This is a genomic window from Arthrobacter sp. Y3221157 (assembly GCF_059089865.1).
In genome coordinates this window covers 1-48,374 of the sequence record NZ_JBNHFD010000020.1, presented here as the reverse complement: position 1 = coordinate 48,374, position 48,374 = coordinate 1, and the positions used below count along the sequence as shown (strand labels likewise).

The window sequence follows — 48,374 nt, the reverse complement described above, 5'->3', positions numbered from 1 at the left end:
TGACGACCCGCTGGACGGGTCGAACCGGGACATTACTGGCTGGGGCGTTCATAGGCAAAGACTCTAGAGGGTTCAGGCGGCATGCCAGTCATGCGCGGGCGTATCCCGCCACCGTTCGCCGGCGTCACGTGGCCGTCCCGGACCCTAGATTGCGCTGTTTTTCCATTCGAAGGTGACGGTACACGTCCTTACCCTTAAGTTGTGACCGTAGCGCTTGGCGGGTGACGGGACCCGTCTGCTGTCAGGGTGCATGGTCCCGTTCCTCGTCGTTAATGAAAACCTGCACCGCCACGACGTGGGCTTCTGTCAGGCCCTGCTCAGGGTCAGGCTTCTCCAGCAGGACTGGTTGGTGGTACTGGTGGGCCCAGTCGTGCACGTCAGCCCCTAGTGCGTCGTCGATCCACACAATGGCGTCCCAGTCAGCGCCGCCTTCGGCCTCCATTTTGTTCAACCACCTGGATACTGACCCCAGCTTCGGCGTCTGCTGGTCCTCATCGTCCGGCTCCGGCATGATCTGCACCCGCAGCGGTTTAACCTCAAGCTGCAGCTGCGCTTCGAGGCTGTCCGCAAGATCCTCATTTGACGTCGATACCCACGCGAGCCTCCCTTTGGTGGCGAGCCGACGCACCAGGGCAACCTTTAGATCCGATAGCTGGGCATTCTTCCCATCAGACTTGTCACCGGGCTGAAGCTTAGGGTTGAGCACGCCGTTGATGTCGAGGAGGATGATCGGCTTCATGACCGAGACCATAGCCGCTCCGCAGGCAGGAGGGTAGTCTCCAGATCCTACTTTGCCCGTTCCCAGTGGCGGCTGCCGCCACTACGGTGTTTGACGCCGGTCACTCACCTAACCATTTTTATCGCCGATAAACGGATCTTGCGTCAACCAGCGGGCTCCCGACACCATGCGAGTCTTCGGCTCGGACTTGAATACTGCAGGCTGTTAGAGGCACTTGTGAAGGGGGAGGAGAGCCGCGATCGTTGGCCAAATTCAGATGGACCACGTCACGTCTTTGAGCGTTAGGGTCCTCGTTGTTCACGCTAGGTCAAACGGTAGAGCTTTGTAGGCGGTGTCTTTGTTCATGTTCCAGCCAGCGACGATGCCGGAGCCGATCATTTGGTCGCTGAGGCGGGCGAGGCGGTAGGTGGGGTCGTTGTCGAGTGCGAGTTGGAGGAATTGGTGCGCTTTGCTTCCTCTGCCTTCCCACCAGTTGATGTAGCCGATGGCCGTCAGGACCGGTGCTGAGTGCTGGGGGCTGGTGCGGGTGTAGGCGTGCAGGAGCAGTTGTTGTGCCCACTCGATGCGTGACCACTTCGGCGCCTCTTCGGTCTGGGCGAACAGGATCTGCTGCATAGGCTCGTTCACGCCCGGAATATCTGCGATGAGCCGGTCGCGGATCGCGGGGAACTGCAGGTTCGCGACCAGGGCGTGGCAGTCGTCACCGCTGGGGAAGGTGGTGGAGTCGAGCATGCCTGCCCAGAGCTTCCGGCCCTGCTGCAGCGCGTCGTCGGCTCGTTGGGAGGCGATGGTGTCCATGTGGTGTTCGACGGCGGCCGCTTTCGCCGCTTCGTGGCTGGTGGTTGGGAGGGTGATTTGGTCGGTGGGTTCGATGAAGCTGCCTCGGTAGATGAATTCGGCGTTGATCGCGCTTGTCTGGGTTGAGTTGACGGGCAGGGCAAGGCTGGTGCCGGGGTCGCCGTCGTAGGGGAAGAAGGTTTCGTCTCCTACGAAGAGTCCGTCCCGGATGGTGATGCCCTGTTCGGCGAGGACCCCGGTGAGAGCCGCGATGGTGCCGGCATACGGCCTGGCCTGGCCGGGGTGGTCGGTTTCGCTGGTGTAGACGGCGAAGAGGATGGATGTGGCGGTGGTGTCGCTGGTGAGGTAGTGGGCGACGGTGCGTGTGTAGGGGATTGGCAACCGTCTCGAGGGCACTCGATCGGGCCGGATTCGCCATCATCTCCCAGACGCTCCAGTACCACTTGCAGTTCCCGGAGAACCCGGCCACCGAGGAGGATCTCAAAGAACTTGAGAAGCTATTTCTTTCGCTAGCCTAAGGAGCCGTAGTGCAGTACGGGCCCGGCGGCGGCCTTATCTGGGCGCGCACCTCGCACGACACCGTGCGAGGACGGATCGAGGTCTCCTGGAAAGTCGAGGATTGGAGAAGTGGGTTGTCGTCGACTTTCTTGATGCAAAATGGGCTCGATCGCCCCGAATTGTGTGCTAGGAAGCCAAAATTCCACCCCTTAGATAGGCTGTCCCAGTGACAGACGAGATAGAGTGGCCCGCCTTGCCAGCTCCTCACGCACGCGGCCAGGGCTGCGTCCGTGACCGTCTCACGCGCTGGCGCTAATCCGCCCACGCGTGCCGAACTCAACTGCATTGAAACCGCCGCAGAGGACGCTCCTGCTGTCGAACTGACGGGTGCGGAGCTTGACAGCAAGTGAAAGGAAGCCATGAAAACGCATGATCCATTTGCACCCACATCCGGGATCGAATCCTTCGAAGTCATCAGCGAATCCTTCAAAGATGGCCAGGTTCTTCCGGAAGCCCAACGCAGCGCCGTCCTGGGAGCCGGCGGGCGGGACGATTCGCCCCAGCTCACCTGGTCGGGCGCGCCCGAGGGAACCAGGAGCTACGCAGTCACCGTCTTCGACCCCGATGCCCCAGGCGCGGGCTACTGGCATTGGGCTGTGGTGAACATCCCGGCAGACGTCACCTCCCTCCCGGCCGGTGCAGGTTCCCGGGACAACTCCCGGTTACCGTCTGGTGCAGTGCAATTGAAGAACGATGCGGGATTTGTCGGTTTCGTGGGAGCTGCCCCGCCTCCCGGGCACGGTCAGCACCGGTATTTGCTGGTGGTCCACGCCATGGATGTTGAGCGGCTGGACCTGCGCACTGATGACACCCCGGCCGCCCTGCAATCCGCGCTCTCCACCCACACCTTGGGCCGGGCGAGGCTGACGGGAACATTCGAACGCCGCTAGGGTGTGTCTCCCAGGCCCTGAAGCGGTTGTCCGGAATGCTTGATGGGTGTCTCGTATTTCTATGTTTTGACTGATGGGCAGTGGGGCCTTATTTAGCCGTTGCTGCCGTCTTCTGTTGGTCGCCGGGGTCGCCCGTTCCGGGACGACCCCGGCGGGTGGTCGAGGGCATTATTACCATACCGCTGGGGGATCGCTGGGCGGGATGTGCCGGCCGAGTTGGTCCGTGGCAGACGCTTTGGAAGCGGCACCGCCGCTACACCGGTGACGGAACTGGGACAGTATTCTGGCCGCGCTGTTGACGGTCGCGGATCCGCGTTGCCAACTTGACTGAGACAGGACCCTTGCTGGTACTGTTTTGGTACCATTGGTGGATGGCTATGAATCTGCGTGTTCCCGAAGATCTTGATCGGCGTTTGGACCAGCTGGCTGCCGAGGAACATACGTCGAAGTCTGCGTTGTTGCTTCGGGGTGCGGAGCTGGTCCTGCAGCGTCACCGTCGGACCCGTGAAATCGGCGAGGGTCTGGATTTCGTGTTGAGCCATGATGCCGAGCTTTTGACGCGCCTTGAGGATGCGTGACGGAGTACCTCGAGATTGAGGACGCTTTGCAGGTCGTTGACCGGTTTGGATTGCATGTCCGTGATATCGGGCTTCTGGCCTCGGCACTGGCGAGGCCTGCGACCACTGTGATGGGGGTGGAAGCCTATCCGCAGTTAGCGACGAAGGCAGCGGCGCTCATGGAGTCGGTGGCGCGGTTTCACCCCCTGATCGACGGAAATAAACGCACGGCCTGGACGCTGATGGTTCTGATGCTCTGGATCAACGGCTACCGGCATGACTTTAGCACTGACGAGGCCTTCAATCTCGTCGTGGGTGTGGCAGCCGGCGACATCACACTGCAGGACAGCGCGCGGACGATTGCGGCCCACCTCGTCAGACGGTAGCCGTGTGTTCACCTGGTGTTCGGAGATGCTTCGAAGTGGCAAAAAGAGAGTGTTGACACTGTCAACACATTCGGCGTCGGACTGGGCCACATATCGGCCGGACTGCCTCGGATTGCTTATGTTTTCTGGAGTTCCCAGTGCTTGCAAGGCCCGGAAGACAGTTCGAGTCCCACCTCGGGCACGCAAACCCCCTCGTCAGAGGGGGTTTTCGGCTTTAAGCGCGTGTCCACACGTCTGACGGGTTGGGTCGCGGGCTGTGGCCTGGCCGCCGCGGGGCCTATTCAGGTTTGTGGGTGGCGGGTTCAGGACCCTGGCTGGCGAGCCCTCCGCCTGCCCGTACTGGGACTGCGCGGGTTCTCCTTCCCGTTCTGTCGTACCGGCCCCGGATGGCCGACACCAGTTCATGGTCCTGTGACGGGCCTACTACATGACCTCCGGGTTTTGGGTTCGCCTTGTCGCAGGGACCGAAGCTAGGCATCGCAGCCCGGACGCGCAGAGCCGCTTCAGGAGACACGCGGGAGGAATCTCCGGAGTGCTCTCGGTGCCTGCGGTGTTGTTCTAATCCTTGTCAACACACGGTCGGGGCCCTGTTAGGAGCTAAGCGGTCCCAGTAGTGTCGAAGCCCCTGCCCGAACAGTCATGGACAGGATGCCGCGTTGTCGCAACAAACCGGACGATCAGTAGTTTCGCTTGCGATAATCCGCCAAATCGGAACCAGGCCCGATGTTCTCTCGTGTGAGGTCTTTGGAGTATTCGGAGTGGCTACATCGCTTGTAAAGGAGTCATCCGACTAATTTTCGCGCGATGTGATGTCGAAGGGCGGCGACGTTAGATCAGTGAAGTTTCCGACGCTGGCTCGTACCGTGCACTCCGGAGAGATCTGCAGCGCCGTGACGGTGAGCCCGGAGCTGTCCACTGCCAGCGCCCCGCCGCAGGCGTCGGAGAAGCGCAGCCCTCTTTCGCCGCCTGTTACTGCCTCGAGCATTTGTGACGGTTTACCCGACGCGGGGCTGACGTATAGCGGGTTCAACTCGTCCGCCCCGCTGGCCCAGACGGGTATCAGGGTGATGGTCAGCGGGCTGGGCGTCACAACGCGTGCTGGGGTGCGCACCTCCACGTTCTGGAGGCGCTGGACCGGATAGGCGGTGCCATTGACAGTCGGATCCTGGATGGCTCTCCGTGTTGCCTCGGATCCAGCGCGCAGCCAAGCGTCTAGCCCCTGCTGGTCCGCGGGCGCCAGCGGAACCTTTGCGGTCACCTGGGTGGAGCCGCCGGCTGGTATGGCCAGCCCGGATACTTTCCAGCCGCACTCGACGTCCAGCCCTGTGATGGATGCCTGGTTCCTGCCGGCCGATGCCCCGTCCCAGGTGACGGCCGGGCAGGCATCTGTCTCGGCAAGAGCCGGTACGACTTCAAGGAGATCTCCGGACAAGGGTGCTTTCTGTGCCGCGTAGGTCACCGTGAGGCGCACCTCTCCGGTGGACGGCTCGTAGGTGGCTGAACGGGACACGGTCAGGCCTGTTGGCAGCGCCGTGTCCTGCAGCTGTGCTGCCAGACGCTCCCCGCGGGCCTGCGGTGCGGCCTGATGGGCCGGTGACAGGACTATGAAGCCCACCACCATGGCCGCGAGAAGGAGGACGGCGGTGCCGGCGAGGAGCAACGCCTTGCGGGTGCGCCAGAAAGGGACCGTATCCTCTTCGGGAGGTCGCACAGCCTTCGGCGGCCGGACCTCGCGCCGGGGCATCGGCCGGGCAATTGTTGCGCTGCCTGCCTCCCCGAGTTCCGGAACATCGCCGTCGTCCTGGGGGGCGGCGGCGAAGGCGTCGAGTTCGGCGTCGGTGAAGGCTCCACGCACCACTGTTGCGGGACGTTCGACGTCGTCAAAATCCGCGGGTGCCTCGGCACGGGCCAGGGGGGCGGCGCCGGCGAGTCCTGGCGCCAGGCGCCGGAGGGTTGACGCTGCCTCGCGCGCGGTGGGGCGCTGGTCGGGGTCCTTGGCGAGCAGCCGGTCCAGCATGTTCCAGACGGCGTCTGTTACCGGAATCCGCGGCGGCTGTGCGGAGACGTGGCGGTAGGCGACGCTGAAGTCCGTGCCGGGGCCGGCAAATGGGGTGCGGCCGGCCAGGAGTTCGTAGAGCAGCACGCCGGCGGAGTACACGTCACCCGGCGGGCCGGACCTGCCCTGGCTGATGAGCTCGGGAGGCATGTACTGGGGGGTGCCGATGAGGCCGGTGGTCTGCCGGATCCTTTCGCCCACGACGTCGGCGATGCCGAAGTCGGAAACGCGGACGTCGCCCTCGGCACGCTCGGACCAGGGCCGGGCCAGGAGGACGTTGTCGGGTTTGATGTCGCGGTGTGTGACACCCCGTGCATGTGCGGCGGCCAGGGCGTCGAAGACTTCGGCGGCGACGTTGAGGGCGTCTTCGGGGCGCAGTGCGCCGGCCTCCTGCTGCAGGGCGTCCCGCAGCGAGCCGCCCGGGACGTAGTCCATGATGATGGCCAGCCGTGGGCCTTCCACCACCATGTCGCGGACCATCACAATGTGGGGGTCCTGAAGTCCGAGGAGCACCGAGCGTTCACGGACGAACCGTTCCACCAGGGACGGGTCGTTGGCATGCTCAGGGCGGAGCACCTTGGCTGCCAGCGTCCTGCCGTCCGCCGCGGCGGTCACGGTCCAGACCTCCCCAACGGCGCCGGAGCCTACCCGTCCGCTGAAGCGGTAGGAGGCCCCCAGGGCCTCACCCGTTTGTGCGAGTTGCATTTCGTACTCTCCAACGCTGTCGATCCGGCCCCGGGTCCACCCGTTGCGGCCACCCTGTCATGCTCGTCATTGCGGCTGCACCGCCGCACTTGTTGCGTGTGCCGGACCCATCGACTGGATCAGTGCTGTTTGGCCGCCCACGCTGAGGTAGCCGCGCCCGGCCGTCAATGCCACCGGAGACTTTCGCGGCAGCACTGTCCCGAGAAGTTCGCCGTCGTAGTTGACATCCGGCTGCAGCAGGACGCCCAGGCGGGACTTCCGCACCGTTTTGGACCAGTGGCTGTACAGCCCGCGGAGATCGGCCGCCCGCCCGGAGGCAATGATGCACAACCCCGGCTGGCCGGACGCAACCACACCGGAAATGGCCTGGTCGCCGTCCTCGAACCGTTCGGCGTCGTCGATCAGGAGGAACACCGTGCCACGCTCCAGCCGCAGTGACGCCAGCAGGGCCGGCACCTTATCGGCGCCTACGGCCACGCGGTCCAGGCCAGTGCCGTCGAGCGCAAGGGGTGACCGGCGGTCGCAGATGGCCCACACCTGTGCGGGACCGCGGGACGTTGGGGCACCGTGCAAGGCCTGTGCCATGGCCAGCAGCAGGGTGGATTTGCCGGACCGCGCAGGCCCGGCAACCAGCGCGTGCTCGCCCTCGTAGATCTCCAGGAACGCGGGGGAGAGGTCAGCTTCCTGCAGGCCCACCGGCACGAGCCACGGTTCCGCGTCCAGCCGTGCCGGAACCGCCAGCTCCTGCAGGGTGACACTGGTCGGCAGGCGCCTGATGGCCGCTGCCTTGGCCGGTGCCTGCGCCCAGGACCGGCGCACCTGCGCCACGGCGGCCGCGATCCCGACGCCGGGAGTTGCCACGTGCATCTGCAGGGAATTGCGGGGGTCTACGCAGCGTCCGGGGAGCTGCGCGGGGATGTCTTTGCCGCGGACGCCGAGCGAGGAGTAGTCGTAGGTGTCGGCCAGGCGGAAGAGCCATTTTTGCAGTGTCACCTCGTTCATGGCCGAGGGAACCGCCTTCGCCCGGGTGGTGGAGACTGCGAAGGACAGGCCCAGGGCCGGTCCGTCCGCGTAGGCGCGGTACAGCTGGGCCAGCAGCTGCTGGCCCTCGAAGTCCTGGAACTCGTCCCGCAGTGAGGCCAGCCCGTCCAGCAGGACCACGGTGCGCCGGCGTGTGTCCGGTGCCGCGCGCCGGTTTTCCAGCTCAGTGTTAAGGTGCCGGAGGAAGCGTGCCTGCTGCTCTTTGGCGCCCGCGCCGGTTCCCACGTAGGCCACCGTGTGCGGCAGGTCCTTCAGGGCCTCAAGGTCACGGGACCCCATGTCCAGGATCATCAGGTCGAGCTCCGCCGGGTCGGTGTCCTTGGCCAGGGCCAGCGCTATCGAGGCCAACGTGGTGCTGGTCCCGGAACCGGCGACGCCCATGAGCATCAGGTTGCCCACGGTCATGTCCCAGCCGGAGGCGGACTGGCGCTGCAGGTCCGGTTCGTCCACGACAGTCACCAGGACCGTGTCACCGTCCACTGCTCCCACCTGCGGCAGGGGTGCCGCCAGGGGCAGCGGCGCCGGCCCGGCGGCCACCGGATCATGGAAAGCGGCCTGCGGCTGGGCCAGGAAGCCCGCCAGTTCCACTCGTTCGCCCAGCGCTTCCGGCCAGACCTGCCGCGGCGGCGCGTAACCGGCTTCGGCGTTGGCCTGGACCACTGCATCGATCAGGAGGTCCAAGTCGTTTTCGTCAGCGGAGGCAGGGCGTGCCGGCGCAGCGGGTGGGACGGGAACACCGAACTGGCGGACCTCGCGCACGTCCACTGCCGGACCGTCACCTACCAGCGCCTGCCCTGTCACCAGGGCGGTTTGGACAGGGGTGATGTCGTCCTGGCCCAGTTTCACGAAGGCGCGGCCCATCTGGGCGCGGCCGATCGCCGAAGCGGCAGGCACACCGATCACGTTATTGGAGTCCTCGCGGCTTTGTACCCGCAGGGCCACCCGGAGGTTGGTGTTGGCCAAAATGTCGTCGCTGACCACTCCTGCGGGCCGCTGCGTTGCCAGGATCATGTGCACTCCCAAGGTACGTCCCACGGCCCCCACGCTGACCAGGGCCTTGAGGACGTCCGGGAAGTCCTTGGCCAGCATGGCGAATTCATCGATGACCAGCAGCAGCCGCGGCATGGGTTCTGTGGGGTTGGTGGCAAGGTAGGCGGAGAGGTTGTCGACGCCTTCACCGGCGGCAGCAAAGACGCGCTGGCGGCGTTCCATTTCGGCTTCCAGGGCACGGAGGGCGCGGTCGGCGAGCTGTTCATCGAGGTTTGAGATGGTGCCGATGGTATGCGGCAACTGTTCGCATGCTTTGAACGCTGCGCCGCCCTTGAAGTCCACCAGGATGAAGTTCAGCCGGGTGGGATCGTTGCGTGCTGCCAGGCCTGCTACGAGCGAGCGGAGGAATTCCGATTTGCCGGAACCTGTTGTTCCGCCAACCAGGCCGTGCGGGCCGTCCTTCACTAGGTCCAAGGTGAGGGTCCCGTTCTCCCCGGTGCCGATCGGCGTCGAGATTCCCGTGTTGGCCTGCCACATGCGCCTGATGGCGGCCGCGTCCGGGCGGTCATAGTCCAGCAGCGCCGGAAGCCGAACCAACGGGGGCAGGGACGCCCCGGGGACGCTCAGTTCGGGATCGTCGAAGTGCGCCACCCGCATCGCGCAGTTCAAGGCCTCCTCCTGATCAAGGCCGGCAAGGATGACGTCCTCCACCCGAGTCAGGTCCTCTGGCTGCTCCACGGTTGCCGCGGCGTCTGACCCTACCCTGATGATCGTGGTGCAGGAGGCGGGCAGCTGTTCTTCGGAGGTCGCGATGACGATGCCTGCCACCCGGGAGGGCCGCTGCTGCGGGTTGACGTAGCCGCCGGGGGTGGAGCGGCCCATGCCCAGCAGTGCACGGGCGGGAGCGTCGCGACCCTCGGTGAGCACCTCGGAATCCAGTACCACCAACAATGCGGGGGTGGGCAGTTCATCCACGCTGTCCTTGAGCGCGCGCAGCATGGCCACGCCTGTCTCGCGCTGGGCAGACATCCAGCGTTCCCCGGTGCTGCTGCCCGCTTGGCGCGTATGTGGCAGCCAGGATGCCCATTCCCACTGATCGGCGCGGCCGGCGTCGCAAAAGACGCCGATGGTGAGGTCTGCGGGGCCCACGTGGACTGCGGCCTGTGCAACCAGTGACCTGGCAAGCGCCAGGGTGCCCTCGCGGGGGCCCACCATGCCCACCACCCCGGCGTCGGTCAGGTCCACGAGCACCGGTGCTGCCTGCAGGCGGGCCGCATCCAGGGAAGCCTTCACCTCGGCGTCGAGTCTGGTGCTGGCCGAACGATCCAGCTCCGGCCTCCAGGGGACGTCGCCGGTCCCGGCGTGGAGGGCCAGGAAATCGTCGGCGTCCGCGCGGCGCTGCCACAAGGACGTGGTGGGCAGGGCGGGGCGACGCACCACCGTGGCGGGATCAGGAATCATCGTGTGCCGGCGGGCGGTTTCCGCTGCAGCCGCGATGCGGACCTGCTCTTCGAATTCCTCCAGGGCGGCCGCGAACCGTTCGTCCTCTTCCTTCAGGCCGCGGGCATGCCGGCGCTTCTGCTCAAACCACATGCCTACCGCCATCACGGGACTCAGCATGGCGAACATGGCAAACCGCATGTCCCGCAGGATCAGGACCATCCCTACTGCCATCACCAGGGGAGCCAGTACCGTGATGACGCTGAACTTCCCGGCCGGCGGCACGTCCTTCCTGCTCGGCGGGACCAAGGGGTCCCCGGCGGGTGCGCGGCCGGGGCGGGGTGGCCGGTTGAACGGCGCTGTCGCCGCGGGTGTGAGGTTGTGCAGGCTGCCCGGAGCCGGAGCCGGGTTCTCTTCCAGTCCCGGCCGGACCAGGAGCACGCTGCCGCCGGCCGTGATTGTGGCGGTTCCGGTGACCAGGACGCCGTCTTCGTCCACGCGTTCACCGTTCACCAGGGTGCCGTTGGTCGATCCGCCATCTTTCACGCGCACCCCGCCATCCTCGCGGCGCAGCCGGCAGTGGTCCCAGGAAGCGCTCTCGGTGGGCAACGTCAGGTCGGCCTGCGGCGAACGGCCGATCAGCATGTCACGTCCTTGGGGAACGGCCACCACACCCCCGGCGCGCTGGCCGCCCGCGAGTGTCACGGTCCAGTCCTGCACGCGGTGCGGCGACTGCCAGGGCCGGCGGGAGATGCGGCTGCCTTCGAGGAGGACGAGCTCCGCAACAGGCGTGGAACCACGCACTTCCGCCTCGTTGACGAACACCGCCTCGTCAGCGGCCAGTTGCGGTCCGCCAGCGGCAGCCACCAGATCTGACAGCGTGGTGGCCGCTGCAGCACGGGCCACCTCGCACTCAAAGCGGCGTTCGTCCAGATTTATCAGCACGCGCATCGGGGCGGTCCTTCCGTGGTGAAGTGGTGCCGGTCCGCACCGGGGCGGGGCCGGTAAGTCGGGTCAGGAACCGGCGGGCGCTGGTACCCAGACAAGGCGCGGCGCGTTGGTGTCTGCCGGGCGCAGCCCCAGGTCCTGTGCCGAGGCATAGGCGGGAACGGCAGGTGCGGTGAGCGCTGCCGGCCGGGAGAAATCGAGCGCCGGCCCGGCCAGGCCTTCACCGGGACCAAAGGACATGGTTCCCAGTGCCGCGCCCACCTTTCCGGGCTCGTTGCTTCGGGCCAGCGCTGCCGCCCGGGTCAAGGCGACGACGGCGTCATGGCTGCGGGGATCCGCCGCCCAGGCATCGGCTGCGAAGGAGGCATCACCCACGAGGTTCAGCACTCCCGTATCCCCGGCTGCCAGGCGTACGGCGGAAAGGAATGCTGACATTCCGCGTCCCTGCGCATCCTGCTGCAGCGCGGTCGCGTCGCCACCGGCCGGAGCGACCGTGACCAGCTGCCCCGAGGCCGTGCCGTCAAGCTCTGCGAGCGTGGTGGCGAACTGCGGTGACGCGGCGCCGGCGGGAAGTATCAACGGGACGGAGACGTCGCGGGACTGCAGGGCCTGGACAATGCGGGCCAACCGCTGCGGGGTCGCGGCGGTGACCACCACAGCGTCTGCAGGCTCAGCGATCCTGTTGGGTTCGGCGCCGTCGGGGGCGCCGTCAGCCAGCGGCCGCACCTGGTCTCCGGTCTGAATGGCGGCTTCCTGCGCCATCGCCAGCACATCGGCAAAGTTGCCGAGGCTGAGCGTTTGGACGCGCGGAACAGATGCCGGGGCAGTGGCGCCGTCTTCAACAAGCAGTACCCTGGCCTTTCCCGCCAGGGCAGTCTGAAGAGCGGTGTCTACCGCCGCGGCCGTGGGACCGGTGGTCCACACGGCCGGGGCTGCGGTTGCCGGTTCGCTGTACGGGAGGATTGCCGGCAGCCCCAGTTCCGCAGCAGTTTGCGCCGCAGCCTGCGCCTGGGGGCCCGTGCTGGTGATGACGACGCCGGACACGCCGTGCCCGGACAACGCCCGGACAGCGGCGCGGGCGCCGTCCTCCGTACCCTTGTCATTCTCGGTCCTGAGGGACACCGGGGTGCCGCCCTGGGCGAAACGCTGGGCGGCTACGACAGCACCCTGGGCTGCCCGGTTGTACTCCGATCCGGGCTCGCCGGATTGGCCCAGTGTCAGGATGACGCCCACGGAGACGTCCTTGGCCAGTCCATCGGCCCGAAGGGCAACGGGAACCGTCGCGGCTACAGTGTCGGGCCGGGCAGCTTCCTTGGGCTGGTTCAGCACCGCAGCCAGGGCAACTGCGGCCATGAGGACTGCTGCGGTGCCGGCGGCAATGAGGGTGATGAGCCTGTTGCGCGAACTCATGCGGTGCCGCCGATCTTCAGGGTGTAAAGGGTCTGGGACGTGGCACCGGCGGGAACTTCCAGGTGGAACGGCGGCAGCTGGTCCGCGGCGGTGAGGGAGGCCTTGAACTGCGCCTGGCGGAGCAGGAGACCGGCTACGTCACGGGAGCGGATGTTGGCGTACCCTTCGGCGTTTTGCGAGGCGAGGGCCAGTTGATAGTCCGCGGTGTCGGCCTTGGCGGCGCTGGTGGCCATGGAGCCCAGCAGCCCTGACCCGTTCACCGAGCGGTCACCGAGGTCCAGCATCACCTTGTTGAGGCTGGAGGACAGGAGTGCACTGGCGCCTTCGACGTCGCGTGTTGAGCGGGAGGTGCTGGTGGCGATGCTTTCCAGCGAGGCTTCTGTCCCTTTGGCCAGGGATGCGGCCAGTGTTTCCTCCCGCTCGAGCAGTTCGCCGCGCTGCTTGTCCACGGTCGCCCCGGCGTCCTGGACCACTTCATCGGAGGTGGTTTTCAGGCCGGCAATGGAGCGGTTGAAGGCCGTGATCACGGACTTGGAACCGGCATCGCCGATTTCGGCAACCTTGCGCACCTGCTGATCCACGGATTTGTAAACTTCGGCCGCGGTTTCAGCGGAAACTTCGCGGAGCGAGTCTTTGATCTTCGCGCCAAGTTCGTCTTGCTGTTCTTTCAGCTTGGTGAGCGACGTGCCTATTTGCGCAGAGGAATCGACGGCGTCGATGAAGGCTCCGTAGAGGTTCAGGAGGCCCTTTTTGGTCCCGTCGACGCCTGAGGTGGCGGCGCCGTCGAGCGTCTTTACGGCTGCTTCAACAGCGTCCAGTCTGGCGTCCGTGCGGTCAGCGGCTTCCTCCAGTGCAGTGAAGGCCTGGCCGATCGCTTGGTCCTGCGCGCTGGTGTCCGTAGCCGTCAGTACCTCGTCCCAGGCGGCCGCCTGGGCCTGCAGCCTGGCGTCCAGCGGTTCCTTGAAGCCGTTGGGCAGCTTTACAGTGCCCGGCTGTTTCGTGCCGTCATCCGCTGAGGCACAGGGAACCGATGTCAGGTATGAGCGAAGCTGTTCAGCCTGCGCGGCGGAAAGCCGGCCTCCTCGGGGCAGGTCGCCGTCAGCCAAGTCGCACAGTTCGTCTGCCAGTTGCTGGGTTTGACTGGTCATGGAGCCGTCAAGAAGCAGTCCGTCCGTATATTCGCTCCGGGCGTCCCGTGCCGTCTTGGCAATGCCCACCAGTTTCTGGCGGAGGCCATCGACCGTGCTGCGGGTTGAAGCAGTCGCTTCCCTGGTGGCTGTGACTGAGTTGCGTGCAGACTTCAGGGCCGCATCCACGGCTTTGAGGGCTGTCTTGTAGTCCTCGGGGGTTTTGGCACCTTCCAAAACCGCCGCAAAGTCAGCGCGCACCTTCTCCAGCCTTGCCGCGGATGCGGCGTGGTCCCTGATGGCGTTTTCCACCAGCTGCGGCTGCAGGTCCGCCACCAGTTGATCGCCCTTGAGGACCAGGCCAAGCATGGCTCCGGTGACGGTAACGGCCGATCCGTACAGCGAGCATGTCATGGAACCCTGCTCTGCACATTCTTCAAGGGTGGGCTTTTCGGGGCCCATGGTGGCCTTGATGGCGCCCGCCACCAGATCGCGGCAGTCCGCGCTGACCTTCGCATAGGCGTCCAGCTGGGAGGCCATGGTCTGGATGCTGGAGTACACAGTGGCTGACGGACCGGACTTCGGCACTTCGGCGGAACAGCCTTCTCCCTCGATGGGGGTGGCCGCGGGTACTGCCGAGGTATCGCCCAGCATCGCATCGACGGCCGAAACCGTGACCTTCAGCTGCGAGGTGGTCGTGGACTGCGTTGACTGGGTGGCCGACTCCAGGTCGGTGCCGAGCCGCTGCAACTGTTCCTTGAGGTCCACCATGGTGCCGGCCAGGGCCTTGGAGCTGGAGCTCAATTCGCCGGCGGTTTTGGCGCCCAGGGTCTGGGAGGTTACCTGCAGGTTCCGCCGCACATCGGTGATGGTGGAGCCGGCCTTGGTCAAAACGGTGTTGACGTCTGACACCAGCGCGATGGTGCGGCGCTGCAGTTCCAGTTCGGAGCCGGTCCCGGAAGAGAAAGCCCCGGCAAGGACGCCGTCTGCGCTGAGATCGGCGTTGAGGCCCGGCTGGACAGCCACGTCAAAGGTGGGGACCTGGAAGTCCTGGACATCGGCGACCAGCCGCAGGGTGGTGCTGGCGCCGGACCGTGGCGGAGCCAGGACGGTGGCCCACTGCACCACGGTGGCGCCGTCGCTGGTGCTGCTCAGCACGCCGTTGGTGCCTGATGCGCCGTCGGCGGACCCTGCCGTGACGTCATCGGCCCTCACACCGGCGAGCTTCGTCGCCGCCGCGATGGTCAGCGGCGCCCCGACCAGGGCCGTTTCGGAGCGGGCCTGGCCCGCCGCGTCGTACTCGACGGCCTGTGGCTTGACCGTCAGGTTTTCCAGCGTCAGGTTGATTTCCAGAGGACCGGTGTGGCCCTGCAGATCGGAAAGGTCGGCGCCGGACTTCTCGCCCGCCCGGTACTGCAGGCTTACGCGGACCGGCAATTCACCCACAACGTCGGCGGCGTTGTACTTCGTGTCGGCAGCGGACGAATCGCCGGACGCGGATACGGAAATAGTCGTGCCCTCAATCGTTTGCACCCCGGCGGCCGCGGAAAGCCCCACGCGGACGCTTTGGAGGAGCTTGACCGGGTTGGCCACCGGCTCCGGTTCGGGAGGCGGAGTGCAGGCAACCGCGGCGATCAACCCCAACGTGATGAGCAGGGCCCCTAATGCCCGTCCCGGCGCCGTGCGCCGGCCGCCCGCCCGCTGATCAGTATTGGTCCTTCTGGCCATGATTGTCCCCTCAATCGTTCACGGTGCCTAGAGAAGGATATACGGGGTTGCGCTGGCGAATGGACTAATCTAGGTTCCGCCGGCCGTCCGATGCGCAAAATCCGCAATGAGCAGCAACAACAGTTACTCTTTTTGTTGGATTTATTGTCCGGAATTGGTAGCGTCAGGGCTGTCTGGTCGCCGGCCGGCCATGTGTCCGGCGATGTCCTGGTTGAATTCTTTTGGGGAGGAAAATTTTTATGTCGCGTGTGTTGTCAACAGAGCAAGCGAAGGCTGCCATTGGGCAGGTCCAGTCGATCATCAACGGCGGTTTCACGGACCAGATCTCCGCGCTGGACGCGCAGGGCCGGGTTCTGTCTGACCCGAACGTCTGGGATGGTCCGCTGGCCGCACAGTTCCGGGGGTCCACCTGGCCCGAGACGAAGGCAGCCTTGGATAAGGCGAAGGAAGAGCTGGAGCAGTTGCGCGGGCAGTTGGAGAAGATCTCCCAGGACATCTTCTCCGCTGGCGGCGGCGCCTAGCCTGTACTTCCCGGTGTGACCGCCGGACGGGAGTTCCAACCACGGGGCACCCGCCCGGCTGTCGCGGCGGTCAATTTCTGATGGGTCAAGACCCGGGCCGTCCTGGTCCGGGTTTCTGCGCAGGGACCGTTCCCGCTGTCCGGTGGTTTTGTCCCGGGCGGGTTCGGTTTCGTTGTATCCGTTTGTCGTGTCGTGTTGTTGCTCAGTGGGGGGCGTTAGTTGTGACCGAATTCGTTGAGGTGCCGCTGTTGCCGGCGTCGGATGCTTCCAATGGCGGGCGGTTTAGCTACGCCGTGGCTGAGGCGGTGCAGTCGGCGTTCGTATCCGCGGCCTCGCGGGTTGAGGGGCAGGCAGGATCCCGGGCTTCCTATGTGTCAACGGCGAAGGCGGACTTCAGGGGCCATTTTTCGGAACTGTTTGCCGCGAACGCCGCGACGGCAGCCGGGGACGCCGAGGCTCTGGCGTCGGCCATGCGGACCGTTGCAGGCTACGTGGGGCAGATGATCGAGGCCGCGCACGAGGAAGACAACCGGCGCCGGCGGAACAACGAATGGGTCCGCGAGCACAACGACCGGAACGGATTTGAACAGGTCAGGGACTGGTTCTTTGGCGAGGCAGAGCGGCCCAACGCAGAGCCCGGCCCCGCCCCGACCTTCGCTTCGCCGTCCCCGAGCCTGGGTTCCCGGGAGAACCCGGCGCCCGGTGGCGGGTACGGAGGGGGGACTTCCTCGGCCCGGCCGGCCGACCTGCGCTCCTTCGCGGCGGGTTCACGCGGCTTGGACGACAGCCTGGCAGCGGAACCGGGCTCCCTGGACGGGCAAATGTCCTCGTTCGCGTCCTCCTGCTATTGGGGTTCCATCGACGCGTCCGGCGTGATCAGTGCTTACCGGCGGTATTTGCAGGCCAATGAAAACGACGCCGTCTGGGCCGTGACGGTAGCGGATGCCTTCGCAGCCGCTGGGGGTGAGGGTGCCGTCTCCAGCGTCTCGGACGCCGCTGTGAACGCTGCGCTGGCCGCGGCAGGGGTCAGTGCCACGCGGTCCTCACTTGTTATTGATCCACCCACTGCTGCCGGCGCGATGCCTACCAGCGGATATGCGAACGACCCCGTGAACACCGCGACGGGAAACTTCATCGAACCCGAGTCCGATTTGGCGTTCGCCGGCGCTTCCTCGAACCTGGTGCTGTCGCGCATGTACAACTCCCTGGGTTCGGGCCTGGAAAGCGAGGGCGTGTTCGGTCCGGGCTGGGCCTCCGTCCTGGACCAGTCGCTGATGCTTTCGGACGAGGGCTGCCGGTGGGTGATGGCGGATGGCCGGGCGGTGGATTTCCCGCGTGAAGGCGCCGGCTGGAGCCGGGCTGTGGGGGAGACCTACTGGCTTGCCAGCGAGCCTGCCACCCACGCCGTTTTCCAGGAGTTGAGTTCCCTTCCTGTGGGCACGGCGGAGCTCCTCGTGGTCCGCGACAACCAAGGGGCGTGGTGGGCGTTCAGCCCCTCAGGCGTATGGCTCGGCACGGGATCGGCGCCGGGACGGACCGTTTCGGCCCTGCGGGAAGAAACGCCCGACGGCGTCACGGCCGGTTTGGTGGGCAGGATTGAACACGTGCGGGGCCGCTTCCTCGAGGTCGACTACGCAGCCGGACGTGCCGCCGTCGTGCGTGCCTCGGATGGCCGGCGCATCGAATACGGATATGACGCCGCGGGCCGTCTGGTGAGCGTGACCACCGAACTGGGGACCAGGACGTACCGGTGGAACGATGCGGGCCTGATCGACGCCGTGTACTCCTCCGCCGGCGTCCTCGAGGCGGAAAACACCTATGACGCGTCCGGCCGGGTGGTCCTGCAGGTGACCCAGCACGGCCGCCGCGTCCGGTTCGCGTACCTGCCGGGCCGGGTCACGGTGGTCTCGGACGAGGACGGTACCCGCTCCAACTCGTGGATCGCAGACGCGAAGGGCCGCCTGGTGGGAGTGTTGGATTCCCAGGACCAGCGCCAGTCGATGGCCTACGACGCGCACGGAAACCTGGTGTCCTTAACTGAACGGGACGGCGCGGTCACCCTGCACGCGTATGACGGTCGGGGCCGCAGAATTCGGACCGTGACGCCCGAAGGCGCGGACCTGACCTACGGCTGGGACGACCAGGACCGGATCACCACGCTGGTGACCGCCTCCGGCGCCGTGGTGTCCTATGAGTACGCCGATGAGCTTTCCCGCGACCCTGCCGTGATCCTGGATCCCTTGGGCGGGCGCACCGAGCTGGAGTGGCAGGATGGCCAACTGATCCAGGTCACCGACCCGGCGGGGGTCCGGGTCGGGTTTGAATATGACTCCTTCGGGGACCTTGTGGCCACCCGCAACGCCGCGGGTGACGTTGCCCGGATCATCCGGGACCAGGCCGGCCGGCCGGTGACGGCGGTGTCGCCGTCGGGCGCAGAAACGCATTTCACCTATGACGGAGCGGGGCTCCTGGTCCGGCGTGAGGACCCGGACGGGGCCGTATGGACCTTCGAACACGACGCAGCGGGGCGGGTCACAGCGTCCGTGGCACCGGACGGTGGCCGGACGGAACTTGAGTACGCCGCCAACGGTGAACTGGTCCGTACTATCGACCCGTTGGGCCGGTCGATCGAGCGGGTTTTTGACGAGCTGGGGAACGTCACCGGTACGGTGCTGCCTGACGGCGCTGCCTGGGGTTTTACGCATGACGCGCTTTCCCGGCTGGTGGGCATCACTGACCCGGCAGGGCACGACTGGACCCGGGAATACGACAAAGTTGGCGCCCTGGCCGCCGTCATCGACCCCACCGGGGTGCGGACGGATGCTGCTTCGGATCGCAGGGCCCGAACTGCCGCCCTGACGGAGGCTTTCGGGTCCGCCACCATCCGCTTTGACGAGTTCGGCCGCCCCACCAAAGTGGAAGCCGCTGACGGGTCCGCCGAACTAATCACCTATGACGCGGCCGGAAACCCGGTGGAGCTGGTGGACGGTGAGGGCGGGCTGACGGTCGTGGACCGGGATATGGCCGGGAAGATCATCACCATCACCTCGCCCAGCGGTGCCGTCACCCGGTACGAGTACGACAGCTGCGGGCGGCCCTGGCGCACCACGGACCCGCTCGGCGCGGTCACAGAGCTGACATACGATGCCGACCAGCGCGTCAGTTCCCGGACGCTGCCCACCGGCGAGGTGGAGACCTTTGAGTACGACGCCGGCGGGCGCCTGGTTGCACGACGTATCCCGGGGCAGGGGCTTTCCCGCTATGGGTACGACCCGTGCGGTCGGCTCACCTTCTCACAGGACACTTGGTACGGCACGCGACGGTTCAAATACAACGTCGCCGGGGAACTTGTTGAGTCGGTCAACGGAGTGGGTGGGCGGACCCGGTTCGAGTACGACAACCGGGGCCGGCTGGTCAGGATCACCGATCCGAACGGCGGGGTGACCACCCGGACGTACACGGTCACCGACCTCGTTGATTCCGTGACAGACCCGCTGGGTCGAGTCACTACGGCCAGGTACGATCCGGCCGGGCGGCAGCTGTCGCAGACGGATCCGGAAGGGCACACCACCACGTGGACGTACGATGCTGCTGGCCGCGAAGCCAGCACAACGGTGGATGGGAAGCTGATCTCTTCGATCAGCCGCGATGTGCTCAGCCGACGGGCGGTCATCACCGATTACACCCGGCTGGACGGGCTGGCCGTGGAACACGAACTCGTTTTTGACCGGTGCGGGCGGCTGACATCACGGACCCGTGGGGCCCAGGGCCTGTCCTGGCAATACGACGCGGACGGAAACCGGACCAGCTTCACCGACGCGCACGGGACCACCACCACGTATACGCGCGATGCCGCGGGGCAGATCACGGCTGTCGGGAACGCGTTGCTCGGAAACGTGTCCTTTAGCTACGACGCCGCTGGCCGGATCACCTCCGCTACCGCAGGGGACCTGCTGCAGGAATGGGCATACCGTAACGGCGCCCTCACTGAACACAGCCGCGACCACGGCGGTGACCGTTCCGGGGCCGAGGTCACGTTGATCGGCCGGGACGAGGACGGCCGGATCACGGGCCTGACCCGCTCCGGTGTCGTGACCCGGTACAGGTACGACGGGGCCGGGCAAATGGTCTCGGCCGCGACCACAGCCGGGAGCGAAGGGCGGCAGGGTTCCGGAGCCGCCGCCGGATTCGAGTGGGAGTACGACGCAGGTGGGCGCCTGGTGCGCGAAAGCACCCCGGCCGGTTCAAGGGAGTACGAGTACGACGCCGCGGGGCAGCTTCTCGCGGTCGTCGACGCTGACGGATCCCGGACGGAGTATGTCCATGATGGTTTGGGCCGCCGGGTGCGGCTCATCCGCCCGGACGGGTCCTGGACCGAGTACGTCTGGGGCCCGACCGGGTATCTCAGCGGCACCACCGAGTGCGCCGCCGATGGTGCCGAGACTTCCCGACATGGGCTGTGGGTGGACGCCCTGGGCGAGCTCGCCCGCATTGATGGAGTGGAAGTGTGGTGGGATACCGCCAACGCCCTCCCAACCCTGGCCGGCATGGGTGGCGGGCAGGTCCTTGCCGTGCCCGGTGGTGTCACCGGTGTTGGAGACGTGTGGATGGCCCCGGGCTGGCGCGCCGCCCGGCCCACCGACCAGACCGACCCATGGGCCGTCATCGGTCTGCCTGCCCTTCCGACTTCCGACGGAACGGCAGGTGCCGTTTCGGGGGCGGCAGTAATGCTGCCTACCGGTATCAGCTTGACGGGCAACGGCGGCGTCGACGTCGCAGGCCTGGAGTGGCTCGGAGCACGCGCCTACGACCGCGCCGCCCGCGGCTTCCTCTCCACTGACCCCCTTGCCCCGGTCCTGGGGGCGGGGTGGGACGGCAATCCGTATTCCTACGCCGGCAACAATCCGCTCAACGCTACGGACCCCACGGGCTTGCGTCCCCTCACCGATGAGGAACTGAAGGCCTACGACGAGTCGGCGGGAAGCCATTGGGAATACGTCGTCGGGGGACTGGCCGTGGCAGGCGGCATTGCGGCCTTGTTCGTCCCTGGACTCAATATCATCGCTGCCGGAGCCATCGCCGGGGCTTTGACCTCAGGTGGCTTTTCCGCTCTGTCCCAAAAAGCGCAGACGGGATCTGTGGACTGGTGGTCTGTTCTCGGCAACACTGCAGCCGGTGCGGCGGTCGGTGCTGCAGGGGGCGGTGCCGCCTTGTGGACTAAGAGCGTGCTCGCGGGTGCACCAGCAGGACAGGCAGCGGCAGCGCTGGGAGTGAGCGCTGGTGCCAACGGTGCTGTTGGCGCGGGTGCTGGCGGCGTTGGCTACCTTTATCAGAATGGGTGGAGCATCAGGAATGGCTGGGATTTTGCTGGCAAGATTGCAGGCGGAGGCTTGGCCGGTGCCGTAGGAGGTTTAGCCGGACCTGCGGGTGGTTCCCTTGCCAGGGGGATGTCATCGTCTTCCACGGGGCTGCTCGCCAAAGGTGGCACGATGGCGGTCAGTGGCATCGGTGCGGGCACGGGGTCGATGCTGGAGAACGTTATTGCGGGGGACACGGTGGATCCAGCGAAAGCTGGGGTGACAGGCCTCTTTGGGGCGGCCGGTGCCGGACTTCCGGTGGGATCGATACCGGCTTTCGGTCAGAACGGCGTGAGCACGCTGAGGCAGATGCCTTACTTTGCGCCGCGGACCTTGGATGGCATGTTTAACGTCTCCCAAAGGAATACGGTTGGACTGTGGGGTGGCGCCGTTGCAGGTGGCGGAGTCGGGTTCGGCGGAGATCGCTTACAGAATGCACTCGGATGGTGAATGGAACGGGGCTAATAAGGAATGAGGGTTGTGGGCAGGAAAACGGGACATTCGGTTAGGGATGCGTTGATTCTTTTCGGTGTGCTACTGACCTCGACGGTGGTTGTGATCATCCTGGGGCCTCAGGGGCACGTGCTGCAGGAAGTTGGGGCATTACTCGCAGGCCTTGCCGTCGGTGTGTGGTTGCTTCGCTTTTCGCCGCCTTGGCGGTGGCTGGCAGTGCTGACTTTAGTGCTTTCCTTGGTCCTCTGTTTGGTGTTGGGCCCGGTTGGGATTGCGTGGTTTGGTGGATTTATATCGGGCACTCAGGCGGGACTGGCTTGGCAACGCGCAAATAAACAGGGAATAAAGCGCCGTGATAAGGAGCGTACAAGCCGTCAGCAAGGCTTCGAGCCCGATAAGAGGTCGGACTGGCTCGTGGACGGCAAGGAGTACGGTAGTGCGGTTCAAGCGAGGAATGCTGTCACTGAGGCACTGCGTTCTATGGACGGGCGGACCAAGGGCACGCTTGCAGTAGAGCGTGGCTCGGCGCGCTTCGAGGTCGCTGGCGGTGTGCCAACGGGCTTCGTTTGCCATTGGAATATCGACGCCGCAAATGAAGGGTCATGGGCAGTGTTGGTGCGTGACGGGCAAACAAGGAATGAGTCCGTCGATGTCCCTATGGGCAATGCGAAGGGCCTTATGCCTTTGCGGTTGGTCAATGACTTGGAGTCGGTCGAGGCGGCCTTGGACAATTTTTTCAAGACTCCGGCATCGTCTTCGTTCGGTCCGAAATGGGTAACCGGCAGCGAGGCTGAGGCAACACGCTTGACGACCTTTTAACAAGAAATTCCGCCGCCGGCAGCAAAACTCGTCGGTGTTTGTCTTGTCCGTAATACGCAGTCCAGGATCCGCTCGACGCCCGCTTGTTCACCACCGCGTGAGTTCGCGATGAGCGTTTCGGAGGTGTGGACAATGTCCACTCTTTTCGTATCGGACTGAGTCGGACTGGGCTTGGACCTTGGCTGTTTTCCGCATGTTTCCTGGGCTTCCCAGTGTTTACAAGACCCGGAAGACAGTTCGAGTCCCACCTCGGGCACAGTGTTTCCGCAGGTCAGTGGCTTTTTGGCTTTCGAGTGTTGACAAACCTTGACGTGACTCTGCATGAGTCGTATAAGCGCGTGCCCAACGCGGTCGCGTTTTGCATGACAGTTCTGCCGTGCCGTCATCGCCCCAAGGCATAGTGCCAACACCATTCGGCAGTTATGGTTTTGGTTTAGGCTTCTTTTTCCTGGCAGTCTCATAGTCCTCGGCAAGTGTTGAGGGGATATTGGCCTCGTCTGCAATACGTTGAACCTCGAAGAAACGGTTAGGTTCCTCTCGGAGGCTTTCAATGATCCAGCAGGCCATGGCTGTCGCCATGCCAAGGTCCAGCAGGTTCACCACTGGAAAGCGGTCGACGGCCTGTTGAAGAAGCGAGGTTTCCCCTGTCAATTCATCGACGGCGAGGTAGCCCGTAATCGTGCTACTGGTGACGTGGGTAGCTTGAGAGAGTCGAACGTATTCAAAGCGCAGCAGCCCACTTTTCGGTTCCCGGGTGTTAGCGGCCAATGCCGAATTCCAGGCACAGCTCACGTTCCGGCGGCAGCAGGGACTAAGGCATGAGTTCACCGGAATTGATGTAGATTCGCCAGCACCCAAGACCGCTGTCAGCGATGGTCGAAAAGTGAGCCATTTCGTGGGTTGAAAAGTGAACCACTTTGACGTGGTTATTCTGCCGTATTTTCCGGTCTTGTCGAGGGCAGCGAGTCGATTTGGGTGTGTTTGAGGCGGTAGCTGGAGCCTTTGAGGGTGATGACTTCGGCGTGGTGGACGATGCGGTCGATCATGGCTGATGCGACGACCTGGTCTCCGAATACGTCGCCCCAGCGGGCAAACGGGAGGTTCGAGGTCAGGATCAGCGAGGCATGCTCGTAGCGGGATGAGACCAGTTGGAAGAACAGGTTCGCGGCGTCCTGCTCGCACGGGATGTAGCCGACTTCATCGACGATGATCAGTCCTTAGCGACGTAGCTTCACCAGTTCCTGGGGCAGCCGGCCATTCTGATGGGCGGCCTGAAGCCGGGCGACCCAGTCGATGGCGGTGGCGAAGAGGACCCGGTGTCCGAGGTCGGTGGCTCGTAAGCCCAGGCCTGTGGCGAGGTGGGTTTTGCCGGTGCCGGGTGGTCCGAGCAGGACGATGTTGGACGCTTCGGTGAGGAACACGCCGGTGGCCAGGTGCGCGATGGTGTCGCGTTTGAGGCCGGGTTGGTGGTCGAAGTTGAAGTCCTCGAGTGATTTCCTGGCCGGGAACCCGGCGGCCCGGGCCCTGATTTCGGCGCCGGAGGCTTCCCTTGCTGCGACTTCCCGGGACAGGACAGCGGCGAGGTATTCCTCGTGCGTCCAGCCGCCTTCGCGGGCCTGGTCGGCGAGCCGGGGTGCGGCTTCCCGGATCCGGGGTGCCTTCTTCGCCCGGGAGTAGTACTCGATCTGCCCGGTGGTTTCCTTTGCCTCGGGCATCAGGCGACCTGCCCGTCATCCAGGACGACGCCGAAGGCCCGGTCGTAGTCAGCGAGGTCCCTCAGCCCGGGTGTTTCGTTAACTGGCGAGGGTGTCTGGAAGGCTTTCCGCAGTGCCCCTGCCGCCTCAACGTGGCCAGGGTCGTTGATTGTTTGCTTTGTGGCCCAGGACCGGGTGTGAGTCCCGACGGTTCTGCCGTCCAGTCTGATCCTGACCGTTTCCAGGTCTGCGGTGACGTCGACGAACCGGCCGATGGCCTGCGGGTGGACGGAGTAATCGTTGGATCTCATCCGGACGTAGTAGTCCCGCGGGAGCCGGACCCTGGCGGTGAAGCCGGTGACGGGGGGAACCGGTGGCAGCGCCAGCATGGCCGCCTTGTCCACGGCGAGCAGGTCTGCCCGTCGGGCGCCGGTCCGCCTGACGAGCCGGGCGTTGGCCTTCGGCAGCCACTGGCCGAGCTGGTTGTTGAAGTCCTCCGGTAAGGTGAAGGCCCGGCCCGGCAGGAAGGACGTCTCCAGGAACTGGTTGGCCCGCTCCACCACGCCCTTGCTTTCCGGGTCGTACGGCTTGACCTGCACGATACGGGTGGCCAAGACCCCGGCGAACGCGGCCACCCCTGCGGCGTAGCTGTTCCGTCGCCCGATGCCGGTTTCATTGTCCCAAATCAGCCGCCGCGGAACCGCACCCAGGGATCCGAGCAGCTCCCACATCCCGGCCAGCAGGTCTCCGGTCATCCGTGACGGGATCATCCTGGCCATGATGAACCCTGAATGTGAGGACACCATCACCAGCACCGGCAACACCCTGGCCTTGTCCGCCCCGACAGGTATCCGCACCTCCGGGAACCACAGATCGCACTGCGCCTGGTCCCCGGGGTCATAGGTGATCCGGTCCGCAGGATCAGCCGGGGCATACTCCGGCCGGATCCTGGCCACATTCTCCCGAAACCACGCCTGGGACCCTGACCAGCCCACCCGCTCCGCCAACACCGTCGCCGGCATCCGAGGGTTCTCCAGCAGAAGCGCACGAATCGCCGGCTCGACCGCCTTAATCCCAGAGTCCTGCGGCGCCCGCACATACGCCGGCGGACCGTCTGAACTGACCGCTTTCGCGACCGTGTTCCGGGAAATCCCCAGCCGCGCCGCTATCGACCTCATCGACTCACCCTCGGCAAGATGCAACCGCCGAATAAGCGCCCAATCCTCCACTGTGATCACCCACCCAATCGTTTGAAACAGGTGGCTCAGTTTTCAACCGTCACAATGGCTCAGTTTTCGACCGTCACCGACAACCGCCCGGCTTCGGTGTTGAGTCCGGTTTTGATCCAGTCCATGAGGCCGCTTTGGATGCGTCGTATCAGAAGGGGACCTGACCGAAGAACAACGCTTTTGACAACGAGCGTTCGGCGCCAGGCCGCCTAGATACATGTCGGGGAAGCTGTGATCGATTCCCCGATCGTCCGCGATCTGGTGCGGTGTAGCCGGCGGGATGTACCGCATCAATGCCAGCGGCGACTTCCCAGGACGGTCACCGCGGCGGTGACGGCGATGCCGAGGCCGATCGGGACGCTGAAATGTGTCTGGAGCAGGATCGCTCCTATGGCGGCCCCGGCGAACATAGCGAGGACAGCGCCCAGCCGTCGGTTGAATAACCGGGGCCGTTGCTTGCCCACAAGTGACTCCCCGGCTAGGGAAGTCATGGTGGAAGTAATGACCACGGTGGTCATGTCTCGTACGCCCAAATGCCGCGCAATCAGGGCCTGGGAGCCCATGTGCATGGCGATAACGGCGGCAACAATGACACCAATGGACTGCCGTCCGACGTCTTCCACGATGAGGGAGACGGCGGCGGTTCCCGTCAACGCGATACAACCCGCTGTGAGGAGGAGCGTGACCCTGCGGTTCCAGCCTTGCGGGCTTGACTGGAGCGTAAATCCGGCAACCGCCGCGCCGAGGAGAAAGGCACCAAGTGCTACCAGTGGGCCCAAAGTTGGCAGGTTCGGCGCCCCGGCCAACGCCATCGCAAGAATCACCACGTTGCCGGTCATGTTTCCGGTGAAGACGCGGTCAAGGGCAAGGTAGCCGACCGCGTCAACCACACCTGTAACGAGCGTGAGGGCCATCATGAGCATCAGTCGGAACTTTTCCGGAGACGCATTTTCTTGCAGGGTAGAGGCGGTTTTGGTACCTGGGCTGGCTACGGCTGATGTCATGGTTTAAGGGATCTTTCATCGTGAGGGATGGTCTCTATGACCCCCCGACATGCTTATGGGTGGTTTTAGGCGGACCGGCTGGCAACTACGGCGATGCCGTCGCTCCGGGGATCTGCACCGGCGGCTAGGGCGCTCAGCCTTCAAGCTTGGAATGCTCGCCCAGACGGTGCCATGAACGGTTGTGGTAGACCAGTGCGTCGCCGGGTTCGCCCGCCTGGACGTCACGCATCACGCGGGACTCCAAGGCGTGAACGGCGATGATTGTGGAGGTCCCCACCTCCATGCGATTGATGACGGCGCAGCGCACCCAGGCGCGGACGTCGTCATACACCGCTTCGCCGGTTGCAAGGGGCGACCAGCGGTGCGTCTGGTCAAACCGGTCGGCTCCAGGGGTCGCTCCAAACTTCGCCAGGTCGACGTCGTGTGCGTCCAGCAGGTGCACGACGACGGTATCGGCGCGCGAAAGCACTTCGGACGCAGAGGACAGTGCCGAGACCGAGAAAATCAGCAATGGAGGTTCCGCACTCACTGACACGACCGACGATACCGTCAGGGCCACCGGTCCTTCGCCGGCATCCGCCGTGACGACGGCGACACCTCCCGGGTGCCCACGGAACAGTGCCTTGAATTCGTCAGCCGAGAGGGAGGACGGGAAGCTTTGCTTGGGAGCCTCGAGCCAAGTCTCTGCGGGGTAGGCGTGAAACATCGCTATGACACCCTGGGGGTGGAGCGGGCCAGTTCCTCGCGAATGATGTTCGTCCCTGCGCTGAGAGCACTCAGCTTGGCCAGTGCGACGTCCCGGGGGAACGGTGCCATGCCGCAGTTCGAGCTGGGGAGGAGCTTGTCCGCATCGACGAACTGCAGGGCCGCACGGAGGGTGTTGGCGACCTCCTCCGGGGTCTCGATGGTCTCGCTTGCGACGTCGATTGCCCCGAGCATGACTTTCTTGCCGCGGAGGAGCTCAATGAGGTCCATGGGCACGTGGGAGTTCTGGCATTCCAGCGAGATGATGTCGATGCTGGAGCTTTGCAGCAGTGGGAAGGATTCCTCGTACTGCCGCCACTGTGAGCCGAGCGTTGCCTTCCAGTCAGTATTCGCCTTGATCCCGTAGCCGTAGCAGATATGGACGGCGGTGTCCGCACGCAGTCCTTCTGCCGCTCTCTCGAGCGTAGCCACGCCCCAGTCCTTGACCTCATCGAGGAAGACATTGAACGCGGGCTCGTCGAACTGGATGATGTCCACGCCGGCCGCCTCGAGTTCTTTCGCCTCCTGGTTCAGGATCGTGGCGAACTCCCAGGCCAGCTTCTCGCGGCTCTTGTAGTGGTCATCATAGAGCGTGTCCACCATCGTCATCGGACCGGGAAGAGTCCATTTGATCGGCTTGTCGGTGGTTGCGCGAAGGAATTTTGCGTCTTCGACGAATACCGGCCGCTCACGGCGCACTGGTCCGACAACGGTCGGTACGCTCGCGTCGTAGCGGTCGCGGATGCGCACGGTCTTGCGCTGTTCAAAGTCGACCCCGCTGAGATTCTCGATGAAGGTCGTGACGAAGTGCTGGCGGGTTTGCTCGCCGTCGCTGACGATGTCGATGCCGCGCCGGCTCTGCTCGTGGATGGCGATGCGCAACGCATCCTGCTTGCCCTCGAGCAGCGCATCTCCCTCCAGCTTCCACGGGGACCAAAGAGTCTCCGGCTGTGCGAGCCACGATGGTTTCGGCAGGCTACCGACGACTGTGGTGGGCAACAGTGTGTTCATGATTGACGATTCTCCGTGGGTCAGTTGACGAGAGCGGGGTAGTTGGCCGTCCACTGGTCCAACAGATCCTTGTGGGGCGTGATGAAGTGCTCCTCCGTGTACTTCGCCTGCGTAACCGCGAGCTGACCGCGCTCGACGCGGTCGTAAGCGATCTGGGTCCGCGAGTAATCCTGCTCGCCCAAGCTCGGCTGGTAGACGGCGGCGGCGGCGGAGTTCGCATTGTAGACCTCCGGGCGGTAGATCTTCTGGAACGTCTCCATAGTGCTGATCGTGCCGATGAGCTGCAGGTTGGAGTAGTCGTTGAGCAGGTCGCCCCGGAAATAGAAGGCGAGCGGCGCAACGCTGCCGCGTGGCATGAAGTAGCGGACCTGCAGCCCCATTTTTCCGAAGTAAGCGTCCGTCAGGGAGTAATCGTCCTGCTGGTACTCGACGCCCAGGACTGGGTGGCGGTTCCCGGTTTGCCGGTATGTCTTGCTCGTGGAGACGCTGATGCAGACCACTGGCGGTTGCGGAAAGCGTTCCTGGCCTACCGGGGAATCGAGGAAGTGCTGGAACAGCTTGCCGTGAAGATCGCCGAAGTCTTCGGGAACGGTGGGCTTGCCTGAGTCCCCTGCTGCCGCCGGCAGTACGACGCTGAAGTCGAAGTCACGGACGTAGGAGGAGAAGTTGTTCCCGACGATTCCTTGGTGGCGCATCCCGTTCAGCAGGTCGACGATCTGGATATCGAGAACCTCGAACAGGGGGAACTGCTGATCCGTACCATTCGCAGTAAACTGAATCTGCACGGAAACGATCTCAAGCTCGAGCGTGTAGCGGTCCCGGTCGGGGTTGTCCCAGTGTGCGAGATCGTTAAAGCGGCGCCGCATCATGGTCAAGGCGTTGCGGAGGTTCTCCTGGCGGTGCTCGCCCCGTGCCAGGTTGGCGAAATTCGTGGTGATCCGGGAGTCTTCCGACGGGGAGTAGTCCTCGTCGAAGCGGGTGGTGGTGATGCTGAAGGTGAAGTCGTCTGCCATGGGCTGCCAATCCGTTGATGATGGCCGGAGACGGCCTTTCAGAAGGGGTTGTATCCATGGTGCTAACTTAAGGCAGGTATCGGGTAACTAGGCGTTGCTATGCATTCATATAGTGTTTTCCTATGCCACAGCTTTCCAGCGGATTGACCCTGCAGCAGCTGCGCTACTTCATTGAAGTTGCAGCTGAGGGGTCGATCTCCGCGGCTGCCGACCTTCTTTACGTAGCGCAGCCCACAATGTCCGCAGCGATGAAGGACCTGGAGTCACGGGTGGGCCGTGCACTCCTGGTTCGCTCCGCCCGCGGGGTCACACTCACCGCCGACGGGGCAGAGTTCCTCGGCTATGCGAGGCAGGTCGTCGAGCAGTTCGCTCTCCTCGAGCAGCGCTACCTTGGTAGGCCACCGATGAGACGTCTGCTCGGGGTGTCAACGCAGCACTACTCGTTCGCAGTGGACGCCTTCGTCCGGATGGTCAAGGCCACTGAGGTGGCCGAATACGAGTTCTCGCTTCGTGAAACCCGCACCTGGGACATCATCGAGGATGTCCGGACGCTCCGCAGCGAGATAGGTATCCTCTACCGGAACGATTTCAACCGGAAGATCATCGACAAGCTGCTCCGGGAATCCGGGCTCGCGTTCACTCCGCTTTTCCTCGCCGGTCCGCACATTTTCATTTCCCGGAACAACCCGCTCGCCTCAAAAAAGCGTGCGACTCTAGCCGATCTCGCCGGCTTGCCGCGGCTAACCTTTGATCAAGGTGCGAACAACTCTTTTTACTTCGCCGAGGAGATCCTCTCCACCTTGTCCAGTAAGCAGGAGATCCGGGTCTCTGACCGTGCGACGATCTTCAACCTCATGATCGGGCTCCACGGGTACACGATCTCGACGGGCATCATCAGCGGGCAGCTCGACCCGGAGATCGTCGCCATCCCGCTCGACGTTGACGAACGCATCGAGATCGGCTGGATCGGCCACGCTGCGATTCCGCTCACCGACCAAGCGCAGCGCTACCTCAGGGAATTGCGGGCCGTCGTCGCTGAGTTCGGCGTAGCGTTGCTCGACTGACCGCAGTTGAGTGGACGGGTCTGATCTGCTCAAGCGCCTTGAGGACGCGTGACGGCATGCCTGGACCTCGAGCATGCCCTTCAAGTAGTCGATCGGTACGGCTTCCATGTCGATGATGTCGGTTTGTTGGCCGAGCGTTGGCCAGGCCGGCGACAACTGTCAAGGAGGATGCCGAGGCTTATCCGGAACTGGTGGCGTCGGAGTCGCCGCGGGAACTATTGACTTGCTGGACTCTGCCGCCCAAGCTCACGGCATCTGCCGCCCCCGCAATACTTTGCCATCTCCAAAAACGGGGTGTGGACAATTTCGACACTTTTCGTCTCGTACTGCCGCGTAGAGCCTTCGGACCAGTCCGGATTCCGCATGTTTTAGCGCGTTCCCAGTGTTTTCAAGGGCGGGAACGCGGTTCGAGTCCCATCTCGGGCACAGTGTTTCCGCAGGTCAGAGGCCTGTTGGATGGTTGAGTCTGTACAAAGTCACCAAAGGTGTGTACACGAACGTACCGTTTTTCGTATGGCAAGCATCGCCACCCGCACCAAAAAAGGACGGTTCCAAGTCCTACATGGTGCGCTGGCGGGACCCGAAGACCCGCCCTTCACAGGGCCTCACACTAGCCAGCCTCAGTGAAGCAGAAACACTCAAGCGCCTGCTGCACGCCAATGGCCAGTCGTTCGAGATTGCGCAGCATGCCGTCCTGTCCGATGAGAAGCGTGTACCCCACGGTCGCCGAGGTCATCCAGGAGCACATCGACTTGCCGATCCGTCCGTCGAGCGGAACCACGAAGACGTACCAGACGATGCTGGACCTGCACATCCGCAACGTCATCGGCCACGTGCCCGTGGACAAACTCGGTTTCCGGCTGATCGCGTACTGGGTGAAGTCGATGATGGCGAAGGGCAAGGCCCCGAAGACTATCCACAACGTGCATGGCCTGATTTCGGCAGCCATGAATACGGCGGAGATGCTCGGCTACATTCCGCGGAACCCGTGCCGCGGCGTGCAGCTTCCCGGAATAGAAAAAGCCGAGGACGAGGCAATGTTCCTTACCCATGCGGAGTTCAGCCTCATCATGGAGGGATGGGGGAGCGATACAAGGCCTTCACTAACTTCCTGTCATGACCGGTACCCGCTTCGGGGAGGCCACCGCCCTTACTGTCGCTGACGTCGACCTGCTCTCGAAACCGCCCACGGCCCGGCGCAAGGGCGGCAGGAGCGCCAAAGTCGCGGTGCCGGCTCCGGCGGTGGTGGCGCTGAACAGCTATCTGGGCACCAATGGTGCTGACCTGTCTTCGGCCAGCCGCAAAGCCTTCCGCTCTTCACGACTTCGACAGGCAGGCCGTGGCACCGCTCGGAGGCATTCAGGACAATTCAGCGTCTGGCACGTCGGGCCGGCATCGAGGGCCAGATCAGCCCGCACAGCCTCCGGCACACGTTCGCCACGATCGCTTTGGACAGCGGGACTTCGCTGCACGCGTTGCAGGACAGCATGGGCCACGCCGATCCGCCGACCACTAGAAGGTACGACCGGGCCCGTAACAACCTGCTGAAGTCAGCCGGCTACGACGTCGCCCGGGCGTTGGCGTAGAGCTCGTTTCTGGTCCCTAAAGTAGGGGTCAAAACTGGGGGTTGCGCTTGACGCACAACTCGCCGGACAAGTAGTTTATCGGCAATCGTTATTAACGAATGTCGATAATTTGGGGGAACCATGAAACTCACGCGCAGGGCAGCCGACACCGGTCAGAAGAAGGTTGTATCTAGGGGTGATGCCATCTTCCTGATGGTCGCCTCAGTCGGCGCAGCTCTTGTTTCGACATTCCTGACTGTGTCCAGCACCGTGAGGCTATTCACTAGACCGGTGACGTTGGAACTTCCTGTAGCCACAACGCATCAAACAGCCTCTGGCCTGTCGCTGGGGGCCACTGGGCATTTCACGTCTGTAGAAGCGACGGTTCCGGTTCTGCCGATAGGCCCGGCTGCAAGTCTGGCCTGGGCGGGCGCACTGAACCAGATCGGGGTACTGGCGGTGCTGGCACTGGTGTTTTTGCTGGCCTACCGACTTCAGGGCAGGATCCTCTTCACTGCTCGTTCTGCGCACATTGTTGGGGCAGCCGGGGTTGTTCTTGCCGTGGCGGGTATGGCGGGGCAGGTTCTCGATGGGGTTGGCCGGAGCCAGCTCGCGGAGATGATCGGCGCGAACGCCCGGGCTGTGGGGGAGTCCCAGATTTTCTCGGCGGAATTCAACCTCGCCCCGTCCCTCCTGGGCATTGCCCTGCTCCTGATAGCAGGAGTCTTCGAGTACGGCCGCCGACTACAGAAAGACACCGAGGGACTGGTCTGATGCCGGCCGATGAGCCGTCGAACATCCATTGCCACCTGGATGACCTGCTGGCGGACCGCGGCATGACCCTGACAGAGCTGAGCAAACGAGTCGGAGTCAGCCTGGTAAATCTGTCGGTCCTCAAGAACGACCGCGCGAGGGCAATCCGGTTCTCGACGCTCACGGCGATCTGTGAAGTGCTCGATTGTCAGGTCGGTGACCTGCTGACGGTCTCGCGCGGCCCGTGACTCTGGGCCAAACAGGAGGTCCAAGGCCGCTCTACGTGCCGGTATGCTGCGGCCGGGTAGAGAGGGCTTTCTGGACCATCATCCAGCGACGGCTGAGCGGCTTCGCCTGATGTATGTGCTGGATGCCGGCAGCCACATCAGCACTGCGCCGGTAAGGCTGAGGATCAGACCCACAACGACAAGGACTGTGGGTACGGCACCAATGGCACCAGCAAGGGACAGGACTGCCACGGCGGTCAGTACGTTCCTGGCCCAGCGTTCACCCCGTAAAAGCCTCAGTGCAGCCCAGCATTGCAGGGCCGTTAGAAGGAGTAGCAGTCCCATGCTGACCGCGTACAAGTAAGGGTCGGGCGGGCGCAGGAACATCACGATGGCCGGAACAACGCCGGACACGAGCGCACTGGCCAGCCAGAAATAGGATGCTGCGCGAAGGACCGCAGGCGCGGTGCCTGTTTTCCTGTCGTCGACACGGTAATCCACTGTGAAGTCCCCAATCTTCAGTAAACGCGCGGCAATAAGTGCCACGAAATCCCCAGAATACAGCGCCAGATACTTGCAACGAGGATGCTCATCGCTGGCGATAAGCGAACGCTCCCGGGCGGCAATGAACTGGTCCCCGATAGTTGGACTGGCTTAATGGGATTCTAGGCCGCGAGGGTCTGGGCCCGGTATTGCACCGGGCTCAGACCCTTGAGCTTTGTGGAGATTCTTTCGTTGTTGTACCAGCGGATGTATTCGTTCGGCGCCGTTGCCAGGGCCTGGATGTTGAAGAACCGGACGCGGTGGAAGAGTTCTTCCTTGAGGTGGCCGAAGAAGTTCTCCATCACGGCGTTGTCGTAGCAGTTGCCCTTGCGGGACATCGACTGGACAGCGCCGGCGCCCTTGAGGAGGGCCCGCCATGTGACGTGCTGGTATTGGATGCCTTGGTCCGAATGTACGAGCGGCTGCTGGCCAGGCTCGAGGCAGGCCAGAGCCTCCTTAAGCGAAGCGTTCGTAAGCGCCAGGTTCGGGGACGTACTGATTGCATGAGAGATGATCTGCCGGTCAAAGAGGTCCATGACCGGGGAGAAGTAGAGCTTCCGGTCCCCGACGCTGAATTCGGTCACGTCGGTCACCCACTTCTGGTTCGGGGCATCGGCCTCGAACTGCCGATTCAGTAGGTTCGGGGCAATCCTGCCCTGTTCGCCCTGGTAAGAGTTGTAGCGCTTCCTGCGCCGGACCTTGCAGAGCACCTGACGCGAGGACAAACCGGCCTCCGCAGCCAGGTCCGGGCCGGTCTCGCCCGCGAGGAACCGTTCAACTAACGCCAGCTTGAACTCAAACGAGTACGACTTCGCCGGTTTGCTCACCAGCACTCCTTGACCATGAATCCTCCACCGCCCATACAGTGCCCTGACCGGCACACAAGGCGCCTCAAGCAAACAAGCCGCAGCCCGGTACCCAACGCCCTTCTCAAACCACGCTACCGCCGCCTCGCGCTGGAGCTCAGACAAAGAACTATTAGCACGCGTAAAACTGCTCCCCAAAAGTCGAAACTGAATTACTCAGTCCAACTTCCGGGGAGCAGTTCAGCAACCCGGGAGCGTAGGCGTCAAGCAGGAAGGAGGTGTAGCTGCGAACCAGTTTAGGGAATTCTTCTCCAGTCCTGTACGTTGCAGTCGCCGACAAACCCTTCCAACAGAAATGAGATGCATCTTCGTGGCCACTGATTACGATGAACTGCGCACCGACGTCAAGGAATCCCAGGAAAACTCGCTGGAAGCCCTGAAGTCAGCCAAGGCCCCCGACGCGAAGGCGGTTGTCTTGGAGCTGGACGAGGCTGACACCCTCGACGGTCTGACTCCCGCCGGGGAGTTTATTGCCGAAGAGCTCGTGGTCCAGGTCATTCCCCAGGCCGAGGACGAGTTCACCTGCTACTCCTGCTTCCTGGTCCGCCACCGTTCGCAGAAAGCCAGCGAGAAGGACGGCCATGCCTACTGCGTCGAATGTGAGGGCTGAACCCCACTACTGGCCGGCTGTCCCGGAGCACATCTGGGACAGCATCCGCGAGGAATTCACCCTGCCAGCAGCTACAGATCACGAGGCGCACTTCCAGGTTGAAGGAGATCCCGAGGCGATGCGCCGGGCAGTGCGGGTGTTCATCGGCGAGGGTACCTTCTGCCCGGGCTTCCAGCTGAAGGACAGGCTTCTCCATGAACCGGTGCTGCGGCTCTTTGAGCATGCCCTGGCGCTCAAGGTCCCGCACAACGTCTTCACCGCCTGGATGGTCACCGCGCTTCCTGGTGCAGCTGGTGACGGTTCGCCTCCACGCCCCGTGGACCGGCTAAACAACCTGCCGCAGCTCCAGGACGCACTGGCAGCTTTCGCTGACCAGGACCGGCCCGTCGAGAAGCGCCACTAGGGGCTCATCCTGTGGTCGCCGACCACTACACTGGCGGGCGAAGCAACAGCGGACCCTCTGCCCCGGCCACGTCCGGATTCACGGAAGACAATCTGATGGACCCCCGGACCCCGCTGCGGCAGATGGGGGTTGCTTCACTTTTGCCTTGGGCTGTCGCCGTCGGCTGGTATGAAGAGCCGTATGGAACATGAGCGCCCCAACCTTGACCTGGAGAACTTCACACAGCCGGCCCAGGAACTGGCGCGGGTGGTGATGGCCAGCCCGTACCTGAAGCTGGAGCTCTTTTTCGGCCTGGAAGGCTTTATTGCCAGGGACCCGGAGGGAGTGCGGATCCTGACTGCCGACGTCGGTGTCAGAATCGATAAGAAGACGGGTGGCCGCGTGGGGGCGCTGGCACGCCTACGACAGAAGAAGGCAGAGCGTGATCTGCCAATGCCCATCTCAGTGCTGGCAGCACAGCAGGCGGTGCTTCAGTACCACCAGGAATGCGCCGGGCTCGCACTGCGGCCGTACTTTTTCGACAACCGGCCATTCCCAGGGGCAACACAGGGCTAGGCCGGAGAGGCTTGGGGGCTGCACACGAAGAGAAAATGGGCCCCATACGATGCGGTCGGAACCGAATCCTCTCCATCGATCGTGCGTACACGGCGGCCCCTTCTCACGAGCAGGCTACACCGATGCAGAGGTTCCGTGAACCCTTCGGGTGACCCTTTTCGCGGGCGAGTTCTGCTTCCGCTACAGCCCCTCAATCCTGTCTTCTCGCCAGCGCTAGATAGCCGGACCTCCGGACACAGTTGAGATGCGTTAGTTATGCAGTAGTAGCAGCAGTAGTCCGACAGTTGTCCTGCTGGGAGATACGCTGAAGGCATGACGTTGGGGGACGCGGCGGAGCCGCCTGTGCATATCAGAGACCGCTTTTTCCGATACGGCTCCATCGCACACGTGAGGAGGCTCTCCATAGCCCTAGCCTTCCACCGCGAAGAACCCACAGCTAAGTGAACCGCCGATGACCGGGCAGCAGCGGGTTGTCCTCGACGCCTACGGAATTATCAAGGGCTGGCTGATCGCCACCACGCTGTGGGTCGGCACCCTGCTCCTTGTCGCCGCGTTTCTGTATGCGGTACCGACTCTGCACGGCGGGACAGACGCAGCGGATCTCTGGGGAGCCGGGCTCGCGATCGTTTTCTACGGCTACGGGATCGCCCTGGTGCTGGGGGCGCCCCTGGCCTGGCTGCTGACCTATCTGCTTCGCCCGGTTCAGAAGCAGTGGATCCACGTAGCTGCCTTCTTCGCGGTCCCCACGGTCGCCTTCTGGGTGCTTGCGGGCGTGGTCGGACTTGGATGGCACCCGGGTACTTTGGCTTTATGGGCCACAGTCGGAGCCGCCGCGGCCACCGGCCGATGGGCGGTCTGCAAAAAGATCCGCCGCCCTGACCCGGAAACATCGCATCAGTGACCGCGGCGAAATCTGGGGAACCGCCCTTATCGTCGCTGCGGCTCTGTGCACCTGGGCTTACCAGGTCATCTATGAGGGCTACCTAGTGGCCGCACAGGAGGGGCTACTCCTCTACATCGGGCTTTCCGGGCACTCCATCGCCTCCTGGTTTATGGTTGTGGCGCTCCTATCCGGGGCCGTGGGACTGTCGTTGCTGCTCCCGGCCTTGATCCGCCGTATCCCCAGGAAAGTCGCGCGGCGCATCACTGGGTGGATCACGGGGGTAGCTTGCGCGGCCGCCGTGCCGTACTTCGGCCTCATGTTTCTCTTCGCGGCCCTTGGCGCGTTCGGCATCGGTGACACCGTGAAAATCACAGCGGCTGACGGAACCTCGGTCCTTGTAACCCAGGACGGCTTCGATGGCGATGCTGTGGTCATTTACACGCGCCACGACGAGTACCACTACAAGCGGGCCCGCGACGCCCCGGAGATTTCCGGCTGGCCGCGGGTGAAAGACCAGGACTGCCGGTTGGAGAGCGACGGCGGGCTGGCTTTGACCTGTGGAGCCACGACAGTCACAGTTGTCCAGCAGGGAGCGTGATGGCCTCGTCAGAAGCCGACCGTCGATGGACAGGAACCATCGCCTGGGTCCTGCTCGTCCTCGCCTCGATGGTCCTGATCGCCTACGGGATTGCGCGCGCCGACTGGCATATCGGGCTGCCGGCTCCGGGTGAGCAGGATGAGGTCTGGATCGGCACCCGCTACATCTTCGCCGGTTGCGCGCTGTCCCTCGCGGCCGCCATCTGGTCACAGGTCCGCGGCAACCCGGTGTGGGTCTCCATCTGCGTTGGACTGCCCGGGCTCCTCGTGGGCTGGGCGGCGCTGGATTCACCGTACGACCTGAAACGCCACCTGGCCGCGGTCGTGTCGTTCCCTCTGGCCCTGGCAGGGATTGCTGAGGTCATCAGGGTGCGAGGCCACCGACAGAGGGAATAAGCGCGGCCCGGCCTGGCGCAAACCTAGGGTGTTGCGATGACGATGTTCTTATGGATGGGCTTCCACCCGTGACCGATGAGTTTGTCGACGTCGTAGCCGTCGGACACCAGAACGGTCTCGGAGATGCCGGTGCCGCTCACGTGGATGATTTCCCGGTCTTTCCTAATGTCGGAGCAACCGGCGACCCAGCGGCCTGGCTGTCCAGGGGCATGGCGGCCCTACAGGCCCGCCGGCCGTCGGCGCTTTTGGCCCGGAAGTACCTGATCTCGTCATGCTCAACCAGGAACCTCACACTGCTGGCAGGAGTTTCATCCTCCGGCCAGATGGTGACGCTGTCGGGAAGCCGGTCTTCCGCCTTAGCCGGCGACTCCAGCGCGCTGATCTTCGGCGTTGAAGTGCAGCCGGTCAGCAAGAGTGCCGCGGCGAGTGTCACGGCAAGGATGTGCGGGTGTTTCATAGCGCGGCCCCCTCAAGCTGCCTGTCCACTGAGCCTACAGGCGGACGGGCTGCGCCCGCGGGCTGGCCATGAAATGGCGGCGAGAATTCCTGCGGCGATGACTGCGGCGGCCGATGTCCGGGCGAAATCAGCCCAGCACTGCTTGGTGTACTGAGTTCCTGTTGGCTTGGGCGGCAGGGATCCGCCTGTGAAGCGGTAGGCGAAGCGGGCGTCAGCCCAAGCGATCATACTGTGGCCATAGGCCACCGCCGCGAGGCCGTGGTGTCAGAATGCCGTTGCCCCGGTTGCCAGGTGCGCTGTGACCGCGACAAGGAGTACAACGTCAATCAGCGGTGCGCACACTAGGAGAGCCGCGCTGCTTCGACGGGAACCTGCGAGGTACCGCGCAGCCAGTCCTCCCAGGACAGCGACTCAAAAGCCGATCTCGCAGGCGATGATGAAGCCAAGAATCATGAGCTGTTCCGAAGGGTCAGAACGGCCCGCGCAGCGAAAACGGCGCCGGCTAGAAACAGAATGACCGCCGAGACGGTGGAGTACCAGGCTCCGACGGTAAGTGCGATGTAGATGCCGATGAGAGAGAAAACAACTGCCCCCAGCGACCAACCGAGCGTTGCTCTTTTGGTGTTGTTCATGGTCAAAGCCTAGAGGATCAAATGGAGAGGCCAGCCAGCCCTTCTCACTGCTAGCCCTCCAAGGGTTGCAACCCGGGAACTAGATCCCAGCTGTACCGTTTGTACCTTTTCGTCCAGAAAAATACGGTACAGGCCAAAAGTCCCGTCAATTCAAGCAATATCAGCCCTTGAACAGTCAGTTGTACCGTTTGTACCGCCATAATCGCACTTCACCCTACTCACGCGCGCACACGCGCACGCACACGTATTGGCCTGAAAAATCCGGTACATGCGGTACATGGGTAGTTCATGGGTCCAATCGCCTAAGTTAGCAACACAAAAAAGGCAGTACCGTTTCCGGGAACAGAAACGGTACAGGCTCTTGATGGCCAACGGCCGAAACAGGTGTTTTCACAGGTCAGGACGCGCTTTTTGGCCTGTACCCCTTATGGCTGAAAAAACGGTACACACATAGCTCAAATGCCTCACGAAACTGTTGAACCCCGCAAGGGCAGATGCCTGGTAGACAGCAACGTCCAAGTCAAAGGCGACAGCCTGTACGCCTAGCTGATTGCCGGCGTGGTCCAAGTTGCTTCATTCCGGCAGTTCGGGTGCGTCCGCAGGCTTTGAAATTGGGCCCAGCAGACCGAAGTCCCACTCGTGCACGGGCTGCAGCACCAGCGATCTATCGGGAGGGCAAGTGCCGTGGTCGGGGCGGGGATGACTTTACAGTCGTGGTGAGCTCGGGGAGCTTCAGTTTCGCCAACCGGATGACAGCTTCCGGAGTTTCCCGACCGCGTGCCTCGTCCAAGGCAACGCGGAGTGGAGCGGCACGGATACCACGGCGGATTTTCATCGACTGGGCCTCACGGGCGGAGACTTTGGAATGGGTGACTCTAGCCAAGGTGGGCCTCCTTCGTAGCTTCATTCTCATTTGTTTCCGGACTACCGTCCAGATCTGGTCCATCAAAGTAGCTGGGGGAGTGTTGAAGCGGCCCCGCGCCTCAGAGGGAACAACGGGCAGCAAGGCAGGACGCGGCCGGAGACCTAAGCTGTTGGCATGACAGACGCTCAGGACCAACAACATCTGGAGGGTTTGAGCGAGGCCTTTGATGCAGTAGAGAACTGGCGCGAGATGACGTCAAGCGCACCTCTGCGATGTCGGCCGGGCAGCGTCCTGCGCGAGTATGACCGGGCAAACCAGTCCTATCCGGTGTCGGTGCCCGCAGGGGTTGCAATTGTTCAATCCGTCGAACACCTCGATGCGATCAGGCAGCTCTTCCAGGGCACGGGTGCTTTGTTTCCCTCGGCCTACTTCTCCATGGCACGGCCGGCGCTTCTCGGCGCCCGTCGGGCCGTATGGATCCTTTCGCCGGATCAACGGGAAGAGCGTCAGCGCAGAGCCTGGTTATGGCGAAAAGAAGAGGCAGACGGCGTCATCGGCGTGACCAGTGACATCCTCATAAACCAGCGATTCGAAACACTACCTAATGCCGCAGACCTGCGGGCCTGTGACTTTCGGCGTTATTTGGCGGCGTACTGCGATCGATAAATGGCGCGCAGCACCATCACGGAGCCAGGCCCAGCCAAGCCCCTCTATCTCGTATCCCCAGAGTTTCGAGGCGCAAAGGTATCGAGACACCTTCAGGCCAGCAGGAATTCGCACCAGAGCGGGTCTGAATGTATGCGCGCTTCCCCAAACGGCGAATGCTCCTTATTAGGCGCTAGGGACTGCCGCAATCTCATTGGTTGGTGATTGTCACCCACATTGAGGAGCCCTTGGAGGCTGAAATATAGGCGTTTTCGAAGGAAAGGGTCCCGGTAACGACTGCTTGCTGGGCTGTGCCCCGGATCGCGGTTCGCTGCACATACTGTCCGGGCAGGATATTCCTGGATGTCATGCCGCCGCGTTCCAGCGTTCCGGTGCCCTGCCAGGTGAGGTCCAGGTAGATCTCGGTCCCGTCAGAGAGCGGCACTGTGGCTACGGCGTGCACGGAAGTCCGGTTGAAGGTGAAAGCTTGGGTAGGCGCTTCACCATAGGTTGAGGAGCCCTCCCCGGTGCATTGGTTGAACGTAGAGGAAGAGTAGAACATGGTAGTGCTGCCCTCGGAGGCGGTTCCGGCGCCGGCGCCCGTGTAGCTGAACGTGCACCCGTCCGCAGATACGGCACTTGTGTAGCCCTGGGCGTACTGGGAGCTGTACTGCACCCTGAAGACTGTTGCGGCCGATGCCGGCGGTGCCACAACGAGGGCGCCGCCCAACGAGGCGAGCAAACCGGCGACGGTCGCTGCGATGCGGGTTCTTGGGCGTGAGTCTGTTGAAAGCATGTCGGGCCTCTTCTTATTTGCGTAGGTGTGCGGGGTCTTCGGGGGCTGTGCCGGTTGCCACGGTGTATGCAGCCTCTCGAAGAGTTTGTTTCTAAAGAACAACTTGCCAGGTAGCGGGGATCGGTAAGCCGAGTGGGTCTACCCCGCTGGCCGAGAAACGTCTCACTTTGAAACCCGGCAACGATCGGAATAAGTACGACGGTCCACCACATCAATGGAATAGCGAGACGGTGGCGGTCCGGGAATAAATGAGCACACCACAGTAACGTAACGAATTTCCGGCCCATCCCGCTCATCCGATGATGACCAAGGCAGTCAAATACCCAAGTCCACTACAGCGCTTGCATGCAGGCCGCCAAATCCTCCTGTGAGCAGACAGGATCAACTGTCGCTTTGAACTTATCCGATATTCATCAAACTTAGTTGGACTTTCGACTAGTTGGATTGTCGCTCCATTGCGACGAGCGGATGAGTGCTGCCATAGAAATGGCTAAATGGATGCGCACTAGCGCGACGTTACAAGTTCTGGCTTCGCGTAGCTTTTGCGAAGTTGATAAAGAAAATATTGGCCCGGAGATACGGGTTAGTCAAGGGGATAGATTTATACATTCCAGCTAGCTCATTCCCTTGGATATCTGGTCAGGCGGAACCTAGTATGAAGCATGCCCGTGACTGGTCGAGGCGTCTCTGCCACAGTGCTGCTCGTCATTGGGGCAGGCCTGGCCCTACTGGCTGTGCTGGTCCACTACGAATTCATGAGAATTTACGGAGATGTCACCGGTACTGCGTTCGAGGGGCTCACCTGGGGACTCACGGCCGGTCCCTCCGGACTGGGGCTCGGTCTTGTCGCGGTGGCTGCCATCATCGGCCTTATGTTCTCGACACGACGGTGGATGCGGCTGACGGCCGTGGCCATTCCTGTCCTCATGCTGGTTGGGATGTTCGCCGTCACGCCCTCGGCGCTGGGGCAGAAGCTTGAGGCGCAACACAGCTCAAGTCCGCAATGCGTGATCGAGGGCACGGAGGAGCCCATGGCCAGCGCAGATCGAGAGTCCCAGCAGGCGTTCGATTCGATCAGTCACGTCGGCCATTTCAGGGGTGGCGGCATAAGTGGTGTCGGCGGCTGTACCCGCTGGTTTGTTCTCACAGGAGACGCCGATGTATTGCAGCACTATCGGGCAGTGCTGCCAGCGGCGGGCTGGGAGGTGGTGGAGGATGACGGGCGCCGCCTGCGGGCCCACCGTGATGGCCTGGCGTTCGAGGCGATGCCCTGCCATGGAGGTGGTGTTGTCTGGGCCGGAAGGAAAGAAGGCCGCGCGTTCGGGCAGGGAATGGTTATGCCGGCGGGTTCGGACATATGTGCTGCACACCACTGAAGGCGACAGCAAACTGAAATAGCTCCGCCATGATGCCGGCTCGCGTGCCTGGCACGAGGGACCTGGCCCCAAACTAGCGGACTGCTGAGGGTGCAGTGGTGAAACGCTGCGCCGGCCGAAAGTAATCAGTGACGAAGCCAGCCAGAAGGCCGGCAAGAACAAGTCCTGCGGCCGGCAGCAGCGTGACCGGGCCGACGACATCCCGGATGTCCACTCTGAAGACGAGCATCAGGACGACCACGAGCAGAACATAAGCCACAGCCAGGGCTGTGCTGATTGTCGTGATGGTTTTTCCCCGCGTCCGCCTCTTCTGTTGGGGAACTGCTTCGCATACTCCTCGGCGGTGCCGAATTCGGCTTCCGGAGGAGTCCCGGTGGCCGCCTCGTGGGCCCGGACTTCAAGGGGCTTCGGTTATTTCAACTTCAGACAGCCCACAACCCGGAGGTTGAAAGTCAGGCTTCGCTCGTAGCTCATGATCGTTCCTGTCGGGTCGTCTGGATCTCGGTAAGTGCCTGGCTCATCGCCCGCCAGGCTGTCGCTGAACGCTCCAGTTCCTGGCGGCCCTGCTCGGTGAGCCTGAACTGTTTGCGGCCCGGCCCTGCCTGACCGTGCTGCCATGTGTGCTCCACGAGACCCTGGTCTTCGAGTCTCTTCAGAAGCGGGTATGTGGCTGTGCAATCTGAATCTGGTGCGTGACATTCCTAGACTCGTTGCATGACTGATAGCGAAGTGCTCAGCGCCTACGGCGCCCGCGCGGCGGAGTACACGGATCTCCTGGGTTCCGTGGGAGACATGCACGAGCTGGACCGGCGGAACATACAGCGGTGGGCCAAGGGGATCAGCGGTCCCATCCTCGACGCCGGATGCGGCCCTGGGCACTGGACTGACTTCCTGCACCGACAGGGAGCGGACATCTCCGGCGTCGATCTCGTCGCTGAGTTTATCGACAGCGCCCGTCTGCGCTTCCCGGATGTGTCGTTCCGCGTTGCCTCACTGCGTACCCTCGATCTCGCTGATGGCAGCCTGGGCGGCGTGCTGGCCTGGTACTCGCTGATCCATTTGCCGCCGGCGGAGCTGCCTGTGGTTCTCACTCAGCTGCATCGCGTTCTCAAACCCCAGGGCCAGGTACTCATTGGCTTCTTCGAGGGTGAATCCGGCAAGCCCTTTGATCACGCAGTTACCAGGGCGTACTACTGGTCCATGAACAGCATGACCAGCATGTTGCAGGACGCCGGCTTTGAGGTCCTAGACATCGAAACACGCCACGACCCGGGCACCCGGCCTCACGCGGCCATTGCCGCGGTCTCCGGGCAGCGCTGCTAGTGCTTGGCTGTCCACAAAAGGAGCCTTTACGGGGGCAGCGGCTCTTTCCAGGCTGATCCGATGCGCCTAGTCTGTCCACACCACCACCCACAGGAGGCACCAATGCGGACAGCAAAAGCACTGACGGAAACCGAGCAGGTTCATCGTCTTTCCGAGAACCTCATGACGCAGCTGGCCAAGGGCAGGGAATGGGCCACCCCCGGGGTCCAGGCTGCCCTCCAGCGAGCGGTCGCCGGGCTGGACACCGGCATTGAGACAGCTTCCCCGCGCCTTCAGGCGCTGTTGCGGCGTCTCGCGGATGAAGTTGCCGGCGGTGTGGAGACGGTGACCCCACGGCTTCAGGAACAACTGAAGCGGGTCGGGCCAAAAGCTGCCGCCCCGGCGCCGATCCAGGCCAGGCGCTCCCCATCCCGGATCTGGTGGTTGATCACAGGAATCGCCGCCGCAGGATCCGGGGCAGCCGTGTGGCGATCCATGCAGGCATCCAAACCCGAACCATCACCATGGGTCAACACCGAGGAACTGAAGGCCAACCGCGCTGATTCAAACACGGATGCAGACCTGACCTCGGGCCGGATGTAGACGAAGCGTGTTCCGGCGGAGCCGGCAGAGGGATCCGGACGCTGTCACGGCGCCCAATCAACCAGCATCGGATCCACAGTTTCAAAGAGTCATCGACGATCGCTGAGGCCCTGATGTGGTGATCTCCAGCCTGTCCAACGACGAACTGGCCCGGCTGCTGGATGCTCTTTACCGGAACCTTGATACTCCTGTGCCCGAGCTGGGGCTGTCTTTTGGTACGAAGCGTGTCTTGAGGAGAGTCTGCGCAGAGCGCCGGCCCGCACGCACGCGATCGGATGAGGATTCATTCCACACATGGAACGCCCCCGGAAGGCAAAGTCCACTTCCGGGGGCGCAATTCACGTTGTCAGGGCAAGCAAGTCGGCCTGCTTCCTGCTGCTAGCGTCTGGTGTCGTCGATGCCGTCTGTATCGATGTGTTCCTTGCGGACTTCTTCGGTGACCGTGACGTCGTCCTGGACCACGTCCTTGTCCAGCCGGACCCGCTCCACGGGAACGGTTTCCTTCTCCACCACGGGGCGCTCCTCGTGAAGGGTGACCTCGTGCTCCTCTTCGCTGATGTCCGGCCCGGACATTGCAGCGCCGCGGTTGGCATCGGTAATCGGCTCACGTTCCAGGCGGACTTCCTCGCGCTGGACAGGGACGGTCTTGGTGACATTCTCGGTGGTGACGTACTTGCGCAACCGGGCCCGGCCGGTGGCCTCGCGCTCCCTGCCGACGTGCAGCCGTTCCTCCGAGCGGGTCATCGCATCATCGGTCGTTGGACCGGAGGTGTCCCGGCCTACCGTTCCGTGCGCGTTGGCGTCGTAGTCCCGCGCCGTTCCAGTGGTGGCATCGGTGTCGGTGTAATTGCGGCGGCCCCCAAGGCTGTAATGCTGGTAGAGACGGTCCTCTTCAGCGGGGTCCAGGTGACTGTCCGGGTCGATGCCCGGAGCATCCTTGACCTGGTCCTTGGTGTACGGGACAACGAGATCATCACCTTCGACCCGGGCATCCTGAACCGGCACGAAGGATTCGCGGGTGCCGAAAAGTCCTGTCTTGACCGTGACCCAGTTCGGCCGGCCGGTCTCATCGTCGGTGTAGACCTGGCCAACACCGCCAATCTTTTCCCCGTTGGTGCCGATAACATTGCCTCGCCCAGCGAGCAGGCGGTCGATGTGTTCGTTGCTGATCATGAGTACTCCTTATGGATCTCGATCTAATTTTCGTTCCCCAGTCGGACGGCGACGCTTTTGTCGCTGGAACATTTCCCCCTCCGTCTATCTAAGACACATCGCAGAGAAGATAGCAAGCATGCTTAGTAGTTGTTGAGTGTAGCTGGCCAAGGCTGACTACAAACAGGCCCCTACGTAGCTACATCTGGGCGCCGCTGCATAACTAAGCCCACTTTTGGCCCAACGTCGGGCGTTTCCTGACCAAGAGACAGCCAGTTTGCGGCCTGTTGCTGGGCCTTGGGCAGACCGTGGGCTGATCATGGGCAGAAGCTGGGCTTGTACTGACCAGAAAACGCCGACCACAGAAACAGAGCCCCAATGGGACCTGCCTCCAGCAGATCTGCGTCTGTACTGGATCATGTCCCTTCTGCCGGAGGCGCCGGTGCGGTGTCACCTGGAACGTCACGATACTCCGCCCGGAAGGGCCTGCTCTCCACCTCCAGCAGCTCGGAGTGATGCACACCCGACAGGTACCGCTCGACGTCGCCCTGTGGGGCGATGGCGGTAACATATCCTTTCCGGAGTCGACGGCAGAGGCTCTCAGCCTCAGCGTCCCGATGTCGAAGGGCAGCCGGGGCGGGATACCGTCACCCACGCCATCAAACTGGGTGACGTGAGTGCGTGCGATCCACGGTGAAGCGGCCAGTGCCGGACGTCAAGTAGCCGTCATCCTGGGAAGACCCCAGCACAGACCCGACAGCACCGGCAGCGACGGCAGTGCAGCCAAGGACCGAAAGCATGCACTGGCAGGGTGACACGCTAGTGAAGGCGGGACTTAAGCCACTTCGATGCCGAATACAGCCATGGCACCCTATTCACTAAAGGGCTGAAGGAGTCACAGATGAACCAATCTGCAGCAGAGGCCGAAACGCGACCCGTGCATGTTCTCCTGAGTGGGGATCCGAGTATGTTCAGCCGGTCGGCGTGGATACTCATAGCGCTGCTGACCCTGGTGGCCGCCGGCGTGGGAATTGCGTCCCCTTCCGTTTATGACGGTCTGGTCGAAGAGCCATACCTGCCGGGCACCTATTCGCAGGATGTCATGTCCGCCGCAGCTGCCCTGGTGCTGCTGCTTCTGGCCTACGCAGCGCGGGCTTCCCGGCCCCGGCTTGAGCTGATAGTCCTGGGACTGTTGGGATATTTGGCGTACGCCTACGGCATCTACACCATTGAACGCGTCTACAACTGGCTTTACCTGATCTACATGGCGATCTTCGCCGCCGCCTTTTGGGCTGCAATTTATGAGACAGTCGCCTTGTGCCGCAGGACCGTGCAGGTCACCTTGCCAAAAGGTATCCGTCTCGTGTCTGCGACGGGAGCACTTCTTCAGCCGCTAATGTTCTACCCGCTGTGGATAGGTATGCTGCTCCCCCTGATGGCGGCAAGGCAGAAAATCGAGACAATCTACTCAATCTTCATCCTTGATCTGTGTCTCATTATGCCTGGGTTCCTCATTCTGTCGATCGCTGCCTTCCGCGGCAGGAAGACCGGTCTCCTGCTGCTGCCGGCCGCCTACGTGCTCGGCTTCGCCCTGATTCTGTCACTGGCGGCAGCTGAACCCGCCAAGGAGCTATTCGGATCGCACCTTGATCCTGTGGCCTTCTGCTTGTGGCTGGCACTGTCACTGTTCTTCCTCGTCCTCGGCTCCCTGCATCTTCGGCAGATGCGCGTGGACGGACGCGTGGACGGAACTGGGCCCTTCGGCTCCGTGGAGCACCCGTGAAACCCGCTCGGCGGACCTTGCTGTTGCAGGCAGTGAAGGTCGCGGCAATGATGCCCGTGATCGTAGCCGCCCCGCTGTTGCGGTCCTGGCATCTGCGCTGGGGAGCAACTGAGACGGAAGTCCGCTCGCCGATGCACGGTGACGGGCTAGTTCCGGTATCGCACTTCACCGCAACCCGCGCCATAACGATCAATGCCCTGCCCGAGGAAGTGTGGCCTTGGGTGATCCAGGTCGGTTTCCGCCGGGCCGGGTTCTATTCATACGACCTACTGGATTCCCTCGGATCACCTAGCTCCAATACGGTCCTTCCCGAATGGCAGAACCTGCACGTAGGCGATCTGGTGGCCCCAATGACAGCTAAACCCAATCCCGCTACTTCCTTCATCGTTGCCGAAGAGAATGCATCTGGTGTGGGCAAAACCGGATTCGTCCTGGTCCTGGTCCTTCACACAGCTTCCAGACAACAGAACCAGACTGGTCACACGGCTCAAACAGCGCTACCAGCCCGGGCTCTCACTGCTCCTCACAGTTCCACTGCTTGAATTCGGCGACTTCCCCATGATGAGGAAAATGCTTTACGGCATCAGGAACCGGGCCGAGAGCGCCAGCACCTCTGGGCCGACCAGCCGCGTGTAGTCGGACCAGAAATCCGTGCCCAGCGGCGGCATGAGTGCGCCGACCGGGTTAAAATCAGCTTCTGGGTTAGCCGCCGTCTTGCTGGACGTCACTTACCGCGTGCCACGACGAGCAGTCATGCGGTGAGGTTTTTGGGCGTCAGGGGGAGCGTCGATCAAACTTGCGAACACTACCTGCTTGATGAAGCCGTGGGACATGGAATTGGCTGGTTGGTCCTGCGGATCCATATCCGGCTGCCGCCCGGGAAGATCTGCCGTCTCAACGCCGCATAATGGCCACCAGTACGGTTTAGGCCTTCTTTACCGGAAGTCCCTACTTGGAGTGAATCAGGTCAAGTAGTGCCGGCAGCTTTGTGACGCCATCTTCTGCCATGAAGTGTCCTGCTGCCGGGTGGACCTGCAGACGTGCGCTTAGACGTCTGGCGAGGTCATCGGATGCTTCCGGCGG

General features: G+C 63.3%; 43 protein-coding genes and 3 pseudogenes. 24 read left to right on the top strand and 22 right to left on the bottom strand.

All coding sequences use genetic code 11. From position 1 onward, the window contains the following. Positions 1-241: 241 nt before the first annotated feature. Both AC5RTT_RS08120 and AC5RTT_RS08115 read right to left on the bottom strand, forming a co-directional pair. Entirely contained in the window at positions 242-739 is a 498-nt protein-coding gene (locus AC5RTT_RS08120) for an HAD domain-containing protein (RefSeq protein WP_494144756.1), read from the bottom strand. A 297-nt stretch (positions 740-1,036) separates the two neighbouring features. Continuing rightward, the gene (locus AC5RTT_RS08115) at positions 1,037-1,918 is read right to left on the bottom strand and encodes a DUF4192 family protein (RefSeq protein WP_494144755.1); all 882 of its coding nucleotides are present in this window, start codon (positions 1,916-1,918) and stop codon (positions 1,037-1,039) included. Positions 1,919-2,064: 146 nt separating this feature from the next. Here AC5RTT_RS08115 and AC5RTT_RS08110 point away from each other — a divergent pair, with 146 nt between their 5' ends. The 5 genes and pseudogenes from AC5RTT_RS08110 (at position 2,065) to AC5RTT_RS08090 (ending at position 3,928) form a co-directional block, all read left to right on the top strand. Continuing rightward, positions 2,065-2,265, top strand: coding sequence for an alpha-L-rhamnosidase C-terminal domain-containing protein (locus tag AC5RTT_RS08110; RefSeq protein ID WP_494144754.1), 201 nt, complete (start codon positions 2,065-2,067; stop codon positions 2,263-2,265). A 30-nt stretch (positions 2,266-2,295) separates the two neighbouring features. After that, positions 2,296-2,445 (top strand): annotated as a pseudogene (locus tag AC5RTT_RS08105) (carbohydrate kinase); the annotation flags it as partial. 9 nt (positions 2,446-2,454) lie between these two features. After that, a complete protein-coding gene (locus AC5RTT_RS08100; RefSeq protein ID WP_494144753.1) occupies positions 2,455-2,985 on the top strand; it encodes a YbhB/YbcL family Raf kinase inhibitor-like protein in 531 nt (176 codons plus the stop codon). A gap of 371 nt (positions 2,986-3,356) precedes the next feature. Then, positions 3,357-3,563, top strand: coding sequence for a ribbon-helix-helix protein, CopG family (locus AC5RTT_RS08095; RefSeq protein ID WP_494144752.1), 207 nt, complete (start codon positions 3,357-3,359; stop codon positions 3,561-3,563). Continuing rightward, a complete protein-coding gene (locus AC5RTT_RS08090; RefSeq protein WP_494144751.1) occupies positions 3,560-3,928 on the top strand; it encodes a type II toxin-antitoxin system death-on-curing family toxin in 369 nt (122 codons plus the stop codon). The genes AC5RTT_RS08095 and AC5RTT_RS08090 overlap by 4 nt, the downstream gene beginning before the upstream one ends. A 790-nt stretch (positions 3,929-4,718) precedes the next feature. Here AC5RTT_RS08090 and AC5RTT_RS08085 read toward each other — a convergent pair. The 4 genes from AC5RTT_RS08085 to AC5RTT_RS08070 all read right to left on the bottom strand — a co-directional run bounded on the left by AC5RTT_RS08085 (position 4,719) and on the right by AC5RTT_RS08070 (position 15,373). After that, positions 4,719-6,689 (bottom strand): serine/threonine-protein kinase, encoded by a 1,971-nt coding sequence (locus tag AC5RTT_RS08085; protein ID WP_494144750.1) that lies wholly within the window; start codon positions 6,687-6,689, stop codon positions 4,719-4,721. A 66-nt stretch (positions 6,690-6,755) separates the two neighbouring features. Further along, positions 6,756-11,111: a type VII secretion EssC family protein gene (locus AC5RTT_RS08080; RefSeq protein WP_494144749.1), complete on the bottom strand. Its 4,356-nt coding sequence runs from the start codon at positions 11,109-11,111 to the stop codon at positions 6,756-6,758. A gap of 63 nt (positions 11,112-11,174) precedes the next feature. Beyond that, the gene (locus AC5RTT_RS08075) at positions 11,175-12,518 is read right to left on the bottom strand and encodes a type 1 periplasmic-binding domain-containing protein (protein ID WP_494144748.1); all 1,344 of its coding nucleotides are present in this window, start codon (positions 12,516-12,518) and stop codon (positions 11,175-11,177) included. Then, positions 12,515-15,373 carry a hypothetical protein gene (locus AC5RTT_RS08070; protein ID WP_494144747.1) on the bottom strand — a complete coding sequence of 953 codons (2,859 nt, stop codon included), beginning with the start codon at positions 15,371-15,373 and terminating at the stop codon, positions 12,515-12,517. Before AC5RTT_RS08070 ends, AC5RTT_RS08075 begins: the two co-directional genes overlap by 4 nt. A gap of 239 nt (positions 15,374-15,612) precedes the next feature. Here AC5RTT_RS08070 and AC5RTT_RS08065 point away from each other — a divergent pair, with 239 nt between their 5' ends. The 3 genes from AC5RTT_RS08065 to AC5RTT_RS08055 all read left to right on the top strand — a co-directional run bounded on the left by AC5RTT_RS08065 (position 15,613) and on the right by AC5RTT_RS08055 (position 22,523). Beyond that, entirely contained in the window at positions 15,613-15,894 is a 282-nt protein-coding gene (locus tag AC5RTT_RS08065; RefSeq protein ID WP_406632433.1) for a pyrophosphorylase, read from the top strand. Positions 15,895-16,115: 221 nt separating this feature from the next. Beyond that, positions 16,116-21,701, top strand: coding sequence for a DUF6531 domain-containing protein (locus AC5RTT_RS08060; protein WP_494144746.1), 5,586 nt, complete (start codon positions 16,116-16,118; stop codon positions 21,699-21,701). 30 nt (positions 21,702-21,731) lie between these two features. After that, on the top strand, positions 21,732-22,523 hold the full coding sequence (locus AC5RTT_RS08055; protein WP_494144745.1) for a hypothetical protein: 792 nt from the start codon (positions 21,732-21,734) through the stop codon (positions 22,521-22,523). A 420-nt stretch (positions 22,524-22,943) separates the two neighbouring features. On the opposite strand, the gene AC5RTT_RS08050 is transcribed toward AC5RTT_RS08055, so the two are convergent. The 7 genes and pseudogenes from AC5RTT_RS08050 to AC5RTT_RS08020 all read right to left on the bottom strand — a co-directional run bounded on the left by AC5RTT_RS08050 (position 22,944) and on the right by AC5RTT_RS08020 (position 29,218). Further along, positions 22,944-23,291, bottom strand: a complete 348-nt coding sequence (locus AC5RTT_RS08050; protein ID WP_494144744.1) for a hypothetical protein — start codon at positions 23,289-23,291, stop codon at positions 22,944-22,946. A 158-nt stretch (positions 23,292-23,449) separates the two neighbouring features. Then, positions 23,450-24,238: pseudogene (gene istB, locus AC5RTT_RS08045) on the bottom strand (IS21-like element helper ATPase IstB). Continuing rightward, positions 24,238-25,455, bottom strand: a complete 1,218-nt coding sequence (gene istA, locus AC5RTT_RS08040) for an IS21 family transposase (protein ID WP_494144743.1) — start codon at positions 25,453-25,455, stop codon at positions 24,238-24,240. Before istA ends, istB begins: the two are co-directional and overlap by 1 nt. 281 nt (positions 25,456-25,736) lie before the next feature. Continuing rightward, positions 25,737-26,369: a YoaK family protein gene (locus tag AC5RTT_RS08035; protein ID WP_494144742.1), complete on the bottom strand. Its 633-nt coding sequence runs from the start codon at positions 26,367-26,369 to the stop codon at positions 25,737-25,739. Between the two features lie 214 nt (positions 26,370-26,583). Then, entirely contained in the window at positions 26,584-27,156 is a 573-nt protein-coding gene (locus AC5RTT_RS08030; protein ID WP_321216037.1) for a flavin reductase family protein, read from the bottom strand. Positions 27,157-27,158: 2 nt separating this feature from the next. Further along, positions 27,159-28,205 carry a methionine synthase gene (locus AC5RTT_RS08025; protein WP_494144741.1) on the bottom strand — a complete coding sequence of 349 codons (1,047 nt, stop codon included), beginning with the start codon at positions 28,203-28,205 and terminating at the stop codon, positions 27,159-27,161. A 20-nt stretch (positions 28,206-28,225) separates the two neighbouring features. Further along, entirely contained in the window at positions 28,226-29,218 is a 993-nt protein-coding gene (locus tag AC5RTT_RS08020) for a DUF1852 domain-containing protein (RefSeq protein ID WP_494144740.1), read from the bottom strand. A 122-nt stretch (positions 29,219-29,340) separates the two neighbouring features. Between AC5RTT_RS08020 and AC5RTT_RS08015 the strand changes: the two genes are divergently transcribed. The 5 genes and pseudogenes from AC5RTT_RS08015 (at position 29,341) to AC5RTT_RS07995 (ending at position 32,848) form a co-directional block, all read left to right on the top strand. Further along, complete coding sequence (locus AC5RTT_RS08015; protein ID WP_494144739.1) at positions 29,341-30,282, top strand: LysR family transcriptional regulator; 942 nt, start codon at positions 29,341-29,343, stop codon at positions 30,280-30,282. A gap of 701 nt (positions 30,283-30,983) precedes the next feature. Next, entirely contained in the window at positions 30,984-31,445 is a 462-nt protein-coding gene (locus AC5RTT_RS08010; RefSeq protein ID WP_494144738.1) for a hypothetical protein, read from the top strand. 159 nt (positions 31,446-31,604) lie between these two features. Then, positions 31,605-31,868, top strand: a pseudogene (locus AC5RTT_RS08005) (tyrosine-type recombinase/integrase); the annotation flags it as partial. Between the two features lie 120 nt (positions 31,869-31,988). Next, on the top strand, positions 31,989-32,621 hold the full coding sequence (locus tag AC5RTT_RS08000; RefSeq protein ID WP_494144737.1) for a hypothetical protein: 633 nt from the start codon (positions 31,989-31,991) through the stop codon (positions 32,619-32,621). Then, complete coding sequence (locus AC5RTT_RS07995; RefSeq protein ID WP_494144736.1) at positions 32,621-32,848, top strand: helix-turn-helix domain-containing protein; 228 nt, start codon at positions 32,621-32,623, stop codon at positions 32,846-32,848. The genes AC5RTT_RS08000 and AC5RTT_RS07995 overlap by 1 nt, the downstream gene beginning before the upstream one ends. 78 nt (positions 32,849-32,926) lie before the next feature. Here AC5RTT_RS07995 and AC5RTT_RS07990 read toward each other — a convergent pair whose 3' ends face one another. Next, positions 32,927-33,373, bottom strand: a complete 447-nt coding sequence (locus AC5RTT_RS07990; protein WP_494144735.1) for a hypothetical protein — start codon at positions 33,371-33,373, stop codon at positions 32,927-32,929. Positions 33,374-33,492: 119 nt separating this feature from the next. Further along, positions 33,493-34,197: an IS3 family transposase gene (locus AC5RTT_RS07985; protein ID WP_494144734.1), complete on the bottom strand. Its 705-nt coding sequence runs from the start codon at positions 34,195-34,197 to the stop codon at positions 33,493-33,495. A 349-nt stretch (positions 34,198-34,546) separates the two neighbouring features. Here AC5RTT_RS07985 and AC5RTT_RS07980 point away from each other — a divergent pair, with 349 nt between their 5' ends. From AC5RTT_RS07980 to AC5RTT_RS07955, 6 genes are all read left to right on the top strand, one after another. Further along, positions 34,547-34,846 (top strand): DUF4193 domain-containing protein, encoded by a 300-nt coding sequence (locus tag AC5RTT_RS07980; protein WP_494144733.1) that lies wholly within the window; start codon positions 34,547-34,549, stop codon positions 34,844-34,846. Continuing rightward, positions 34,818-35,249, top strand: a complete 432-nt coding sequence (locus AC5RTT_RS07975; protein WP_494144732.1) for a hypothetical protein — start codon at positions 34,818-34,820, stop codon at positions 35,247-35,249. Before AC5RTT_RS07980 ends, AC5RTT_RS07975 begins: the two co-directional genes overlap by 29 nt. Before the next feature lie 180 nt (positions 35,250-35,429). Further along, positions 35,430-35,804: a hypothetical protein gene (locus tag AC5RTT_RS07970; protein WP_494144731.1), complete on the top strand. Its 375-nt coding sequence runs from the start codon at positions 35,430-35,432 to the stop codon at positions 35,802-35,804. A 451-nt stretch (positions 35,805-36,255) separates the two neighbouring features. Further along, positions 36,256-36,705 (top strand): hypothetical protein, encoded by a 450-nt coding sequence (locus AC5RTT_RS07965; protein ID WP_494144730.1) that lies wholly within the window; start codon positions 36,256-36,258, stop codon positions 36,703-36,705. 85 nt (positions 36,706-36,790) lie between these two features. Further along, positions 36,791-37,285 (top strand): hypothetical protein, encoded by a 495-nt coding sequence (locus AC5RTT_RS07960; RefSeq protein WP_494144729.1) that lies wholly within the window; start codon positions 36,791-36,793, stop codon positions 37,283-37,285. Beyond that, the gene (locus tag AC5RTT_RS07955; RefSeq protein WP_494144728.1) at positions 37,285-37,680 is read left to right on the top strand and encodes a hypothetical protein; all 396 of its coding nucleotides are present in this window, start codon (positions 37,285-37,287) and stop codon (positions 37,678-37,680) included. Before AC5RTT_RS07960 ends, AC5RTT_RS07955 begins: the two co-directional genes overlap by 1 nt. 136 nt (positions 37,681-37,816) lie before the next feature. On the opposite strand, the gene AC5RTT_RS07950 is transcribed toward AC5RTT_RS07955, so the two are convergent. Further along, a complete protein-coding gene (locus AC5RTT_RS07950) occupies positions 37,817-38,137 on the bottom strand; it encodes a hypothetical protein (RefSeq protein WP_494144727.1) in 321 nt (106 codons plus the stop codon). 449 nt (positions 38,138-38,586) lie between these two features. Continuing rightward, positions 38,587-38,769, bottom strand: coding sequence for a hypothetical protein (locus AC5RTT_RS07945; RefSeq protein WP_494144726.1), 183 nt, complete (start codon positions 38,767-38,769; stop codon positions 38,587-38,589). A gap of 1,039 nt (positions 38,770-39,808) precedes the next feature. On the opposite strand from AC5RTT_RS07945, the gene AC5RTT_RS07940 reads away from it, so the two are divergent. Continuing rightward, positions 39,809-40,300: a hypothetical protein gene (locus AC5RTT_RS07940; RefSeq protein WP_494144725.1), complete on the top strand. Its 492-nt coding sequence runs from the start codon at positions 39,809-39,811 to the stop codon at positions 40,298-40,300. A gap of 190 nt (positions 40,301-40,490) precedes the next feature. On the opposite strand, the gene AC5RTT_RS07935 is transcribed toward AC5RTT_RS07940, so the two are convergent. Then, the gene (locus AC5RTT_RS07935) at positions 40,491-41,075 is read right to left on the bottom strand and encodes a hypothetical protein (protein WP_494144724.1); all 585 of its coding nucleotides are present in this window, start codon (positions 41,073-41,075) and stop codon (positions 40,491-40,493) included. A gap of 668 nt (positions 41,076-41,743) precedes the next feature. Between AC5RTT_RS07935 and AC5RTT_RS07930 the strand changes: the two genes are divergently transcribed. Next, complete coding sequence (locus AC5RTT_RS07930; protein WP_494144723.1) at positions 41,744-42,451, top strand: hypothetical protein; 708 nt, start codon at positions 41,744-41,746, stop codon at positions 42,449-42,451. Between the two features lie 73 nt (positions 42,452-42,524). Here the strand turns inward: AC5RTT_RS07930 and AC5RTT_RS07925 are convergent, their stop codons facing one another. Beyond that, positions 42,525-42,692, bottom strand: a complete 168-nt coding sequence (locus AC5RTT_RS07925; RefSeq protein WP_494144722.1) for a hypothetical protein — start codon at positions 42,690-42,692, stop codon at positions 42,525-42,527. A gap of 229 nt (positions 42,693-42,921) precedes the next feature. Continuing rightward, on the bottom strand, positions 42,922-43,107 hold the full coding sequence (locus tag AC5RTT_RS07920) for a PadR family transcriptional regulator (RefSeq protein WP_494144757.1): 186 nt from the start codon (positions 43,105-43,107) through the stop codon (positions 42,922-42,924). 58 nt (positions 43,108-43,165) lie between these two features. Here AC5RTT_RS07920 and AC5RTT_RS07915 point away from each other — a divergent pair, with 58 nt between their 5' ends. Both AC5RTT_RS07915 and AC5RTT_RS07910 read left to right on the top strand, forming a co-directional pair. After that, positions 43,166-43,774, top strand: a complete 609-nt coding sequence (locus AC5RTT_RS07915) for a class I SAM-dependent methyltransferase (protein ID WP_494144721.1) — start codon at positions 43,166-43,168, stop codon at positions 43,772-43,774. Between the two features lie 102 nt (positions 43,775-43,876). Further along, complete coding sequence (locus tag AC5RTT_RS07910; RefSeq protein WP_494144720.1) at positions 43,877-44,356, top strand: hypothetical protein; 480 nt, start codon at positions 43,877-43,879, stop codon at positions 44,354-44,356. 378 nt (positions 44,357-44,734) lie between these two features. Here AC5RTT_RS07910 and AC5RTT_RS07905 read toward each other — a convergent pair whose 3' ends face one another. Then, a complete protein-coding gene (locus tag AC5RTT_RS07905) occupies positions 44,735-45,529 on the bottom strand; it encodes a DUF2382 domain-containing protein (protein ID WP_494144719.1) in 795 nt (264 codons plus the stop codon). Between the two features lie 946 nt (positions 45,530-46,475). Here AC5RTT_RS07905 and AC5RTT_RS07900 point away from each other — a divergent pair. Then, positions 46,476-47,291, top strand: coding sequence for a hypothetical protein (locus AC5RTT_RS07900; RefSeq protein ID WP_494144718.1), 816 nt, complete (start codon positions 46,476-46,478; stop codon positions 47,289-47,291). 575 nt (positions 47,292-47,866) lie between these two features. Here the strand turns inward: AC5RTT_RS07900 and AC5RTT_RS07895 are convergent. Further along, positions 47,867-48,019 (bottom strand): hypothetical protein, encoded by a 153-nt coding sequence (locus AC5RTT_RS07895; protein WP_494144717.1) that lies wholly within the window; start codon positions 48,017-48,019, stop codon positions 47,867-47,869. Positions 48,020-48,374: the final 355 nt, after the last annotated feature.

Coding starts and splice junctions, on each gene's coding strand:
- AC5RTT_RS08075 (WP_494144748.1), bottom strand. CDS start 12,518: ATGAGTTCGCGCAACAGGCTCATCACCCTCATTGCCGCCGGCACCGCA.
- AC5RTT_RS07970 (WP_494144731.1), top strand. CDS start 35,430: ATGGAACATGAGCGCCCCAACCTTGACCTGGAGAACTTCACACAGCCG.
- AC5RTT_RS07945 (WP_494144726.1), bottom strand. CDS start 38,769: ATGAACAACACCAAAAGAGCAACGCTCGGTTGGTCGCTGGGGGCAGTT.
- AC5RTT_RS08085 (WP_494144750.1), bottom strand. CDS start 6,689: ATGCAACTCGCACAAACGGGTGAGGCCCTGGGGGCCTCCTACCGCTTC.
- AC5RTT_RS07940 (WP_494144725.1), top strand. CDS start 39,809: ATGACAGACGCTCAGGACCAACAACATCTGGAGGGTTTGAGCGAGGCC.
- AC5RTT_RS08035 (WP_494144742.1), bottom strand. CDS start 26,369: ATGCTCATGATGGCCCTCACGCTCGTTACAGGTGTGGTTGACGCGGTC.
- AC5RTT_RS07905 (WP_494144719.1), bottom strand. CDS start 45,529: ATGATCAGCAACGAACACATCGACCGCCTGCTCGCTGGGCGAGGCAAT.
- AC5RTT_RS07965 (WP_494144730.1), top strand. CDS start 36,256: ATGACCGGGCAGCAGCGGGTTGTCCTCGACGCCTACGGAATTATCAAG.
- AC5RTT_RS08070 (WP_494144747.1), bottom strand. CDS start 15,373: ATGGCCAGAAGGACCAATACTGATCAGCGGGCGGGCGGCCGGCGCACG.
- AC5RTT_RS08095 (WP_494144752.1), top strand. CDS start 3,357: ATGGCTATGAATCTGCGTGTTCCCGAAGATCTTGATCGGCGTTTGGAC.
- AC5RTT_RS08020 (WP_494144740.1), bottom strand. CDS start 29,218: ATGGCAGACGACTTCACCTTCAGCATCACCACCACCCGCTTCGACGAG.
- AC5RTT_RS07995 (WP_494144736.1), top strand. CDS start 32,621: ATGCCGGCCGATGAGCCGTCGAACATCCATTGCCACCTGGATGACCTG.
- AC5RTT_RS08010 (WP_494144738.1), top strand. CDS start 30,984: ATGAGAAGCGTGTACCCCACGGTCGCCGAGGTCATCCAGGAGCACATC.
- AC5RTT_RS07975 (WP_494144732.1), top strand. CDS start 34,818: ATGCCTACTGCGTCGAATGTGAGGGCTGAACCCCACTACTGGCCGGCT.
- AC5RTT_RS08080 (WP_494144749.1), bottom strand. CDS start 11,111: ATGCGCGTGCTGATAAATCTGGACGAACGCCGCTTTGAGTGCGAGGTG.
- AC5RTT_RS07910 (WP_494144720.1), top strand. CDS start 43,877: ATGCGGACAGCAAAAGCACTGACGGAAACCGAGCAGGTTCATCGTCTT.
- AC5RTT_RS07935 (WP_494144724.1), bottom strand. CDS start 41,075: ATGCTTTCAACAGACTCACGCCCAAGAACCCGCATCGCAGCGACCGTC.
- AC5RTT_RS08000 (WP_494144737.1), top strand. CDS start 31,989: ATGAAACTCACGCGCAGGGCAGCCGACACCGGTCAGAAGAAGGTTGTA.
- AC5RTT_RS08120 (WP_494144756.1), bottom strand. CDS start 739: ATGAAGCCGATCATCCTCCTCGACATCAACGGCGTGCTCAACCCTAAG.
- AC5RTT_RS07955 (WP_494144728.1), top strand. CDS start 37,285: ATGGCCTCGTCAGAAGCCGACCGTCGATGGACAGGAACCATCGCCTGG.
- AC5RTT_RS07915 (WP_494144721.1), top strand. CDS start 43,166: ATGACTGATAGCGAAGTGCTCAGCGCCTACGGCGCCCGCGCGGCGGAG.
- AC5RTT_RS08065 (WP_406632433.1), top strand. CDS start 15,613: ATGTCGCGTGTGTTGTCAACAGAGCAAGCGAAGGCTGCCATTGGGCAG.
- AC5RTT_RS07900 (WP_494144718.1), top strand. CDS start 46,476: ATGTTCAGCCGGTCGGCGTGGATACTCATAGCGCTGCTGACCCTGGTG.
- AC5RTT_RS07950 (WP_494144727.1), bottom strand. CDS start 38,137: ATGAAACACCCGCACATCCTTGCCGTGACACTCGCCGCGGCACTCTTG.
- AC5RTT_RS08030 (WP_321216037.1), bottom strand. CDS start 27,156: ATGTTTCACGCCTACCCCGCAGAGACTTGGCTCGAGGCTCCCAAGCAA.
- AC5RTT_RS08025 (WP_494144741.1), bottom strand. CDS start 28,205: ATGAACACACTGTTGCCCACCACAGTCGTCGGTAGCCTGCCGAAACCA.
- AC5RTT_RS08015 (WP_494144739.1), top strand. CDS start 29,341: ATGCCACAGCTTTCCAGCGGATTGACCCTGCAGCAGCTGCGCTACTTC.
- AC5RTT_RS08100 (WP_494144753.1), top strand. CDS start 2,455: ATGAAAACGCATGATCCATTTGCACCCACATCCGGGATCGAATCCTTC.